This window comes from Roseovarius faecimaris, assembly GCF_009762325.1.
Taxonomy (GTDB): domain Bacteria; phylum Pseudomonadota; class Alphaproteobacteria; order Rhodobacterales; family Rhodobacteraceae; genus Roseovarius; species Roseovarius faecimaris.
Map to the genome: position 1 here is coordinate 2666401 of NZ_CP034348.1, position 57671 is coordinate 2724071.

The 57671-nt window shown below is 62.8% G+C and carries 52 protein-coding genes and 2 riboswitches (2 of these 54 only partly in view); of the genes, 29 read left to right on the plus strand and 23 right to left on the minus strand.

Translation table 11 applies throughout. The annotated features are described in order from the left end of the window. The 3 genes in view from EI983_RS13525 to EI983_RS13535 are tightly spaced (at most 39 nt apart) and all read left to right on the plus strand, a layout consistent with a single transcriptional unit that may run on beyond the window. On the plus strand, nt 1-617 hold the 3' portion of the coding sequence (locus tag EI983_RS13525; protein WP_157709098.1) for a TVP38/TMEM64 family protein. 127 nt of this gene lie to the left of the window's left edge; the window shows 617 of its 744 coding nt (coding positions 128-744); its start codon lies beyond the left edge, outside the window; the stop codon is at nt 615-617. Between the two features lie 6 nt (nt 618-623). Next, nucleotides 624-2957, plus strand: coding sequence for a heavy metal translocating P-type ATPase (locus tag EI983_RS13530; RefSeq protein ID WP_157707896.1), 2334 nt, complete (start codon nt 624-626; stop codon nt 2955-2957). A gap of 39 nt (nt 2958-2996) precedes the next feature. Next, complete coding sequence (locus tag EI983_RS13535; protein ID WP_157707897.1) at nt 2997-3476, plus strand: DUF411 domain-containing protein; 480 nt, start codon at nt 2997-2999, stop codon at nt 3474-3476. A gap of 586 nt (nt 3477-4062) precedes the next feature. Here EI983_RS13535 and EI983_RS13540 read toward each other — a convergent pair. From EI983_RS13540 to EI983_RS13555, 4 genes are all read right to left on the minus strand, one after another. After that, on the minus strand, nt 4063-5355 hold the full coding sequence (locus EI983_RS13540; protein ID WP_157707898.1) for a type II toxin-antitoxin system HipA family toxin: 1293 nt from the start codon (nt 5353-5355) through the stop codon (nt 4063-4065). Further along, a complete protein-coding gene (locus tag EI983_RS13545; RefSeq protein ID WP_025059995.1) occupies nt 5355-5600 on the minus strand; it encodes a helix-turn-helix domain-containing protein in 246 nt (81 codons plus the stop codon). The genes EI983_RS13540 and EI983_RS13545 overlap by 1 nt, the downstream gene beginning before the upstream one ends. Nucleotides 5601-5697: 97 nt before the next feature. After that, nucleotides 5698-6564: a hypothetical protein gene (locus tag EI983_RS13550; RefSeq protein WP_157707899.1), complete on the minus strand. Its 867-nt coding sequence runs from the start codon at nt 6562-6564 to the stop codon at nt 5698-5700. Nucleotides 6565-6798: 234 nt separating this feature from the next. Next, nucleotides 6799-7683, minus strand: a complete 885-nt coding sequence (locus EI983_RS13555) for an HAD-IIA family hydrolase (RefSeq protein WP_157707900.1) — start codon at nt 7681-7683, stop codon at nt 6799-6801. A gap of 235 nt (nt 7684-7918) precedes the next feature. Between EI983_RS13555 and EI983_RS13560 the strand changes: the two genes are divergently transcribed. From EI983_RS13560 to EI983_RS13585, 6 genes are all read left to right on the plus strand, one after another. Then, the gene (locus EI983_RS13560; RefSeq protein ID WP_157707901.1) at nt 7919-8701 is read left to right on the plus strand and encodes a DeoR/GlpR family DNA-binding transcription regulator; all 783 of its coding nucleotides are present in this window, start codon (nt 7919-7921) and stop codon (nt 8699-8701) included. Further along, on the plus strand, nt 8698-9735 hold the full coding sequence (locus EI983_RS13565) for an ABC transporter ATP-binding protein (RefSeq protein ID WP_157707902.1): 1038 nt from the start codon (nt 8698-8700) through the stop codon (nt 9733-9735). The genes EI983_RS13560 and EI983_RS13565 overlap by 4 nt, the downstream gene beginning before the upstream one ends. Before the next feature lie 38 nt (nt 9736-9773). Further along, nucleotides 9774-11030 carry an ABC transporter substrate-binding protein gene (locus tag EI983_RS13570; RefSeq protein ID WP_157707903.1) on the plus strand — a complete coding sequence of 419 codons (1257 nt, stop codon included), beginning with the start codon at nt 9774-9776 and terminating at the stop codon, nt 11028-11030. 63 nt (nt 11031-11093) lie between these two features. After that, nucleotides 11094-11987, plus strand: coding sequence for a carbohydrate ABC transporter permease (locus EI983_RS13575; RefSeq protein WP_157707904.1), 894 nt, complete (start codon nt 11094-11096; stop codon nt 11985-11987). Nucleotides 11988-11995: 8 nt separating this feature from the next. Continuing rightward, the gene (locus tag EI983_RS13580; protein ID WP_425500865.1) at nt 11996-12793 is read left to right on the plus strand and encodes a carbohydrate ABC transporter permease; all 798 of its coding nucleotides are present in this window, start codon (nt 11996-11998) and stop codon (nt 12791-12793) included. A gap of 4 nt (nt 12794-12797) precedes the next feature. Further along, nucleotides 12798-13595, plus strand: coding sequence for a metallophosphoesterase (locus EI983_RS13585; protein ID WP_157707906.1), 798 nt, complete (start codon nt 12798-12800; stop codon nt 13593-13595). Between the two features lie 67 nt (nt 13596-13662). Here EI983_RS13585 and EI983_RS13590 read toward each other — a convergent pair whose 3' ends face one another. From EI983_RS13590 to EI983_RS13605, 4 genes are all read right to left on the minus strand, one after another. Then, on the minus strand, nt 13663-14913 hold the full coding sequence (locus tag EI983_RS13590; RefSeq protein ID WP_157707907.1) for a PAS domain-containing protein: 1251 nt from the start codon (nt 14911-14913) through the stop codon (nt 13663-13665). A 152-nt stretch (nt 14914-15065) separates the two neighbouring features. Further along, on the minus strand, nt 15066-15524 hold the full coding sequence (locus EI983_RS13595) for a YHS domain-containing (seleno)protein (RefSeq protein WP_157707908.1): 459 nt from the start codon (nt 15522-15524) through the stop codon (nt 15066-15068). Between the two features lie 136 nt (nt 15525-15660). Beyond that, entirely contained in the window at nt 15661-17172 is a 1512-nt protein-coding gene (dacB, locus tag EI983_RS13600; RefSeq protein ID WP_157707909.1) for a D-alanyl-D-alanine carboxypeptidase/D-alanyl-D-alanine endopeptidase, read from the minus strand. Between the two features lie 58 nt (nt 17173-17230). Further along, on the minus strand, nt 17231-17842 hold the full coding sequence (locus EI983_RS13605) for a nicotinate-nucleotide adenylyltransferase (protein ID WP_246162414.1): 612 nt from the start codon (nt 17840-17842) through the stop codon (nt 17231-17233). Nucleotides 17843-17980: 138 nt separating this feature from the next. Between EI983_RS13605 and EI983_RS19470 the strand changes: the two genes are divergently transcribed. The 5 genes from EI983_RS19470 to EI983_RS13630 all read left to right on the plus strand — a co-directional run bounded on the left by EI983_RS19470 (nt 17981) and on the right by EI983_RS13630 (nt 23226). Further along, nucleotides 17981-19828: a putative bifunctional diguanylate cyclase/phosphodiesterase gene (locus EI983_RS19470; protein WP_198389301.1), complete on the plus strand. Its 1848-nt coding sequence runs from the start codon at nt 17981-17983 to the stop codon at nt 19826-19828. A 127-nt stretch (nt 19829-19955) separates the two neighbouring features. Continuing rightward, the gene (ettA, locus tag EI983_RS13615; RefSeq protein ID WP_157707912.1) at nt 19956-21611 is read left to right on the plus strand and encodes an energy-dependent translational throttle protein EttA; all 1656 of its coding nucleotides are present in this window, start codon (nt 19956-19958) and stop codon (nt 21609-21611) included. 301 nt (nt 21612-21912) lie between these two features. Then, on the plus strand, nt 21913-22122 hold the full coding sequence (locus EI983_RS13620) for a hypothetical protein (RefSeq protein ID WP_157707913.1): 210 nt from the start codon (nt 21913-21915) through the stop codon (nt 22120-22122). A gap of 113 nt (nt 22123-22235) precedes the next feature. Further along, nucleotides 22236-22790, plus strand: coding sequence for a L,D-transpeptidase (locus EI983_RS13625; protein ID WP_157707914.1), 555 nt, complete (start codon nt 22236-22238; stop codon nt 22788-22790). A 229-nt stretch (nt 22791-23019) separates the two neighbouring features. After that, entirely contained in the window at nt 23020-23226 is a 207-nt protein-coding gene (locus EI983_RS13630) for a cold-shock protein (RefSeq protein WP_157707915.1), read from the plus strand. A gap of 49 nt (nt 23227-23275) precedes the next feature. Here the strand turns inward: EI983_RS13630 and EI983_RS13635 are convergent, their stop codons facing one another. Then, nucleotides 23276-23953 (minus strand): arylesterase, encoded by a 678-nt coding sequence (locus tag EI983_RS13635; RefSeq protein WP_157707916.1) that lies wholly within the window; start codon nt 23951-23953, stop codon nt 23276-23278. Here EI983_RS13635 and EI983_RS13640 point away from each other — a divergent pair. The 6 genes from EI983_RS13640 to EI983_RS13665 all read left to right on the plus strand — a co-directional run bounded on the left by EI983_RS13640 (nt 23952) and on the right by EI983_RS13665 (nt 30899). Further along, the gene (locus EI983_RS13640; RefSeq protein WP_157707917.1) at nt 23952-24623 is read left to right on the plus strand and encodes an ABC transporter ATP-binding protein; all 672 of its coding nucleotides are present in this window, start codon (nt 23952-23954) and stop codon (nt 24621-24623) included. The genes EI983_RS13635 and EI983_RS13640 overlap by 2 nt on opposite strands. Further along, the gene (locus tag EI983_RS13645; RefSeq protein WP_157707918.1) at nt 24620-27133 is read left to right on the plus strand and encodes an ABC transporter permease; all 2514 of its coding nucleotides are present in this window, start codon (nt 24620-24622) and stop codon (nt 27131-27133) included. Before EI983_RS13640 ends, EI983_RS13645 begins: the two co-directional genes overlap by 4 nt. Before the next feature lie 82 nt (nt 27134-27215). Then, the gene (locus EI983_RS13650; RefSeq protein ID WP_157707919.1) at nt 27216-28079 is read left to right on the plus strand and encodes an inositol monophosphatase family protein; all 864 of its coding nucleotides are present in this window, start codon (nt 27216-27218) and stop codon (nt 28077-28079) included. Nucleotides 28080-28169: 90 nt separating this feature from the next. Continuing rightward, entirely contained in the window at nt 28170-29957 is a 1788-nt protein-coding gene (locus EI983_RS13655) for a bifunctional helix-turn-helix transcriptional regulator/alpha/beta hydrolase (RefSeq protein WP_157707920.1), read from the plus strand. A 24-nt stretch (nt 29958-29981) separates the two neighbouring features. Next, nucleotides 29982-30350 carry a CBU_0592 family membrane protein gene (locus tag EI983_RS13660; protein ID WP_157707921.1) on the plus strand — a complete coding sequence of 123 codons (369 nt, stop codon included), beginning with the start codon at nt 29982-29984 and terminating at the stop codon, nt 30348-30350. Nucleotides 30351-30443: 93 nt separating this feature from the next. Next, nucleotides 30444-30899 carry a CBU_0592 family membrane protein gene (locus tag EI983_RS13665; protein ID WP_157707922.1) on the plus strand — a complete coding sequence of 152 codons (456 nt, stop codon included), beginning with the start codon at nt 30444-30446 and terminating at the stop codon, nt 30897-30899. On the opposite strand, the gene gcvP is transcribed toward EI983_RS13665, so the two are convergent. The 4 genes from gcvP to EI983_RS13685 form a co-directional block, all read right to left on the minus strand. After that, the gene (gcvP, locus tag EI983_RS13670; RefSeq protein WP_157707923.1) at nt 30814-33663 is read right to left on the minus strand and encodes an aminomethyl-transferring glycine dehydrogenase; all 2850 of its coding nucleotides are present in this window, start codon (nt 33661-33663) and stop codon (nt 30814-30816) included. The genes EI983_RS13665 and gcvP overlap by 86 nt on opposite strands. Nucleotides 33664-33794: 131 nt before the next feature. Next, entirely contained in the window at nt 33795-34154 is a 360-nt protein-coding gene (gcvH, locus tag EI983_RS13675; RefSeq protein ID WP_157707924.1) for a glycine cleavage system protein GcvH, read from the minus strand. 18 nt (nt 34155-34172) lie between these two features. Then, a complete protein-coding gene (gene gcvT, locus EI983_RS13680; RefSeq protein WP_157707925.1) occupies nt 34173-35300 on the minus strand; it encodes a glycine cleavage system aminomethyltransferase GcvT in 1128 nt (375 codons plus the stop codon). Between the two features lie 83 nt (nt 35301-35383). Beyond that, nucleotides 35384-35464, minus strand: a riboswitch (glycine riboswitch). Continuing rightward, nucleotides 35465-35552, minus strand: a riboswitch (glycine riboswitch). It lies immediately after the preceding riboswitch. 30 nt (nt 35553-35582) lie between these two features. Beyond that, complete coding sequence (locus EI983_RS13685; RefSeq protein WP_157707926.1) at nt 35583-36062, minus strand: RrF2 family transcriptional regulator; 480 nt, start codon at nt 36060-36062, stop codon at nt 35583-35585. Nucleotides 36063-36212: 150 nt separating this feature from the next. On the opposite strand from EI983_RS13685, the gene EI983_RS13690 reads away from it, so the two are divergent. Further along, nucleotides 36213-36788 carry a gamma-glutamylcyclotransferase family protein gene (locus EI983_RS13690; RefSeq protein ID WP_198389302.1) on the plus strand — a complete coding sequence of 192 codons (576 nt, stop codon included), beginning with the start codon at nt 36213-36215 and terminating at the stop codon, nt 36786-36788. Between the two features lie 178 nt (nt 36789-36966). Then, on the plus strand, nt 36967-39363 hold the full coding sequence (locus EI983_RS13695) for a calcium-binding protein (RefSeq protein WP_157707928.1): 2397 nt from the start codon (nt 36967-36969) through the stop codon (nt 39361-39363). Between the two features lie 82 nt (nt 39364-39445). Here the strand turns inward: EI983_RS13695 and EI983_RS13700 are convergent, their stop codons facing one another. After that, nucleotides 39446-40837, minus strand: coding sequence for an MATE family efflux transporter (locus EI983_RS13700; RefSeq protein WP_157707929.1), 1392 nt, complete (start codon nt 40835-40837; stop codon nt 39446-39448). A gap of 118 nt (nt 40838-40955) precedes the next feature. On the opposite strand from EI983_RS13700, the gene EI983_RS13705 reads away from it, so the two are divergent. Beyond that, on the plus strand, nt 40956-42200 hold the full coding sequence (locus tag EI983_RS13705; RefSeq protein ID WP_157707930.1) for a DUF2254 domain-containing protein: 1245 nt from the start codon (nt 40956-40958) through the stop codon (nt 42198-42200). 6 nt (nt 42201-42206) lie between these two features. On the opposite strand, the gene gltX is transcribed toward EI983_RS13705, so the two are convergent. Together gltX and EI983_RS13715 are read right to left on the minus strand one after the other, a co-directional pair. Further along, a complete protein-coding gene (gltX, locus tag EI983_RS13710; RefSeq protein ID WP_157707931.1) occupies nt 42207-43532 on the minus strand; it encodes a glutamate--tRNA ligase in 1326 nt (441 codons plus the stop codon). 105 nt (nt 43533-43637) lie between these two features. After that, a complete protein-coding gene (locus tag EI983_RS13715; RefSeq protein ID WP_157707932.1) occupies nt 43638-44066 on the minus strand; it encodes a DUF1801 domain-containing protein in 429 nt (142 codons plus the stop codon). A gap of 82 nt (nt 44067-44148) precedes the next feature. Here EI983_RS13715 and EI983_RS13720 point away from each other — a divergent pair, with 82 nt between their 5' ends. Genes EI983_RS13720 through EI983_RS13730 form a run of 3 tightly spaced genes read left to right on the plus strand, consistent with a single transcriptional unit; the run spans nt 44149 to nt 45854 of the window. Further along, on the plus strand, nt 44149-45063 hold the full coding sequence (locus EI983_RS13720) for an MBL fold metallo-hydrolase (protein ID WP_157707933.1): 915 nt from the start codon (nt 44149-44151) through the stop codon (nt 45061-45063). Nucleotides 45064-45088: 25 nt separating this feature from the next. Beyond that, nucleotides 45089-45475 (plus strand): metallopeptidase family protein, encoded by a 387-nt coding sequence (locus EI983_RS13725; RefSeq protein ID WP_157707934.1) that lies wholly within the window; start codon nt 45089-45091, stop codon nt 45473-45475. Nucleotides 45476-45479: 4 nt separating this feature from the next. Beyond that, complete coding sequence (locus EI983_RS13730; RefSeq protein WP_246162182.1) at nt 45480-45854, plus strand: thiol-disulfide oxidoreductase DCC family protein; 375 nt, start codon at nt 45480-45482, stop codon at nt 45852-45854. Between the two features lie 136 nt (nt 45855-45990). On the opposite strand, the gene EI983_RS13735 is transcribed toward EI983_RS13730, so the two are convergent. Then, entirely contained in the window at nt 45991-47649 is a 1659-nt protein-coding gene (locus EI983_RS13735; protein WP_157707936.1) for an NAD+ synthase, read from the minus strand. Nucleotides 47650-47818: 169 nt separating this feature from the next. Between EI983_RS13735 and EI983_RS13740 the strand changes: the two genes are divergently transcribed. Next, the gene (locus tag EI983_RS13740) at nt 47819-49276 is read left to right on the plus strand and encodes an MORN repeat-containing protein (protein WP_157707937.1); all 1458 of its coding nucleotides are present in this window, start codon (nt 47819-47821) and stop codon (nt 49274-49276) included. A gap of 166 nt (nt 49277-49442) precedes the next feature. On the opposite strand, the gene EI983_RS13745 is transcribed toward EI983_RS13740, so the two are convergent. Beyond that, nucleotides 49443-50972, minus strand: a complete 1530-nt coding sequence (locus tag EI983_RS13745; protein ID WP_157707938.1) for a cryptochrome/photolyase family protein — start codon at nt 50970-50972, stop codon at nt 49443-49445. Then, the gene (locus EI983_RS13750; protein ID WP_157707939.1) at nt 50966-51631 is read right to left on the minus strand and encodes an SDR family NAD(P)-dependent oxidoreductase; all 666 of its coding nucleotides are present in this window, start codon (nt 51629-51631) and stop codon (nt 50966-50968) included. The genes EI983_RS13745 and EI983_RS13750 overlap by 7 nt, the downstream gene beginning before the upstream one ends. A 311-nt stretch (nt 51632-51942) precedes the next feature. Here EI983_RS13750 and EI983_RS13755 point away from each other — a divergent pair, with 311 nt between their 5' ends. Further along, nucleotides 51943-53508 (plus strand): 2-isopropylmalate synthase, encoded by a 1566-nt coding sequence (locus tag EI983_RS13755; RefSeq protein WP_157707940.1) that lies wholly within the window; start codon nt 51943-51945, stop codon nt 53506-53508. Between the two features lie 82 nt (nt 53509-53590). Here EI983_RS13755 and EI983_RS13760 read toward each other — a convergent pair whose 3' ends face one another. Beyond that, on the minus strand, nt 53591-54076 hold the full coding sequence (locus tag EI983_RS13760; protein WP_157707941.1) for an anthrone oxygenase family protein: 486 nt from the start codon (nt 54074-54076) through the stop codon (nt 53591-53593). A 154-nt stretch (nt 54077-54230) separates the two neighbouring features. On the opposite strand from EI983_RS13760, the gene EI983_RS13765 reads away from it, so the two are divergent. Beyond that, complete coding sequence (locus EI983_RS13765; protein ID WP_246162184.1) at nt 54231-54803, plus strand: TetR/AcrR family transcriptional regulator; 573 nt, start codon at nt 54231-54233, stop codon at nt 54801-54803. Between the two features lie 98 nt (nt 54804-54901). On the opposite strand, the gene EI983_RS13770 is transcribed toward EI983_RS13765, so the two are convergent. The 3 genes from EI983_RS13770 to EI983_RS13780 form a co-directional block, all read right to left on the minus strand. Continuing rightward, nucleotides 54902-55255 carry a cupin domain-containing protein gene (locus tag EI983_RS13770; protein ID WP_157707943.1) on the minus strand — a complete coding sequence of 118 codons (354 nt, stop codon included), beginning with the start codon at nt 55253-55255 and terminating at the stop codon, nt 54902-54904. 12 nt (nt 55256-55267) lie between these two features. Next, the gene (locus EI983_RS13775; protein ID WP_157707944.1) at nt 55268-57151 is read right to left on the minus strand and encodes an acyl-CoA synthetase; all 1884 of its coding nucleotides are present in this window, start codon (nt 57149-57151) and stop codon (nt 55268-55270) included. 112 nt (nt 57152-57263) lie between these two features. After that, nucleotides 57264-57671, minus strand: the 3' portion of a protein-coding gene (locus EI983_RS13780; RefSeq protein ID WP_157707945.1) for a zinc ABC transporter substrate-binding protein. 717 nt of this gene lie beyond the right edge of the window; 408 of the gene's 1125 nt are visible here — the last part of the coding sequence; its start codon lies off the right edge, out of view — the gene reads right to left on this strand; the stop codon is at nt 57264-57266.

The window sequence follows — 57671 nt, forward strand, 5'->3', positions numbered from 1 at the left end:
TGCTGGTGGCGCGCGCCGGGATCTGGGGGCCGGTTCTGATCGTCACGCTCATGACCCTCGCGGTCGTTGCGAGCCCGGTCCCGAGCGCGCCCATCGCGCTGGCCGCCGGTGCGGCCTACGGGCATGTCTGGGGAACGGTGCAGGTCGTGATCGGCGCAGAACTCGGGGCACTGATCGCCTTCGGTCTCGCACGGGTGCTGGGGCATGATTTCCTGCGACGGGTCTTTGGTGACCGCGTCGATGCCGGGCTGCTCGGCTCGCAGACCGCGTTGACCGCGACGGTCTTCGCCAGCCGCCTGATGCCGTTCGTGTCTTTCGACATGATCAGCTACGCTGCGGGGCTCAGCCGCCTGCACGCCTGGCGGTTCGCCCTCGCCACGCTGGCCGGCATCATTCCGGCAAGCTTCCTGCTCGCGCATTTCGGCGGCGAGGCGGTTAGCGGAGACCTCGGGCGCGCGACATGGGCGGTGCTCGGACTTGGGCTCGTGACGGGCCTACCGCTGCTCTGGGTGGCGATGCGGAGAAAGCATGAAGAGAGCCTTCCCGACCAAAATTGGAAAGGGCTTGACCTTCCAACCGCTGGAGGTGGCAAGCTGAAAAATAGACCGAAAGGCTGACAGACCATGGAACACGATCACCACCACGCGGCACCCGACGTGCCCTCGGGGGCCGAGACGGCGAAAGACCCGGTCTGCGGGATGACGGTTGCAGTCAAGCCCGATGGACGTCACGCCGAGTTCCAGGGCGAGCCCTTCCATTTCTGTTCGGAGAAATGCCAGACGAAGTTCACGGCGGATCCGTGGTTCTATGCCTCGGGAAGGGCCGCCGGACAAAAGAAGGCCGCACCGGCCAACGTCCAGTACACCTGTCCGATGCACCCCGAGATTGTTCGGGATGCGCCGGGGTCATGCCCGATCTGCGGCATGGCGCTGGAACCGATGGTGCCGTCCGACGAGCCCAGCGAGGAGCTGACAGACTTCACACGCCGGATGTGGATCTCGGCTGCCGCCGCGGTGCCGCTTATTATCCTGACGATGGGTGAACTGGTGGCGCTGCCGGTGCGCGACTGGATCGGGCATCAGACGGCCAGCTATCTCGAGTTTCTGCTGGCCACGCCCATCATATTCTGGGCGGCGCTGCCATTTTTCCGGCGCGGCTGGGATTCGATCGTGAACCGAAGCCCGAACATGTGGACGCTGATCAGCATCGGCGTGGCGGCGGCATACCTTTACTCGCTCGTCGCCACGTTCCTGCCGGGGGTGTTTCCGGAACAGTACCGGATGGGGCACGGCGTGGGGACGTATTTCGAGGCGGCGGTTGTGATCGTGACGCTAGTCTTCGTGGGCCAGGTTCTCGAACTGCGCGCACGCGAGCGCACCGGGGATGCGATCCGCGCGCTCCTCGATCTCGCCCCAAAGACGGCGCGGCGTATCCTGCCAGACGGTACCGAATATGACGCGCCGCTGGAAAACATCATGGAGGGAGACCGGCTGCGCGTGCGACCCGGTGATGCGGTCCCGGTCGATGGGACGGTGATCGAGGGCCGGTCGTCGCTTGACGAGAGTATGCTGACGGGTGAGTCGATGCCCGTCGAGAAAGGCCCGGGCGATGCGGTGACCGGAGCGACGATCAACAAGAATGGCTCTCTGGTTATGGAGGCGGGAAAGGTCGGATCCGACACCGTGCTGGCGCAGATCGTCGCGATGGTGTCGAACGCGCGCCGCTCGCGCGCGCCGATCCAGGGTCTGGCTGACCGGGTGTCGGCGGTATTCGTGCCGACCGTGGTCGCCATAGCCGTCGTCGCCTTCATCGTCTGGCTGACCGTCGGCCCCGAGCCCGCGCTGGTCTTCGCGATCGCTTCGGCGGTGTCCGTCCTGATCATCGCCTGTCCCTGCGCGCTTGGGCTTGCGACGCCGATCTCGATCACAACGGCAGCAGGACGCGGGGCGCAGGCGGGCGTGCTGATCAAGGACGCCGAGGCGCTGGAACGCATGGCGGCCGTCGATACGCTCATCGTGGACAAGACCGGCACTCTGACCTTGGGCAAGCCGAAGCTGACGGACCTTATGGCGCTTGGCGACATCGCCGAGACCGACCTGCTTTCGCTGGCCGCAGCGCTGGAGCGCGGCTCGGAGCACCCTCTGGCCGAAGCGATCGTCGAGGGAGCCGAGACGCAGAGTGCCCCGCGTCAGGAGGCCACGGACTTCGGTGCCGTCACCGGCAAGGGCGTACAGGGCAGCGTCGGTGGGCGTGCGGTGGCGCTCGGCAACGCGGCGATGATGCGGGAGATGGGTCTGGATACGGGTGCGGCCGAGGCGCACGCCGACACCCTGCGCGCCGAGGGCAAGACGGCGATGTTCGTCGCTTTCGATGGCGCGCTCGTCGGCATCGTGGCGGTCGCCGACCCGATCAAGGACTCGACCGCACAGGCGATCCGCGAACTTCATGCCCAGGGTCTGAGGGTGATAATGGCGACGGGCGACAACGAGCGCACAGCGCAGGCAGTGGCAGGCAAGCTCGGGATCGACGAGGTGCGGGCGGGCGTGCTGCCCGAAGCCAAGAAGGTCCTTATCGACCAGTTGCGTCGAGAGGGCCACAAGATCGCAATGGCGGGCGACGGAGTGAACGACGCGCCCGCGCTGGCCGCCGCGGATGTCGGCATCGCGATGGGCACGGGCGCGGATGTGGCGATGGAAAGCGCCGGCATCACCCTGCTGGGCGGTGACCTGATGGGCATCGTCCGGGCGCGCAAGCTCGCACGCGCCACTTTGCGCAACATCAAGCAAAACCTGTTCTTCGCCTTCGCTTACAACGCGCTTGGTGTCCCCATCGCAGCAGGACTGCTCTACCCCGTCACCGGCCTTCTCCTGTCGCCGATGATCGCGGCGGCGGCCATGAGCCTGTCCTCCGTCTCGGTGATCACCAACGCCCTACGGCTCAGGCGGGTCAATCTCTGACCTGCCAGTCCATACATGCGAACTCGAAAGGAAACGCAGATGACCCAGAACGCTTTTTCCCGCCGCACGCTTCTGATTGGCGGCGCCGCGCTGGTGGCTGCATCGCCCTTCAGGACCCTGGCGCTAGGCGCCGGTCCGGCGATCCACGTGATGAAGGATCCGAACTGCGGCTGCTGCTCGGCCTGGATCGAGATACTCGAAAACGATGGTTTCGCCGTAACGACCGAGGCGAGCGCCGGGACGCTTCTGATGCGCTACAAGCTGGACAACGGCATCACGCAGGAGATGGTCTCCTGCCATACGGGGCGCGTGAATGGCTACATGATCGAGCGCCACGTCCCTGTTGCCGACATTCGCCGTCTGCTGGTGGAACGCCCCGACGCGGTGGGCCTCGCAGTGCCCGGCATGCCCTACGGCTCGCCCGGGATGGGGCCGGAAAGCGAGCGCGAGGCCTATGACGTGTTCCTGATCCAGCGCGACGGATCGACCGAGGTGTTCACCTGCTACGCTGCCGCGTGACCTTGAAGCTGCGATTCCGCTTCTGATCAGGGACGAGAACACAGGCGTGCCTGCTCCCGCATCACGGCGTAATCGCTCAGAATCTCGGCGTTGGCGGATCCGTCCGGCAGAAAAGCCAACTCCTTGGCCATTGCTCGTCCCCGATGAACACTACGAGGCCCCGAAGAGTCCAATCTGTGCCAGCGCATCGAAACACCCGCTAAGGAGTGCGAAATCACGCGATCTAAACATGAACACACACTGCACACGACACCGCGCAAGCCACTGATATTCTACCGGAATTGCCACCATCCATCACTGAACAGGCGCATAGCACGTCTTCGAACGACCGCTTCGAACCGGACTACAGACCTTGGTGCAGAGCGCAGCATTCGGTAGTATGGGCTCTCACTTAGCCTTCGCTGCAATCCACCTTAAGGTCCGCATTGCCGCCCATCACATGGAAAACCCGCTGCATCGAATAGAGTGGGGCCTCTGCGACCTAACAATTGCGGCGTTCCCTGGATCCACATACGTGTTGTTGCAGGAACTCGGCCTGCCACTCGATATGATCTACCGACCATAAAACGGAAATATGATCTGCGGATCATACGGCATGAAAGGCAATCGCCCGACGTCGTATGCCAGCAGCAATGGCATCTGCCAAAGGCTGTGGAAACCCATCCGGCAGGTCTGCTAGTGTCTTGTCCAAGGCGGGTTCAAGCTCAGACGCGACGCCCGACAAGACCTCTTCCGCCAGCGCCACACCAAAACCTGCCGCCTTCGCAGCCTGCGGGAAATGGCGCGGCACCACCTCATTGATCCGATAGTGCCCGTCGACCGCCATCGCGAGACGCATCCGGTTTTGGCGAATTTGACCGTCATCCACGGCTTTTTGTGCGCTCAGCACGTCATAAAGCGGGGTCAAAAGGAAACCGCCAGGGCGCAATGCAATACTGAAATTCTTGGCGTGCCCGTCCGTCGCGCCCAACAACCAAAACAGCACCTGCGCGCGGAAAAAGGCGCGTTGATCTTCGTCAGGGTCATCACTGCCCTGCAGCAGCCCGATCCCTTCGGTGATCCCTGGCCCGCCATCCATTTGGTATTTTTGACTGGGTGGGACTGAGAGCGCTTGGCAAAAGTCTTCCTGCGGGAGGCGGATCAACCGGCCATCTTTGGTCCAGCGCCGATCGAACCGGGTCACAACAAGGCTCCGCACGTCCTCGAAGTCGGCAATCTCGACTTCAGCCACATCCATGCCCATGGCCCGACAGAGGTTCATGCAGAAAAACTCGTTCTCAACACTGTCAGACAAATCGATCCCTGCGGGCAGAACGCCAAGCTGCGTCTTGAGGATATGGGTTGTTGGGGTGAGCCCCGATGGACGGATCCACGCGCCCTCGTGGCGTAGCAGCGCCATTTTTTCCTGCGCCCCTGCGATAGAAATGCGGAAGTCGTCTTCCTCATCTAAGCCTAGCGGAGCGTTTGCGAGGTTGCGTAACATATCCGCAACCTGTGCCTCTGAAACGGGCTCTCCCTCGAGTGCGCCAAACTCGGGGATCTCGCCCGAAACGAACTGCAAGGCCCCTACGCAATCGCGCCCGATTTTCTCCAGCATGTGCCAGGCGTCCGTACCGCCTGCACGCACCCGAGCGGCTACGCGTTCGCGTATCGCCTGATTGTCCGGCAGCAGGTTTTCCAAGTAGGCGATAACAGGGCCGCCCTGGTGTGCCACTTCACGCAAAGGCAGCGAAAGCGAGATGGGCATGGCATGTTCCCATGCCAACCATTCCGGATCATAGATAAAGCTGATCGCGCCTGAACCAGCGAGACGCAAAGCCCCCACCAACCGTCCGTTCAGAAGCACTTGCATCGTGCCGCTACGCCCGTGTTTGGCCATCAGAAGATATCCTCAATCTCAAGCGAGCCACCGCGTTCCACCAATCGGAACTCAAGCCCAAGTGCCGCCATAACAGCGAGCACTGTGGCGAGCTTGGCTCCCGCGTCGCCATTCTCGAGCGACGAAATCGTCGCGACGCGCAAATTCGTACGCGCGCTGATGTCGCTTTGGGTCCAGCCGCGCGCTTTGCGCGTCCGGCGAAGTGCCTCGCCGATCTGCTCGGCCGTTCGTGCTGTGAGGTCCATGATGTGGCTCCTTTTACGGCACAGCGTAAATTAAAACAAATTACGCTGCAACGTAAATATCTACTTTTTACGCCATGGCGTAACAATCGAGCCGCACTTATGCCTGCAGCCCCGCAGCGCGCACCTGCTCGGGCGTCACCAGCTTTGACGAGATCAAGCCCTCAATCTGCCGGTTTGTAATGTGGCGGCAAAGAGGGTGGCGTTCACGGATCCACTCGGCGAGGCTAGCGCGACCTTTGGCTTCGGCCTCTCGCGCCTTCTCCCGGTCCGCCTGTATCTGGGCAAGCCCCTTCTCCCATCGGCACATCTTGAACCAGTTGTCTGAGAAGCAGACCTTGCTGCGCGTGTATCCTTCGCTTTCCTTCGCATAGGCTTTGACCGCATGTTTCAGGTCATCGGGCTCCACACCGGCTTTCAATGCTGCAGCGATCAGGCGCAGACTGGTCCGCCGGTCTCGGATCCTGTCCTCGGGATACGCCGCCAAGATCTTCTCAGTTTCAAGAGCTTCAACCTCCACCTCCGCCGCCTCGCGCCTGCGCGTAGGTAGTTTATGGATGGTTTTAGGATGGTTTGGGGTCCACCGTGAACCCCGTACCCCGTTCACCGTGGACCCCGTGCCGGGTTCAGGCTGGACGGGGTTCACAGTGACCCCCGTCTCGATGTCGGGCTCAGCCGTGGGCTCGAGCGCGGCCACGCGTTCCAGAACGATGCGGTAAATGACGGTGTAGCCGTTCTTGCACTGCCGCCGCCCCGTCTCGATCAAAATGCCTTCGCGGAGGAAGTCGATGATGGTGCGCTTCACCGTGCTCTCGCTGAGCTCAGTGTGGCGCTGGATGGTCCCCTTGGAGCACCAGATGCCTGAGCCATCATCGCTCGCCTTATCGGCCAGGAACATGATGATCTGCTTGCGCGCGGCGCTGCCGAAGCGACGCTCTGCGCATTCATTTGCAACCGCCCAACTCATCGAATTATCCCAAGGTTAGAAACGATTTTGTGAGCATTCTGGCACGCAAACAGCGTTGAAACTTTCGCTTTTTGTTCACTTTTTGTCAGGAGGTGTTTTGCACCCATAAGCCGTTGTTTTTGCGACCGTTCTTTCTGGATTGCAAATCCGTGTACACCGGTTCGATTCCGGTACTCGCCTCCACAAGCTTCCTTAACAGAACAACGCGCCGAAGGCGCAGGAAACTCCGGGATCTCAGATCCGGGGCAGCCGCCAGGTTGGGGTCAGGCCGGATTGCTGACAGAAGGGCCGTGTATCGACGCCGGCGAAGAGCCCGTCGCGGGTCACCAGAACGGTGCGCCATCCGCGGGCCGCGGCGCCCAGAATGTCAGTATGCAGCGTATCGCCGCACAGCGCGATGCGATGCCTTTCGATACCGGGCAGCGAGGCTTCGACGATCTCGTAGGCTTCTGGAAAGGGCTTTCCGTAGAATCGGATATCGTCCAGCCCCTCATCGGCCAGCAGATGGCCATAATGGCCGGGTTCCAGCGAAAACCCATGATCGCGTGGCGCGGCCAGGTCGGCATTGGCGATGACCAGCGGGCGCGGCGCCGAAAGAAGGCTCTCGCGCAGAAGCGCCTGCTGCGCCTCGGTCCAGACTTCGGTTGACAGAAACAGCACGCCGTCGACGCGGGCATAATCGCGCGGATTGTCAGTGAGGCGCAGCGTGTCGACCGGAATATCGGAAAGATCATCCGACGGCGCCGCGATACAGCCCCAGAGGCCTGGTGTTAGTTCTGCGAGCGCGGCGTCCCGGCTGGTGACGATTTCCTCCTGCGTCACGGGCATGCCGAGTTTCTGAAACTTCGCCGTCGCGCCATCGTGGTTGTAGCTGGCGGCGTTCGACAGGATGCGAATGTGGCGCCCCCGCTCGCGCAGCTGACCAAGCCGGTCCGCGGCGCCCGGGATCGGCGTTTCACCCACATTAAGCACGCCGAACGCGTCGAACACGAAGGCGTCCACCTCTTCCGAAATATCCAGAAGCGAGCCGATATCGATGGTTTCAGCCCCGAACGTGGCCTCCGGCAACCGGTGCCGCACGGATTGATAGCGGTCGAAAATGCCGATGGCAGTGTCCATTTTCCGGGCCGGTCCTTGCTTGCGATCCTGGCCTAATGGTACCGCGATGCGGGGAAAATGGAAGAGAAAACAACAAAACGACAAAAAGGCTTATTCCCACAGAACGCGGCGCAGATGCGAGCATTTAAGGGAGACGACGGGGGAAACCCGGTTGTCCGGGCGCCATCAACGGCAGATAAAAATGTTGTTTTGGCGTTTTATTCAGGTATCGTCGACTCAAAGAGACAGGATTCTGATGGCATCCAAGAAGATCAGACGCCGCGACCTGATTCAGCAGGTCGTACAGGAACGAGGGGGAGTGAGCGTGGGGGCGCTGGCCGAAATGCTGGGTGTATCAACGCAGACGATCCGGCGCGATCTGGATATTCTGTGCGATTCCGAAGGGTTGCGCCGGGCGCATGGGCGGATCGAACTGGCCGAGGACCGGCTGAACACCCCGTTCGAACAGCGCGCGGGCACGAATATTGTCGGCAAACGCGCCATCGCCGATATCGCCGCGTCGCGAATCCCTGACGGCGCGACGCTCTTTATCTCGATTGGATCGACCGTTCTGAGCGTCGCCCGCGCCCTGCACCGGCGCAAGGAACTGACCGTTATCACCAACAATCTGAGCGCGGCGATGGCGCTGAGCGAAGAAGTGTCGAATCGCATCATCGTACCGGGCGGGGAAATCCGCCTGCCGGACCGCGATTTCGTGGGCGAGGAAGTGGTGGATTTCTTTTCGCATTACCGCGCAGAATACGCGATCTTCGGCACCGCCGGGATCGACCGCGAGGGCGGGCTTCTGGAGTTTCATCAGTCGGAGGTGCGGGCCACGGAACAGATGCGCAGGAACGCAACGCACTCTGTCCTCGTGATCGACCGAAGCAAGTTCGGGCGGCTCGCCCCGGCGGTGGGCTGCCATTTGTCCGACATCGACACCGTGATCTGCGACAGGCCTCCTGCTGCGGATTATGCAGAGCTGATCGAGGGGTTGCGGGATCAGTTCGTCTTTGCCGAGGAGGCCAGCCAGCAATGACCGAGTCCTTTGTCCGTGTCGATAACGTCGCCAAGCGCTGGAACGGGCAGCTTGGTGTGGAGCATATCGACCTCGACATTCCGCGCGGCGCGTTTGTTGCGCTTCTGGGTCCGTCGGGCTGTGGCAAATCAACGACGCTGCGTTTGCTCTCGGGGCTCGAATTGCCCGATGAGGGGTCAATCCACATTGACGGGCGCGAGGTGACACTGGCCGCGCCGTCCGAGCGCAACCTGTCCATGGTGTTCCAGTCCTACGCGCTGTTTCCGCATCTGAGCGTGGCCGAGAACGTGGTCTTCGGCCTCAAGGTGCGCCGGGTGGCGGCGGCAGAGCGGCGCGAGAAGCTCAAACGTGCGCTCGAGATAACCGGGCTGCTTGGTTATGAGGACCGCAAGCCGGGCGAGCTTTCGGGCGGGCAGCGTCAACGCGTGGCCCTGGCCCGTGCCATCGTCGCAAATCAGCCGCTTTGCCTGATGGACGAGCCGCTGAGCAATCTGGATGCCAAGCTGCGCGCCTCGGTGCGCAAGGATATCAAGAAGCTGCAGCTCGATCTGGGGATCACCGTGGTTTATGTGACCCATGACCAGACCGAGGCGATGTCGATGGCGGATATGGTCGTGCTGATGAAGGACGGCCGCATCCAGCAGACTGGTGCGCCCGAAGACCTCTATTACAAGCCCGCCAACACCTTTGTCGCCGAATTTGTCGGCTCGCCCCCGATGGCGCTGATCGACGGGTCGGCGCTACCGGGCTTTGACGGGGTGGCCTCCATCGGGCTGAGAGCCGAGAACGTCACCGTGGTCGAGCCGGGCACCGGGCGGCTGACCTGTCAGGTGTCGGAATGCGAATTCCTGGGCTCGGAGACCTTCATCGGCCTGTCACATCCGTCTGCCAAGGGTCTGACGGTCAGCATGCCGGGGCTCAAGCATATTCCGAATGGCGAGACATTGGAGATCACCTTCTCGGACAGCGACCTGCACTTTTTCGACAGTGCGGGCGAGAGGACAGAGCACAAAAAACACGCGACCGCGGACTGACGGCGCAAGAGGGACTAGACCATTCAAGGGAGGATCAAATGAAAACCATCAGACAACTCGGACTGGCAACCGTGGCATCTGCCGCGCTGGCCATCCCCGCTGCGGCGGAAACGGAACTGACGATGTATTACCCCATTGCTGTCGGCGGCGCGCTGACCGAGGTGGTGGACGGCATCGTGGCTGATTTCGAGGCGGCCAACCCCGATATCAAGGTGAACGCCATCTATTCGGGCAACTATGACGACACGCGCGTGCGCGCCCTGTCGGCGCTGGCCTCGGGCGAGCCTGCACAACTTGCCGTGATGTTCTCGATCGATGCCTATGACCTGATCGAGCAGGACCTGATCGTCGCCTTCGATGACATCGAGGGGGTCGATGCGGGCTGGCTTGACAGCTTCTATCCGGCACTGATGGCGAACGGCAAAATCGAGGGCAAGACCTGGGGCATTCCGTTCCAGCGTTCGACCATCGTGGCCTATTACAACAAGGACATGTTCCGCACCGCGGGGCTGGACCCGGAAAGCCCGCCCACGACCTGGGACGAGATGATTTCGATGGGCAAAGCCCTGACCAAGGACGGCACCTATGGGATCATGATCCCGTCGACCGGCTATCCCTACTGGATGTTCCAGGCGCTGGCGATCCAGAACGGCAAGGAAGTGATGTCAAACGACGGTCTGACGACCTATTTTGACGACCCCGCCGTCGTGGAAACGCTGGAATTCTGGAAATCCCTGTCGACCGAACATGGCGTGATGCCTGAAGGCACCGTGGAATGGGGCACCCTGCGCCAGGCCTTCCTGGAGGGCCAGACCGCGATGATGTGGCATTCGACCGGCAACCTGACAGCGGTCAAGAACAACGCGAGCTTTGATTTCGGCGTGGCCGAGCTGCCCGCGAATGTGCGCAAGGGCTCGCCCACCGGCGGCGGCAACTTCTATGTGTTCAAGGACACCACCCCCGAGGAGAAAGCCGCAGCGCTGAAACTGATCGAGTTCATGACCTCGCCCGAGCAGGCCGCCACCTGGTCGATCAAGACCGGCTATATGGGCGTGTCCGCGGCGGCCTATGAAACCGAGGCGCTGAAAAGCTACACCGCCGAGTTTCCGCCCGCTCTGGTCGCGCGCAATCAGCTTGAAAACGCCGTGGCCGAGTTCTCGACCTTCGAGACCGCCCGCGTGCGCGAGGGGCTGAACAACGCCATCCAGGCGGCGCTGACCGGCTCGAAATCCGCCGCCGATGCGCTGGCCGAAGCACAGGCCGCCGCCCAGCGCCTGCTGCGCGACTACCAGTAAACCGATCGCGGGTGCCCGGCCTCGGTCGGGCACCTGCCCTTCTTCACGGGCAGACCACGGATCATGTCAGAGCACATCAATCTCGAAAAGCGCAGACAGGCCATTTATGGCTGGCTCCTGCTGTCGCCGGCGATGATCCTGCTGACACTGTTCGCCTTCTATCCGTCCATCGCGACCCTTTGGTCGAGCCTGTTTTCCAGGGGCACCCGGCGCAAACCCTCCGAGTTCGTGGGGGGAGAGAATTACGCCGATCTGTTTGCCGATCCGGTGTTCTGGAAAGTGGTCACGAACAACCTGATCTATGCCGCGGCCACGATCCCCATCTCCATTGCCATCGCACTGGCCATGGCGCTCTGGGCCAACTCGAAAATCCCCGCGCGCGGCTTCGTGCGCACCGCCTATTTCACGCCCACTGTGCTGCCGATGATCGCGGCGGCCAATCTGTGGCTCTTTTTCTACACGCCGGGGCTGGGCGTGCTTGACCAGTTTTTCGGCCTCTTTGGCCTGCCCAGCATCAACTGGCTGGGTCAGCCGGAAACCGCACTCTGGGCCGTGATCATCGTGACGATCTGGAAAGAGGCCGGGTTCTTCATGATCTTCTATCTGGCCGCGCTTCAGACGATCCCGGAAGACCTGAAGGAAGCCGCCGATATCGAGGGCGCCAGCCGCTGGACCTATACAAGGCGGATCGTGCTGCCCTTGCTGATGCCGACAACGCTGTTCATCATGGTCAATGCGCTGATCAACTCGGTCAAGCTGATCGACCACCTGTTCATCCTGACCAAGGGCGGGCCCAATGACGCTTCCAAGCTGATCCTCTATTACATCTGGGAAATGGCCTTTGCCTTCTTCGACGCGCCCCATGCGGCGGCGATGACGATCCTGGTGCTGGTGGTGCTGGGTGTGGTCGCGGGCATCAAGTTCACCATTCTCGACAAGCGGACCCATTACCAATGAACCCGATCATGCGGCATATCGAAAGCATCGGCGCGCTGCTTCTGGCGGTGATCTGGATTTCGCCGCTGGTCTTTGCGTTCTGGGCGGCGTTTCACACCACGTCGGACGCGGTGAACTTCAACCTTGCAGCCCCCTGGACACTGGACAATTTCCGCACCGCCTGGGTCGGCGCGCCCTGGCTGAAGTATTTCCTCAACACCTTCCTTCTGGTGACGGTCATCCTGATCGGACAGTTCATCGTGACCACCTTGGCGGGCTTTGCCTTTGCGCAGGTGCGTTTTCCGGGGCGCGACTTTGTCTTCATCCTTGTGCTGATGCAGCTCTTCATCCTGCCTGAGGTGCTGATCGTGGAAAACTACGCCATGGTGTCGCGACTGGGCCTGTTCGACTCGATCCTCGGCGTGGGGATGCCCTATATGGCCTCGGCCTTTGGCATTTTCCTGATGCGGCAGGCCTTCAAGGGCGTGCCAATGGAGTTGCACGAGGCCGCGCGGGTGGAAGGGTGCGGCTGGTTCGGCATTCTCTGGCGGGTCTATGTGCCGCTCGCGCGTCCGACATATCTGGCCTATGCGCTGGTCTCGGTCTCGACCCATTGGAACAACTTTCTCTGGCCGCTCATCGTCACCAACTCGCCCGACACGCGGCCGCTGACGGTGGGGCTGTCGATCTTTGGCGCGCCCGAGAACGGCGTGGATATCTCGGTAATTTCGGCCGCGACGATGATGTCGGTGGCCCCGCTTCTGATCGCGTTCCTGGTGTTCCAGCGCCAGTTCGTCCAGGCCTTCCTGCGCGCCGGGATCAAGTGACGCCATGGCGCGGCTTCTCCAGCTCAGCGACCTGCATGTGGTGGCCCCGGGCCAGCTCTGTTCGGGTGTGCTGGACACATGCGCGCTGCTGCGGGCCGCGATTGACCGGCTGATTGCAATGCGGCCTGCGCTGGGGGCGCTCGATGGCGTGCTGATCACCGGCGATGTAAGCGATGACGGCTCGCCCGAAAGCTACGCTTTTGCCCGCGCCGAGCTGGACCGGCTCGGGCTTGCCCTGCTGCCGCTGCCGGGCAACCACGACAATCGCGCGGCCTTCCGCGCAGGGTTCGGCGATCTTGAGATCATGCCGGAACAGGGGCTGATCGACTGGGCGGCGGATGTGGCGGACTGCCGGGTGATCGGCCTCGACACGCTTGTCGAGGGACAGGGCGGCGGGCGCCTGCGCGCGGAAAGCCTTGATTTTCTGGCGGCCGAACTTGACATGGCGGGGGGGCGGCCCGTGATCGTGGCGCTGCATCATCCGCCCTTGCGCACGCGAATCCGCTTCATGGATGCGATCGGACTGGACAACGTCCCGGCTCTGGAAAAAGTGCTGGAGCGCGCGCCGCAGGACGTCACCGTGCTGGCCGGGCATGTGCACCGGGTGCATCTTGGGCGTGTCGGACGCCACAGCGTGATGACAGCACCTTCGGTCTGTTCGGCCTTTGCGCTGGATCTGCGCGCCAAGGCACCGGTGGGTTTTCTGAAAGGCCCGACAGGCTGTGCCGTGATCGAGACCGGGCCGGGAGGTACGTGGAGCGTTCTGCCGCTTGATCAGGCTGAAGGTCCATATCCGTTCTGATCGAAACCTGCATCAATCGGGTGCTTGGAAAAGGCAGCCTCGGGCAGCCGATAAGGCGACCTAAGGATCAGGACGCCGCCAGAGTCTCTTGTCTGGCGTCAGCAATCTGTTGGCGCACCCCTTGGCGGATGACCATGCTTTCGCGCTCGATCAGGTTGAGGCATTCGCGCGTGTTGGCCTGAAAGTCAACCAACTGCGAGATGATGGATTTCATGCTCTGCGCCTCGTTTCCGATCCGTGCGACCTCGATCTGTGACAGAACGCGCGTCATGTTCAGCCCCGACAGGATACGTTTGAGACAGACGCAGTTGAAAATGAACCGCTCCGCCTCATTGGAGATGCTGCGCAGGGCGTTGTCGGATTCAAGCCTGTAATCCGACATTTGTTTTTGCAGGCGTTCGACTTCTTCTTCCTTCGAGAGGCCGTTATCAAGCGGCTCTTCCCGCTCGAACTGCGCCAAGAGTTCCTTTTGCAGACTGCAGGTACAGCTCAGGAACAGGCCCGTCCTGATCTTTTCAAGCGCGGTGTCGGAACTGTCGAGGAAAACACGGATGCGTTCGTAAATTTCATCTGACAGGGTTGTATAATTCATCGAGATCACACTCAGCACCGCCGACTGATCGCCCAATTGCTCGGCCTGGATACGCATGTTGAGCGGGGTGGAGCGGATCGCCTCGAACTGTCTGACGATATCCTCGCCGGTGCGCCTTACGGTGCGCAGGGCATTGGTCATGGTGCTGAAGATGAAAGCGGCCTCGTCCCGCGGCTTTTTCAGCGCCTTGCTGCGCGCCTTGCTTTCCTGACGCGCGGCATGCGCCATGAAGCTTTCGTAATCAGGAAAGCCGAGCGCGTCCAGCCGCTCAATGAACACCTCAGCGCTCCTTTCCGGGGTCAACTGCTCTTCTTCTTCGCGCGCGAGCAGGGCGGCATATTCGGCCTTGATAAGCGAGAACACGTCGCTGGTAGGCTTCATCCGCACCGAAAGATAGCCCTCATCCATCGGGGTGACGATCGCGTAAACCCAGTAGAACAACCCCTCCTTGCTGCGGTTTTGCACATAGGTGCCCACCGGCTCACGCTTCTTGATCTTGTCCCACATGAGCCAGAAGGCCCCGCGCGGCATTTCAGGGTGCCGGATGATCTTGTGCGGTGCCCCGATCAACTCCTGCCAGCTATAGTCGCTGACCCGTTGAAACACCGAATTGCCGTATTGGATCACACCGCGCGCATCGGTACGGGAAAAGAACAACTCGTGAAGATAAAACCGCGCTTCGTTGGCGGCAAAGGAAACGTGGGCATCCGTGTCTGCAGTGGTCATCGTGCACTCGCTCTTGGTTTGCCGTCAGCCTTGGTGCAAAAACCTCAACAATTCTCTAAAGCCAGCCAAAAACCTGCAGAAAATCTCGGGGGACCGGATTTGCCGCCCCGCGCTCTCGCCAGAGCCCGGGGCGCGTGGACCAGCGGACCGGCTTACTGCGACAGCACCGCCGGCCAGTTGGCCTCGCCTTTGGCGATATTGCCGGGGATATCCGCGCTCCACAGCTCTCGGGCGCGCAGGGAATAGTTGAGATACAGTTTGCCGTCGTAAACCGACCAGGCATCGGGATCGGTGGGGGCTGTATAGCCACGCGAGACGGCGTAGGCGCAGTAGCCGCCGAACTGCGGTGCAAAGTCGGCGGGGGCGGCATCGAATGCCGCCTTGTTCTCGGCCGACGAGAAATGCCAGGTCGCGCCGTTATAGCTGCTTTTGTGGGTGTCATTGCCCTTCACCGGTTTGCCCTGGGTGAAATACGCAACCGGGTCATAACCGTTGATCGCCACGCTTTCGGTGGTGAAAACCTCGGGCTGGGCGGCAAAGGACGGGCGGCTGAAAAGCGCCAGGGCGGGCAGACTGGCGGCAGCGGTCAGAAAACGGCGGCGGGTGGGCATGAGCTCTCTCCATGATCGGGTTGTGTCGGTTTCCAACAGATTGGGAGAGCGGCCTCCTGCGCGCAATATCGGACACGCCCATGTGATGTTGCGTGTATACGCCTGCCCGTGTGGCCGCGCCCGCCCGTGCCGGGGCTCAGCTGCCGTAGACCGCGCCCCAGCGCTCGATCAGCTTCTGCTGAAGCTGCTTTGCGCGTTTGTTCCAGCTTGCCGAGCCAGGAGGGCGGGCATCGGACCGGCGGTCGATCTGGGTGCGCTTCTGATCGTTGACCGCGAAAATCGCAAAGGCCATTTCCGTGCCGTCCTGCGCTGTCATGTAGCCTGCGAGGGAACTGACGAAGTAAAGCGTGCCGGTCTTGGCCATGACCTTGATCGGGTGGGCGTCGTTGATCTTGCCATTCTCGTGACGCATGGAGATGGGCTTGAGGATCGGCTTGAGCGCCCCGGCCCGGTGCACCCGCGCAAGGGCCTGCGCCATTGCTGCCGCCGAGACCCGGCTGGCCGAGCCGAGCCCGGAGTGATCGACAAACCGCGCGCCCGACATGCCCAGCGTCTGCCTGGCGAAGGTCGACATCTCCTGCGCCGAACGGCTCAGGCTCCCCCCTGCCCCGCGCTGCGTGGCGGTTGCGGCCATCCCGACCGCCTCGGCGGTCAGGTTGTTGGAGTATTTCAGCATGTCGCGCAGGATCTCGCGCAGCGGCGCGCTCTTGTGGCTGGCCAGTACCACTCCGGTATCGGGCAGCGTCCGCACCTGTTTGCCCGGCTTCACGGCAATCCCGTGGGCGCGCGCGAAGGTCGCAAACACCTCGGCGGCATAGGCCTCGGGCTTGCGCACCGGCAACCAGCGCGCCCCGCCCTTGCCCAGCGCCTTGCTGGCGACGGTCCAGGCGTCATGGTCGCCCTTGTCGGCATAGGTATAGACCGGCATCTCGCGGGCGGCGACGCTCATCCGGGCGACACGCACCTCCGGCCGGTACTTGGCCGAGCGCGCATCCATCGTGACCGCATAGCCATTGCCGCTGCGCTTCCATTCGAAATGCACGCGGTTGAAATTCAGGTTGAGGCCCGAGACCGTCGGATTATACGCCACATGGTCGGGCTGATCGCGGTCGATCTCGGCCACGCTGGGTAGGGCACCGCCATAGGGGCGGATCGTTCCCCGGATTTCTCGTACGCCCGCCGCCTTGAGCTTGCGCGCCAGATCGGCCAGCGCATCGGTATCGAGCGTGGGATCGCCGCCGCCGGCGAGGATCAGATCTCCCTTGATCACTCCGCCCTGTACCGCCGAGGCAGCGATGAGGCGGGTCTCAAACCGATATCCGGCCCCGAGCCGGTGCAGCGCATAAAGCGCGGTCACAGCCTTGGTCACGCTGGCGGGCGGCTGACCGGAGCGGCCGTCACTCTCTTCCAGCACCCGGCCCGATGTCACATCGACGACCGAGAAGCCCACGCGCCCGCCAAGCTGGGCCTGAGCAATCAGCGCCTCCGCCCCGGCCGCTTTCGGCTTGATACTGGCAGCCGTCGCCGCCGCACCGGAGGGCCGCGCCATCGGGCGCAGAGACACCTTGGGCGCTTCGGCAAAAAGCGCCGTCGCCGTACCGGAAAGAAGTCCGCTCAGAAAAAGGCGGCGGGAAAAGGGCTTCGTCATGGTTCAGAATTACCCTCAGCTTTGGCGTGGGGCAATCAGGAATTGCGCCCCGCCCTGATCACTTTTTCGCCGGATCCGATGACTGTCCCGGCCACGCCCCGGACTGGCGCAGCCGGGTCGAGGATATATCGCGCATCGGCACATTCACAAAGCACCAGGCCGGCGTCGCACGATGCGCCAGAAGCTGGCTCATCCGCCCCGGCAGGCGGGCGTGTTCGAAGACTTTTGCCGCCTTGGAGGTGCGCGCCAGCGTGCGTTTGCCGGGCCGTGCGAGGATGCCCACCGGCACGCGCGCCATGATCTTCTGCCAATCCTGCCAGTGATGGAACTGCGCCAGATTGTCGGCCCCCATCAGCCAGACAAAGCGCACGCCCGGGCGCGCGGCCTGAAGAGCGGCCAGCGTCTCGGCGGTATAGCGCGTGCCGACCTGGGCCTCGAAATCGCTGATCTCGATCCTGGGATCGCCCTGCACCAGCGCCCGCGCCGCCGCCATGCGCCGCGCCAGTGGCGCGGGGCCGCGCTCTTTCAGCGGGTTGCCGGGGCTGACCAGCCACCACAGGCGATCCAGCCCGAACCGCTTGAGCGCTTCCTGGCTGATATGCAGATGCCCTGCATGCGGCGGATCGAACGATCCGCCCAGAAGGCCGATCACCTGACCGGCCCGCGCCATCGGCAAGGAGGAGTGCGGCACGAGAAAACCCTTTAAAATCCGAAGCATTTTCTATCGGCTTCAGTGGCTCTGCGCTACTGATTTTTAAGCGCGGCGGTTTCATATGCGCAGGGAGTGGACAACAAGGACCGCCCCGACGTGACCCGCGCTGAGAAACGCCAGCCCCCAGGACCGCCCGTGCACAATTGCTGGGACGCATGCCAGGTGCGCGGTACGGCATTCGGGTTGATGCTTGAACGGATGCGCGACGGGATCGTGCTTCAGGACATGTCGGCCCGGATCGAATGGGCGAATCCGGCCTGTGAGGCCATGTTCGGCTGGACCTTGCGGGAGATGCAGGGGCGCAAGCCGCAGGATTTTCTGCTGCCGCCGGACAAGCGCCCCGGCCCCGAGGCGATCGCCGCCTTCCGCTTTGATCCCGAGCGGTCGCTTTTCTCGCAACTGACGGTCACCGAACATATCCGTCGGGATGGAACGCGGTTCTGGAACCAGCAGAGTTTTTCGATCATCGACATGGGGCCCAAGGACACCGACAAAAAGGTGGTGATCACCTGCCGCGACGTGACCGAACAGGTACGTAACGAGCAGCGCCTCGGGACGGCCCGGGCCGAGCTGGAACATGCGGCCTATCACGATGCGCTGACCGGGCTGGCCAATCGCAAACGGCTTGGGGATTTCATGCAGAGCGCCCGGGTCAGAGCCGAGATCGCGCGGGGGCGGCTCGGGGTTTTGCAGGTGGATATCGACAAGTTCAAGGATATCAACGACACGTTCGGCCACGCCGCGGGTGACAGAACGCTGCGCCACGTCGCTGCGGCCCTGTGCGCCACCATTAGCGAGGCGGAGCTGGCCTGCCGCACGGGCGGCGACGAGTTTCTGCTGATCCTGCCCGAAACCCCGTCCAAGGCCGCGCTGCTGGAGCGTGCCGAAGCGTTGCAAAAGGCGATCCGCGCACCTCTGACGATCGGCGCGCGCGGGATTCACGTCAGTGTCTCGGTCGGGGCCAGCCTGCCCGACCCGTGTGAGGTGACCGACACGGAGGCGCTGTTGCACATGGCTGATCAGGCGCTCTATGCCGCCAAGGACCAGGGGCGCGACCGGATCGTGTTTTATGACGCGCATCTGGGGCGCCGCTTGCAGGCAGAGCAGCTTCTGGCACGCGACCTTGCCAAGGCCGTGACGGACTGCGAATTCGGTATCTTCCTGCAACCTCAGCTTGACCTGACCCGGACCTGCATCAGCGGGTTCGAAGCCCTGCTGCGCTGGCATCACCCGATCCGCGGCATCCTGCCTCCGGCAGAATTTCTGATGGCCGCAGAGAAGAACGGCTGCCTTGCGGATATCGACTATATGTCCATGAACCTCGCGCTGGATGCGCTGGCCACGCTGCGGCGGGAGGGATTCAGCGATCTGTCCATGTCGATCAATGTGTCCAGCTCGATCCTTGCGGATGTGAACTATCCGGGGTTGCTGGACTGGGCGATGCAATCGCGCGGCATTCCGCCCGACCGGATCTGTATCGAAATCCTGGAGACCACCATACTCGACCAAGACGGGCTGGACGTGATGACGGCGGTGGACCGGCTCAAGCGGCTTGGCGTGCGGGTGGCACTGGACGATTTCGGCACAGGCTATGCCGGGCTGGCGCATATGTCCGCGTTCGACATCGATGCGATCAAGCTCGACCGTTCGATGATCGCGCGCCTGGAGGAGGATCCGCGCAACCGGATGATCGTACGCTCGATCATCCGCCTTTGCCGACTGCTCGATGTCGCCGTGGTGGCCGAAGGCGTGGAAACCGGCGGCCAGCTCGACATTCTCCGGCGCAGTCAATGCCCGATGATCCAGGGCTATGGTCTGGCACGTCCTATGCCCGTGAGCGAGGCCATCGCGTGGATGCATGAGATGCGGGCGTCCCCGCACCCGCCCTTTCTGGGCCTCCCGGAGAGCAGTGCATCGGATGAGGGCCCCAACCTGCGGGCCTGACCTGTTCGGCCCCTTCGGGGGACCCGCCTCTCCGCCGCGCGGTCCTGAGCGCGTGTCAGGGTGATTGCCCTCGGGGCTGCACTTGTCTATCTGGTCTCTCAACAACCCTTTCCAAGGAGCGAGAGCCATGGCCGCTTATCAATATGTCTATCACATGCAAGGCGTCTCAAAGACCTATCCGGGCGGCAAGAAGTGTTTTGAAAACATTCACCTGAGCTTTCTGCCCGGGGTGAAGATCGGGGTTGTCGGCGTCAACGGCGCCGGTAAATCGACGCTGATGAAGATCATGGCCGGGCTCGACACGGATTACACCGGCGAGGCCTGGGCCGCCGAAGGGGCCAAGGTCGGCTATCTGCCGCAGGAGCCGCAGCTCGACGAGAGCCTGAACGTGCGCGAGAACGTCATGCTGGGTGTGGCCGAGAAGAAAGGCAAGCTGGACCGGTTCAACGAACTCGCGATGAATTACTCGGACGAGACTGCCGACGAGATGGCCGCCCTGCAGGACCAGATCGACAGCGAGAACCTGTGGGATCTGGACAGCCAGATCGACGTGGCCATGGAGGCGCTGCGCTGCCCGCCGGACGAGGCGGATGTAAGCACCCTTTCAGGCGGGGAAAAGCGCCGTGTGGCGCTGTGCAAGCTGCTGCTGGAAGCGCCCGACATGCTCCTCCTCGATGAGCCGACCAACCACCTTGACGCCGAGACGATCGCCTGGCTGCAACAGCACCTGATCGACTACAAAGGCACGATCCTGATCGTCACCCACGACCGGTATTTCCTGGATGACATCACCGGCTGGATCCTGGAACTCGACCGCGGGCGCGGCATTCCTTACGAGGGCAACTATTCCAGCTGGCTCGAGCAAAAGGCCAAGCGCCTGGAGCAGGAGGCGCGCGAGGACAAATCCAAGCAGAAGACGCTGGAACGCGAGCTGGAATGGATGCGCCAGGGCCAGAAGGCCCGGCAGGCCAAGCAGAAGGCCCGGATCAACGCCTATAACGAACTGGCCAGCCAGTCCGAACGCGAGAAGATCAGCCGCGCGCAGATCGTCATCCCCAACGGTCCGCGCCTTGGCTCGAAGGTGATCGAGGTGACGGGGCTGAAGAAAGCGATGGGCGACAAGCTGTTGATCGAGGATCTGACGTTCTCGCTGCCGCCCGGCGGAATCGTCGGCGTGATCGGCCCCAACGGCGCGGGTAAATCGACGCTGTTCAAGATGCTGACCGGGCAGGAACAGCCCGACGCGGGCGAGATCAGCTATGGCGACACGGTGGAGCTGTCTTATGTCGACCAGTCGCGCGATGACCTGAAGGATGGCGATACCGTCTGGGAGGCGATCACCGGCGGGGCCGAGATCATCCAGCTGGGCGATGCGCAGGTGAACAGCCGCGCCTATTGCTCGTCCTTCAACTTCAAGGGCGGGGACCAGCAGAAGAAAGTGTCGCTTCTGTCAGGCGGGGAACGCAACCGGGTCCACATGGCGCGGCTTCTGAAAGAGGGCGGCAACGTGCTCCTGCTCGACGAGCCGACCAACGATCTGGACGTGGAGACGCTGCGCGCCCTGGAAGACGCGCTGGTGGATTTTGCCGGGTGTGCCGTGGTGATTTCACACGACCGCTTCTTCCTCGACCGGATCTGTACGCATATCCTGGCCTTCGAAGGTGAGGCGCATGTGGAATGGTTCGAGGGCAACTTCGAGGATTACGAGGAAGACAAGAAGCGGCGGCTGGGGGCCGATGCGCTGGAGCCGAAGCGGTTGAAGCATAAGAAGTTTGTGCGGTGACTGTGTTGCCGTTGGCATGAAAGTGAGCAGTGCGCGGCAGCGCATGCAGAGCATTCGCCTGCGCACCCCTTTCGCTTTTCCTTGCTTTAGCTTGAGTTCCGCCATTGGCTCATTGTCGCCACCCCTCCTCTGGGGCTGAGCAACGTCCCGCCAAAAACAACCTCAAGATGCATTAATACTTGCATCAATCCACTTTTGCCTTAACACTCGCCTCACGAAATAGACCTATCCTTGCCCCATTCCTGCCCCAATTGCGGCATTAACCTTGCTGCAAGCTGACACACCTGGGAGGGTTCAGACCATGGCACCGATTGCGCTTGTTCTTGGCGGATTTTTCGGCACCTTTTCGGCGCTGATCGGCTGGGTGGTGTTCGGGCTCAGCCTTTGGGGCGCCGTACAGCTTTATTTCGTCACCGGTCTGGCCGTCGCGGCAGCGCTGATCGTGCTGACCCTGCTGCGCCCGCGCAAGGCGGAGACCCGCAGCAAGACACGCGCGCTGCAACAGGCTTGATCCTCCGGCCACAGCGCCAAAAAATCGCACCTCAAACACTTCACCAGATTTTGATTTTGCCCTTATATCATGGCAGATTATGCCTGTCTGTACGTTAGAAGGGAACATAACGCATGATTAATCGCCGCACACTTTTGGCATCTGGCGCGGCCGCTGCCGCCCTGCCTGCTGCCGCACAAGCATTTGAAGTCGCAGACAAATACAAACCGCAGGACGTGCAGATCAGCACGGCTTACGAATCCGGGCAAATCCTGATTCTGCCGCGCGCGCATTTCCTCTATCTGATCACCGAGCCGGGTGTCGCCCGCCGCTATGGCGTGGGCGTGGGCAAGGCCGGGCTGGAATTTACCGGCAAGGCCGAAATCGGGGCCAAGAAGAAATGGCCGACCTGGCGCCCCACCAACGAGATGATCGAGCGTGAGCCGCGCACCTATGCCAAGTTTGTCGATAATGACTATGTGCAACCGGGCGGCCCGGGCAACCCTCTGGGCGCGCGCGCGCTGTATCTTTTCCAGAAAGGGCGCGACACGTATTTCCGCATTCACGGCACCACCGCGCCGCGTTCCATCGGCCGCTCGGTCTCGAACGGCTGCATCCGCATGATCAATGACCATGTGATTGACCTTTACGAGCGGGTCCCGATGGGCACGGCCGTGACCGTCCTCTGACACGCGGCATTCCGCCGATCCGACAGCCAGACGGGCAGCTTTCCAAGGGCTGCCCGTTTTTTTGTTATGCGAGAAAGACTTGAAAAAATCGTCCAACCCTGTCATATGACCGCTGCGACGTTACCACTATCGACTATCTGCTCCTCTAACGGCTCAGTCCTCGATCTTGCACTGACTTAGCCGAGCTGCCGCACTTACGCGGGCAGCACAACCTGTAGGAGATACGGATATGGCCAATGGCACCGTAAAATGGTTCAACACGACAAAAGGGTATGGCTTCATCGCCCCCGAAGGCGGCGGCAAGGATGTGTTTGTGCACATCTCGGCTGTTGAGCGTTCGGGTCTGACCGGCCTCGCCGACAATCAGAAAGTGACCTTCGACATCGAAGCCGGCCGCGACGGCCGTGAAGCTGCGACGAACCTCGTCCTGGCGTAAGCCAAGCGTCACGAACTTCGGGAAAGGCCTCCGGTTTCGGGGGCCTTTTTCATTGCGCGCTGTCGACCAGTTCCAGCACCGCAGGCCCCAGTGCGGCCACGATCAGGCGCACCCCTTCGGCATTGGGATGAATGCCGTCGCCCTGGAAATAGGGTAGGAAGCTCTGAGGTGTGCCGTCGCCCAGGCCAGCGAAGAAAGACGGGTACAGCGCCACGCCATAATCTGCGGCCAGGTCCGGATAGATCGCGTCGAACGCCGACTTGAACTCCGCCCCGTAATTGCCCGACGCCTGCATCCCCACCAGCAGAACAGGCACGTCGCGCTCCGCTGTGCTGTCAAGGATGCGTTCCAGATTGGCGCGGGTCACCGCAGGGTCGATCCCGCGCAGAAGGTCATTGCCGCCCAGCGTCAGGATCATCGCATCGATGTCGGGCGTCAGGCTCCAGTCGATGCGCGCGGCCCCGCCCGCCGTGGTGTCGCCCGAGACACCGCCATTGATCAGCCGCACCTCGGCTCCCTGCCCGCGCAGCCAGCCCTCTAGCTGCGGCACCAGCCCGTCTTCTGCAGGCAGGCCATAGCCCTGGGTCAGGCTGTCGCCGAAGGCCAGCACCGTGATCTCCTCGCCCCAGGCGGGGATAGACAGAAACCAAAACAGCACCAATGCCTTGCCCCACATGGAGGCCACCCCATATGTGAGGGAGGCTTTCGCCAGACGGGCAATATTCATGACCTCTCCGATCCTCTCTCTCGACGCCGCTGCCCTGTCACTCAGGGGCAATGCGGGGCCCGTGGAGATACTTAAGGGCATCTCGCTCGATGTCCATAAGGGCGAGACGGTGGGTCTGATCGGCCCGTCTGGTTCGGGCAAATCTTCGCTGCTGATGCTGATGGGCGGGCTGGAGCGGGCCACGGGCGGCACGGTGGAGCTTTTGGGCCAGGATCTGGCGCAGATGTCCGAGGATGCGCTGGCCCGGCTCCGGCGGGATCATGTGGGCGTGGTGTTTCAGAGCTTTCACCTGATCCCGACGATGACCGCGCTTGAGAATGTGGCCACACCGCTGGAACTGGCGGGGGACCGGGACGCGTTTGACCGGGCCGCCGAAGAGCTGGAGGCGGTGGGCCTCGGGCACCGGATGGATCATTACCCGGCGCAATTGTCGGGCGGAGAACAGCAACGCGTCGCTCTGGCGCGCGCGGCGGCCCCCCGGCCCGATCTGGTGCTGGCCGATGAGCCGACGGGCAATCTGGACAGCGCCAATGGGGCGGCGATTGTGGAGCTTTTGTTCGATCTCAGCACGCGGCATGGCGCAACGCTGGTGCTGGTGACGCATGACCCGACCCTTGCCGGGCGCTGCGACCGGGTGATCACCCTGCATGACGGGACGATCGCGGCATGAGCCTTGCGAGCCTGCGGCAAGCGACCCGGCTGGCGCGGCGCGAACTGCGCGGCGGCGTCAGGGGGTTCCGCATCTTCCTGATCTGCGTGATTCTGGGCGTCGCGGCCATCGCTGCCGTGGGCACGATGCGCGACAGTATCCAGGCCGGGCTGGCCCAACAGGGCGCGGCCCTTCTGGGGGGCGATGCCGAACTGGAGCTGACCTATCGTTTTGCCGATGAGACCGAGCGCGCCTGGATGGCGCAGCGGGCTGTCGCGCTGTCCGAACTCGCGGATTTCCGATCCATGGCCGTGGTGGGCGAGACCCGCGCTCTGACCCAGGTGAAAGCGGTGGATGCAGCCTATCCGCTGGTGGGACAGGTCGTGCTGGAGCCTGCGATACCGCTTGATCAGGCACTGGCGGGGGATGGCGCGGTACTGGATCCGGTGCTGATCGCCCAGCTTGGGATCGAGGTGGGGGACCGTTTCACCCTGGGCACGAAAGAGATCACCCTGCGCGCCGCGCTGATCCGCGAGCCGGACAATGCCACGGCGGGTTTCGCCCTTGGCCCGCGCACGCTGCTGAAGCGTGAGACGCTGGAAGGGTCGGGCCTGTTGCAGCCCGGCACGCTCTTTTCCACCCATTACCGCATGACGCTGCCGGATGGCACAGACCTTGCGGCCCTTCAGTCCGAGGCCGAAACGCAGTTTGAAAACAGCGGGATGCGCTGGCGCGATGCGCGCAATGGCGCGCCGGGTGTGGCGAGTTTCGTGGACCGGCTGGGCGCGTTTCTCGTGCTTGTGGGCCTCTCGGGGCTGGCAGTGGGCGGCGTGGGGATTTCGGCGGCGCTGCGCGGGTATCTGGCGGGCAAGACCCGCACCATCGCGACCCTGCGCACATTAGGGGCAAGCCGAAGGGTGATCTTTCTGACCTATCTGATCCAGGTGACCGCGCTTGGCGCTGTGGGCATTGTGCTTGGGTTGCTGGTCGGTGTGGGCGGCGTGCTGCTGTTCAGCCCGCTGATCGAGGCGCGCCTGCCGGTGCCGGCGAGCTTTGCCATCTATCCCGCCCCAATGCTGGAGGCCGCGCTCTACTCCGCACTGACCGTGCTGATCTTCACCCTCTGGCCGCTTGCGCGGACCGAGGATGTGCGCGCCGCGACGCTCTTTCGCGATGCCTTGACCGAGGCCCCGTCCCTGCCCCGGGCAGCTTATCTGCTGGCGACGCTTGCGCTGCTCGGGCTGCTTCTGGCGGCGGCGGCATGGTTTTCTCAGACCCTGACGCTCACCCTGTGGACGGCGGGCGGGATCGCGCTGGCGCTTGTCCTGCTCACCCTCGCCGCAAAGCTGGTGCAGGCACTGGCCCGCCGGTTCCGTCGGCTGGGACGGCATCGCCCGGCGCTGGCCTGGGCCCTGGGGGCCATCGGCGGGCCCGGGACGACAGCGGGGCCGGTGATGCTCTCGCTCGGGCTGGGGCTGAGCGTGCTGGCCACCGTGGGCCAGATCGACGGCAATCTGCGGGGGGCCATTGCCCGCGATCTGCCGGAACAGGCTCCGTCCTTCTTCTTTGTCGATCTGCAAAAGGACCAGATGCCGGGGTTTCTGGAACGGGTTGAAGGCGATGACGCGGTCACCCGCGTGGACCGCGCCCCGATGCTGCGCGGGATCATCACCCAGATCAACGGCCGCCCTGCGCGCGAGGTGGCGGGCGATCACTGGGTGCTCGATGGCGACCGGGGGATCAGCTATGCCGCCACGGTACCAAGCCGCACGACCCTGACGGATGGGGAATGGTGGGCAGAGGAGTACTCCGGCCCGCCGCAACTCAGCTTTGCCGCCGAGGAGGCCGCGGAGATGGGGCTGTCCCTGGGCGACGCCATTACCGTCAACATCCTGGGCCGCGACATCACGGCGACGCTGACCTCACTGCGCGAGGTGGATTTTTCGACGGCGGGCATGGGATTTATCATGCTGATGAACCCCAGCGCCCTGGAGGGCGCGCCGCATTCCTTCATCGCCACCGTCTATGCCGGTGCCGAGGCCGAAGCGGCCCTGCTCAGGGATGTGAGCAGCACCTTTCCCAATGTCACGGCGATCCGGGTGCGTGATGCGATTGACCGGGTGTCGGACCTGCTGAGCGGGCTTGCCTCGGCGGTGGCCTGGGGCGCGTCAGTGACGTTGCTGACCGGTTTTGCCGTTCTGATTGGTGCGAGTGCGGCAGATCAGAGCACGCGCACATATGAGGCCGCCATTCTGAAAACGCTGGGTGCGAGCCGCCGCCGCATCCTGCGAAGCCTGGCCCTGCGGGCGATCCTTCTCGGGGCCGTGGCGGGGGTGGTGGCGCTGGCCACCGGGCTTCTGGGGGGCTGGGCCGTGAACCGGTATATCTTCGAGACCGACTTCGAGGTGATCTGGCCCTCGGCCCTGTCCATCATTGCCGCGGGCATTGCGGTGACGCTGCTGGCGGGGCTGGCCTTTGCCTGGGGGCCGCTGACCGCGCGCCCGGCGGCGATATTGCGCGCGCGTGACTGAGAACAGCCCTTCACGCGGTTGAACGCCGTGCCCGGGGATGGCATGACCCGGGCGAGTTGCCGACAGATCGAGGAGTGTCGCCATGACCGACAATCTGCCCATCCCGTTGACCGCACCTCTGAGCCAGGCGCAGCAGACCAGCCTGATCAACCTGGTGCGCCGGGCCGCAAAGGCCGAGATCCTTCCGCGGTTTCGCAATCTGGAGTCGGGCGAGGTTACTGCCAAATCCACGCGGTTCGACCTTGTGACCGAGGCCGATACGGGGGCCGAAGCGATCCTCGCACGGGGGGTGCAACAGATGTTTCCCCATGCGCTTATCGTTGGCGAAGAAGCCGCGAGCGCCGATCCGGAGCTGCGCGCCAGGATCGCCGAAGCCGAGCTGTGCTTTCTGATCGACCCGCTTGACGGCACCTGGAATTTCGCCAACGGGCTGAGCCTGTTTGGCGTGATCATCGCTGTCACCCGTTTCGGCAAACCTGTGCTTGGGTTGCTTTATGATCCGGTGATGGATGACTGGATCATCGCGGACGAGACCACACCGGCCCGCTTTGCCCGCCATATCGGGGTCAGCCGGGCGTTGTCCGTGTCGCGGGGGGCGCCGCTGAGCGAGATGTCCGGCTTCATTCACATGTATCTGATGCCGCAGGACATTCAGGAGCTGATCGCCGGAACCCTGCCGGATTTCGCACGCACCCAGGTGCTGCGCTGTTCCTGCCATGAATACCGCACGCTGGCGCGGGGCAGCATGGATTTCTGCCTTTCGGGTATGATGACGCCCTGGGATCACGCGGCTGGGGTACTGATCTGCCAACAGGCGGGCGGACATGTGGCGATGCTGGATGGCAGCGACTACAACGCGTCTGTGACCGAGGGCTATTTGCTGGCCGCCCCGGACGAGGAAAGCTGGACCCGGCTGCGCGATCGGTTCGATTTTCTGCTTTCGTGAAACTTTCGTAAAATTCCTTAACGTCTGGTTAACCTTACCTGCGCTCGGGGCGGGAATCGGTTACGTTGCGTCAAGAAAGGATGGAAACCCGTGGCAGATCATTCGCGCAAAGAGACAGGCAAAGGCGAGCATTCAACGCTGTCCGAGACCGACCGGAACGCGGCGATTGACCGGCTTTACGATGTCGCGCTGGATCCGGCGCGCTATGAGGCGCTGCTTGACCATTGGGAAACCGCCATCCGGCCCCTGCGCGAGCATGCCGATTTCGAGGCGCCCCGCCTTCTGGACGACCCGCTGATTGCCGGGCATTTCGACCGGGCCAGCGCCTTTCTGGACCGGGTGGACACCTCGACCAAGGTGGATGAGATCGAAAGCATCCTGGCCCCGTTCGACCGGGTGGCGGCCTTTGTGATGGATGCCGAACAATCCATGCGCGCCGTGAACGATGCCGCACGCACCCATCTGGGGCTCAAAACAGGTGCCCGCCTGAGCGACCTGCCAATCAACCCCGAAGATATCGAGGCGGTACGCCGCACCCTGCGCTCCGTGCTTTCGGACAGCCCGGAAAACACGGCGATCCTGCGGGTGCGTTCGGCCCAGAAAGGCCAGTTCACGGTGCTGCGGCTACAGCTCTGCGCCACCGCCGACGGTCAGAAACTGGTGCTGGCGGCTTCCAACGAGGTGGGCTGGCCCGAGGGGTTCCGCGATATTCTGCGCCAGGCTTTCGGGCTGACCGCGGCAGAGGCCGATGTGGTGCGCGCGCTGGTGGAATGCGGCAGCCTTGCCGAGATTGCCGAGCAGCGCAGCCGCTCGCTCGATACCATCCGCGCACAGGTGAAATCGATCCTGTCCAAGACCGAAACGCACAGCCAGGTGGAACTGGTCCGCCTCGCGCTTTCGATGATGGACATCATGAGCCTGACGCTCAATGCCGCCCCTGGCCCGCGTGTTGTCAGCCGGGGCTATGGCAAGCTGGAGGAACGGGAGTTCAAATCTCTCGTTTCTGCTGACGGGCGGCGGCATGACTACCTCGTGCTGGGCGAACCGACGGGCACACCGCTGCTGTTTCTGCCGCTGGATTATGGCTTGGTGCGCTGGCCTGCCCCGGCCGAGGCCGACGCCGCGCGGCGCGGGATACGGATCATCGTGCCGGTCCGCCCCGGGTATGGCCTGTCCGACCCGGTCCAAAAGAACGACGATTACGACAGGGCGCTGCTGGCCGATATTTTCGCCGTGCTCGATGCCGAACGGGTAAAGCGCTGCCCGGTGATCAGCCTTGGCGGTGACAGCTATTACGGCTTCCAGCTTGCCCTGCAACACCCGGACCGGATCAGCGCGCTGATCGGCTGTGCCGGGGTGCTGCCGCTGACCCGGCGTGAGCAGTTCGAGCGGATGGAGAAATGGCACCGGTTCATCCTGGCCGGTGCGAAATACACGCCACATCTGTTGCCCTTCATGGTCAAGGCCGGGTTCCTGCTTGCCCGCAAGATCGGCAAACGCGGCTTTGTGCACGCGGTCTATGGTCAGTGCCCCGCGGATGTGGAGACCTTCGAAAACCCCGATGTCTTCGAAGCGATGGTGACCGGCTCGGAAGTGGCCCTGTCGGAGGATCATATCGCCCATGCCGCTTTCTCGATGCAGATCCTGGGGCGCCAGCGCACCGACTGGTCCGAGGATCTCGACAAACTGAAGGGCCGCCTGCCCGTGATTTTCATGAACGGCCTTCAGGACCCCCAGATTCCCGAGGCGACCCTGCGCGATTTTCAGCGCGATCACGCCTGGATCGATTACCGTGAATATGACGATGCCGGACAGTTGGTATTTTTCCGGCACTGGCGCGATGCGCTGGAGTGTGTGACGCCCTTTCTTGGCAATTAAAATGTGTTTTACCCCATACGGGGTATGACGCTGATTTTTGAACCGGCTAATTTTGAATCATTAGAAGACGAGTATTTTGAAATGTCTGAATTTATTGAGTTTTTACGGGCTTATCCGGAGACGCTCCAAACCATCGGTGTCGTCGGGTTCTTGACCTATATTATCGGGTTCAAGTTGGTCCAGACAGGGCATTTATGCGGGAACGGGGTTGGCTTTGCGCTGACCAATGTGATCGCGGCGTGTCTTGTTCTTGTCTCGCTGGTGGGGGCGTTCAACCTGGCGTCCTTCCTGATCCAGGTGAGCTATATTTTGATCGGTCTTTACGGGATCGGCATGCGGCTGGCCAAGGCCCGGCGCACCCAACCCGGCAGAGACCTGGAGATTTTAGCATGAAAGCCTTTTCGATAAGGATCTTTCAGTAGCAAAGCCAAAGCGGCCCCGGTTTTATCGGGGCCGCCTTTATGCTCAAAGACGGAATTGACTGCGATGACAGAGCTTCTGACACTGTTGGAGGCCCCTCCGCTCAGCCCGCTGCAATGGATCGGCGTCGTGGGGTTTGCCATTTACATGCTGGGTTTCCTGCTGGTGCAGACCGGGCATATGGACGGCAATGGCATGCTGTTTCCGGGCTCGAAGGTCATCGCGGCCCTCTGCGTGATGTGCAGCCTGACAGAGGCGTTCAACCTGGCCACGCTGCTGGTGCAGATCAGCTTTGTCGTGATCGGCACCTATGGCGTGGCGGCCCGCCTGCTGCGCCTGCGCTCAGCCAGACGGCAGGCCGCAATCAGGTTTCATCCCGAGCGCCGGACGGCGGATCGCAGAACGCTCAGCCGCGGCGTCGGAACGGACAGCACCGCTATTCCGCTGCCTCTGCATACTCCTCCATCGGCGGGCATGTGCACACCAGGTGGCGATCTCCATAGACATTGTCCACCCGGTTGACCGGCGGCCAGTATTTGTCCACCCGGAACGCCCCCGGCGGGAAACAGGCCTGTTCACGGCTATAGGGCCGGTCCCAGTCGCGTACGAGGTCTTCCATCGTGTGCGGCGCGTTTTTCAGCGGGTTATTCTCAGGGTCGATCCGGCCTTCCTCGATGTCGCGGATCTCTTCGCGGATCGAAAGCATCGCATCGCAGAACCGGTCAAGCTCGGCCTTGGTTTCGGACTCGGTCGGCTCGACCATCAGGGTGCCCGCCACGGGCCAGCTCATCGTGGGTGCGTGAAACCCGTTGTCGATCAGGCGCTTGGCAATGTCATCCACCGTCACACCGGCACTTTTCTCGAACGGGCGCGTATCCAGGATACACTCATGCGCCACCCGGCCATTCGTGCCGCGATAGAGCACGTCATAGGCCCCTTCCAGCCGCTCGGCGATATAATTGGCGTTGAGGATCGCGACCCGCGTCGCCTGGGTCAGCCCCTCGCCCCCCATCAGAAGCGTATAGGCCCAGGAAATCGGCAGGATCGAAGGCGAGCCGAAGGGGGCCGCAGACACCGGTCCCTCGCCGCCGCCGGTCATCGGATGACCCGGCAGGAAGGGTGCCAGATGCGCCTTGACCCCGATCGGCCCCATCCCGGGCCCGCCGCCGCCATGCGGGATGCAGAAGGTCTTGTGCAGGTTGAGGTGGCTCACGTCGCCGCCGACATCACCGGGGCGGGCCAGCCCCACCATCGCGTTGAGGTTGGCCCCGTCGATATAGACCTGCCCGCCATGGTCATGCACGATTTTGGTGACATCCTTGACGATATCCTCAAACACCCCGTGCGTGGACGGATAGGTGATCATGCAGCCCGCCAGGTTGTCGGCATGCTGTTCGGCCTTGGCGCGGAAATCGTCCAGATCGATATTGCCATTCTCAGCCGATTTCACCGGCACCACCTTCCAGCCGACCATCTGTGCGCTGGCGGGGTTGGTGCCATGGGCGCTCATCGGGATCAGGCAGATATTGCGGTGCCCTTCCCCGCGCGACCGGTGATAGGCCGCGATGGTCAGCAGCCCCGCATATTCGCCCTGCGCGCCCGAATTGGGCTGCATCGAGAGCGCGTCATAGCCGGTGATCGTACAGAGCTTGGCCGACAGATCGTCGATCATCTCCTTGTAACCCAGCGCCTGGTCGGCGGGGCAGAACGGGTGCAGGCGGGAAAACTCGCGCCAGCTGACCGGCATCATCTCGGCCGCTGAATTGAGCTTCATCGTGCAGGAGCCAAGCGGGATCATGGCCCGATCCAGCGCCAGATCCCGGTCCGCGAGGCGCCGCATATAGCGCATCATCTCGGTCTCGGCCCGGTTCATATGGAAGATCGGGTGGGTCAGATAGTCCGTCTTGCGGTGCATATCTGCGGGGATGCGGTATTCAGGCGCGAAATCGTCATCCGCGCGCGCGATCCCGAAAGCGCGCCAGACCGCCTCGATATTCTTCGGGCGCGTTGCCTCGTCCAGGGTGATGCCGATCCGGCGTTCCCCCACCTTGCGCAGGTTCACCCCTTCATCCACCGCCGATTTGAGCACGGCCGCCTGCAGCGGGCCCACATCCACGGTGACCGTGTCGAAAAACACCTTCGGGTCCACCTTGAACCCCGCCGTTTCCAGCCCCTTGGCCAGACGGACGGTTTTCCGGTGGATGCGCTGCGCGATGGCCTTGAGCCCCTTGGGCCCGTGAAACACCGCATACATGGACGCCATCACCGCCAGCAGCGCCTGCGCCGTGCAGACATTGGAGGTGGCCTTTTCGCGGCGGATATGCTGCTCGCGGGTTTGCAGGCTGAGCCGGTAGGCGCGGTTGCCATGGGCGTCGACACTGACCCCCACGATGCGCCCCGGCATGGCGCGCTTGTAGTCGTCCCGACAGGCCATATAGGCCGCGTGCGGGCCGCCATAGCCCATCGGGACGCCGAACCGCTGGGTCGAGCCCACGGCGATATCGGCACCCATCTCTCCGGGTTCTTTCAACAGCGTCAGGCTGAGCGGATCGGCAGAGATGATGCCAATGGCCTGATGTTCGTGCAGCCTGGCGATATGGTCGGTGAAATCGCGCACATGACCATAAGTGCCGGGATACTGGAACAGCGCGCCGAAGACTTTCGAGGCGTCCATCTTGTCGGGATTGCCGACGATGACCTTGATGCCCAGCGGGGCCGCCCGGGTCTTGACCAGCGCAATGTTCTGCGGGTGGCAGTCGCGATCCACGAAAAACGCGGTGGCCTTGGATTTGGCGACACGCTGCGCCATGGTCATCGCCTCGGCGCAGGCCGTGGCCTCGTCCAGAAGCGAGGCATTGGCGATATCGAGCCCGGTGAGATCGGTCACCATGGTCTGGAAGTTCAGGAGCGCCTCAAGCCGGCCCTGACTGATCTCGGGCTGGTAGGGGGTGTAGGAGGTGTACCAGGCCGGGTTCTCCAGGATGTTGCGCTGGATCGCAGGGGGGGTGACCGTGCCGTGATAGCCCTGGCCGATCATGCTGACCAGCACCTTGTTCTTGGCCGCGGTGACACGCATGAAATGCATCAGTTCACGCTCGGATTTTGGCTTGCCGAAATTGAGCGGTTCAGCCTGACGGATGCCCTTGGGCACGGTCTCGTCGATCAGCTGTTCGAGCGACGCAACCCCGAGCCGGTCCAGCATCTGCGCCATCTCCTCGGGCGATGGGCCGATATGGCGGCGGTTGGCAAAATCGTAGGGCAAGTAATCGGTTGGCTCAAAAGGCATGATAATCCTCCCGTTCCAGGGGGCCGGACCCTCCGCCCGCACCCGCCTTCATCTTTCCAAAAATACTCCCGCCGGAGGCATGTCGCCCCAAAGATTTTTCGTACGAAAAATCTTCTGCCCGGTGACAGCTGTTACGCGATGAAGTCCTTGTAGGCGGCTTCATCCATGTAGTCGTCCATCTGGCTGGCGTCGCTCGCCTTGATCTTGAAGAACCACCCGTCGCCGATCGGGTCTTCATTGACCTTGCCGGGCTCATCCGCCAGCGCCTCGTTCACCTCGACGATCTCGCCGTCAATCGGCGCCAGGATGTCCGAGGCGGCCTTAACCGACTCGATCACCACGATCTCGTCATCCTTGGCCACTTCCGTCCCGACCTCGGGCAGTTCGACGAAGACGATATCGCCCAGCTGTTCGCTCGCATGCTCGGTGATCCCGACGACGATCACGCCATCCTCTTCGCGCAGCCATTCATGTTCTTCGGTGTACTTCATCTGTCACTCCCTCGATGATCAGCGTTTGAAATTGGCAGGGGTAAAGGGCATGGGCGCCACGCGCAGCGGCTGGCGTTTGCCGCGCACCTCTCCGTAAAGCAGGGTGCCGTCAGCAGCCAGCGCCGCGGGCACATAGCCCATGGACATCGGCCCTTCGATGGTTGGCCCGAACGCGCCGGATGTGACCCGGCCCACCGGTGTGCCGCCCGTCTCGGCCTCGTAAATTTCGGTGCCTTCGCGCATCGGCGCGCGGCCTTCGGGGCGCAACCCGACCCGCAGTCTCGCAGGGCCGTTTTCCAGCTCGTCCAAAATACGATCTGCCCCGGGAAAGCCGCCCGCACGATCGCCACCCGCGCGGCGCACCTTCTGGATCGCCCAGCTCAGCGCTGCCTCCACCGGGCTTGTGCCCGTGTCGATATCATTCCCATAGAGGCACAGCCCGCCTTCAAGCCGCAGGCTGTCACGCGCGCCAAGGCCGATGGGTTCCACATCCTCATGCGCCAGAAGGCGGCGGGCGAGCGCCTCGGCATGGGTCGCATGTACAGAAATCTCGTACCCGTCCTCGCCCGTATAGCCAGAGCGCGACACCCAAAGCTCGCCGAATTCCGAAGTGAAAATCCCGATATCCATGAATTTCATGATGTCACAGCCCTGCGCGATCGGGTCGAGCACCTGCACCGCCGCCGGGCCCTGCAACGCCAGCAACGCGCGGTCGGTGACCTCTTCGATTTCGCTGTTGGGCATGTTCGCGCGCATATGGGCGATGTCTTGGGCCTTGCAGGCGGCATTGACCACGACGAACATCTCGTCGCCGCGATGGGCGATCATGAGGTCATCCATGATCCCGCCTGCGTCATTGGTGAACACCCCGTAGCGCTGCCGCTTCTCACCGAGGCCCAGCAGGTTCACAGGCACCAACGCCTCCATTTCCTGGGCCGCCCCGGCATAGCCCAGCGCATGGCGCACCACCACCTGCCCCATATGGCTGACGTCGAAAAGCCCCGCCTTGGCCCGCGTGTGCAGATGCTCTTTCATCACGCCCAGCGGATATTGCACCGGCATCTCATAGCCGGCGAAAGGCACCATCTTGGCCCCCAGCTCCACATGCAGGTCATAAAGCGGCGTTCGGCGCAGCGTGTCGCTCATCGGGCTCTCCCAATTTGCGCCAGCTTGATCTCAAAAAACATCAATCCGGCATCGGTTTCACGCAGGCGGATGCGCTGCGCCACGATGCCCCCTCTGTCCTTTCGCCTGAGATCGCTATCCCTTCGGCGGCCCGGTCCTGGCCCGGGCTCTCTCCAGAGCTTTCACTGATCCGTTCGGTCCCTTTTGCCTGAGAGTTTCCGGGGCGGTTGCTCCTTCGGCATCGGCGGTTGCCGATTCTCCCGAACTGATCACGGTGTACGCTAGTATACGCTTTGCGCGCGATCAACCCCGATCTGTGCCGGTGCGCAGGGGCCGCGTGCTGTGGCAGCTGGGCATGACGAACAGCTCAAGCAGGGCCGTGTTGCCGCAGACGAGATTGTCGAGCGTTTCCTTGTCGAGACGGTTGTAGAACGCCTCGAGCGCTTCCTTGAGCGTCAGCCGCAACCGGCACCCCTTGACCAGCGGGCAGGTATTGTCGCCATCGGCGAAGCATTCCAGATTGTGCTGTTCTGACTCAAACTCACGGAAAATGTCGCCGATCACGATCTCGGCCATCGGCCTGGCCAGGGTAAACCCGCCACTGCGGCCCCGCTGCGTGTAGAGGTACCCGAGCTGCGCCAGCTTGTAGATCACTTGTGCCAGATGGCTCTCTGAGGTGTTGCACTTCTCCGCAACCATCGCCTTTGTCACCAAGACGCCCTCGTGCGCCCCGCAGAACATCAGAACGCGCATCGCGATATTCGTTCTTTTGGTGATGCGCATGATCAAACCTCGTGCATGGAGCAGCAGGCGTTTGCATTTGATCTGAGCGACAGAATCGGATGAAAACACATGGAGCAGGTCGCGCTTAGACGTGATAGTGACGCCAATCTACCCCATGAGACATGACATTTGTCAATTTTCTGCGGAATGATGCTTAAAAAACATAGGTATTTCTTTGGCTACGGCAGCCTCGTCAACCGCGACACACACGCGTTCCAAGGCGCGTATCCGGCGCAGCTGAGCGGCTGGAGACGGGTCTGGCGGCACACCAAACTGCGCGAGGTGGCCTATCTCACCGTGGTGCCCGACGCGACCGCCGAGATCGACGGGCTGATCGCCGAGGTGCCCGATGATGACTGGGCCGCGCTCGATATCCGCGAAGGCGCCTATGACAGGGTGGATGCCGCGCACCAGGTGGCCCACCCTCTGCCGCACCGGCCCCAGATCGCCGTCTATGCGATCCCGGACGGCAAGCACGGGGCGCCAACCACCTCGGGGCCCGTGCTGCTGAGTTACATCGACGTGGTTGTGCAGGGCTATCTGCGAGAGTTCGGCGAAGACGGCGCCCGGCGCTTCTTTGAAACCACCTTGGGGTGGGATGCCCCGATCCTGCGGGACCGCGACGCGCCGCTCTACCCCCGGCATTGTCGGCTGAGCAAGGCTGAAACCGGTTTCGTCGATGCGCAGCTGGAAGCGCTGGAGGTCCGGTTCATCACCCGCAGATAATGCCGCGCGCGCCCTCGCAACTTGTGGGCGCGCCGACGCACCTACACTCGCGCCCATATCCGGCAACGGCACGACCCTGCCCCCGAAGCACTTGAAATATGATATTTTTTTTGAAAGGCTGCGACGAAGCTTTAGATAAAAGCTGGAACGCGACTAAACAAAAAGAGACCTCCCCAAAATGCAATTCAATTACTTCGGCGGCAACCAGGCCTTTCTGAACGACGCTTTCTTCCAGCCCACGGGCGAGTTAGAGCTTACAATTCTCAGCTTCTCGCCAACACAAGCCATCGTGATCCAACCGAGCACAGGGGACGTCACCACTTTCAACGGAACGAATTTCGCCATTGATGCGAATGAAGACCCGACTTCGGGGACCATCACAAGCATCACGTTTTCCACCGGCGGCACCACCACCGCGACACTTACCGATATCAACTGGAGCCTTGTCGAATTCATTTCGGCCCTCGATGCGGCCGGGTTCGAGAACCTTGGCCCAGCCATCACGCTGTTCAGCAAATCCAGCAGTTTCGGCTTCGATGCCTCAGGGGCGACGGACGGGGCCGACATGGGGCTGGATTTTCTGGACTTCCTGCCGCAGGTGAATGCGACCGGGACGATCATCGGCAGCCCGTTTGACGACAATCTCGTCGGCACTGCCGTCAATGACAGCATCAACCCCGGCGCCAATAACGGCAACGATTTCATGGTCGCGACGACCGGCAACGACACCTACGATTTCGGGGATGCGGACGCCGACAGCTTCTACACCGTGGATTACAGCTTCATCAACGGCGCGCGCACCTTCAACATCAACGCCGTCAACGCCACCGCATCGGTTTCCGGCTCGGGTGGCACGGATACCTTTATCAACATCGCGTCGTCGCTCACCTCGGAGCTGGGCGGCATGCAGTTCCACGGCAGCACCGCCAACGATACGTTCAACGTCACCAATGAGCTCGGCAGCTGGGTCAACCTGAATGGCGGACAAGGGGTCGATACCTACAACCTCACCCTGCCGTCAGGCAGCCTGATGCGCGTGTCCTTCAACGAGACCCCGAACAACACCCCGACGCAGGCCGTTGTGGTCAACCTGGCAACCGGTGTGGTCAGCAATGACGGGCACGGCAATACCGAGCAGATCAACGTGACCGGTCAGGGGTCGGTCGAAATCCGCGGCAGCAATTTCAACGATGTGCTGACCGGATCGAGCCGAAATGACAGTTTCATCACCGACCTGGGCAACGACACGGTCAATGGCGGTGCCGGGTTCGACCGCGTACGCTATGACCGCAGCGGTCTGGAAACGGTGACGGTTGACCTGCAAAACAACGTGGCCACCGGTGTCTGGGCGGGGCAGAACTTCACCGATAGCCTGACCAGCATCGAAAGCGTCCGGGGATCGCGCAGCGGCAATGATACGCTGCTCGGCTCGGGGGCCAATGAGATGCTGGACGGCCGCGGCGGCAACGACAGCCTGTCAGGGCGCGATGGCAACGACACGCTGATCGGCGGCGGTGGCAATGACATCCTGGAAGGTGGCAACGGCACCGACCGGGCCGTGTTCGACGTGGAGCTCAGCTTTGTCACCTTCACCGAGCTGAACGGCGGTCAGATCCTCGTCTCCTCGGCCGAGGGCAATGACACGGTTTCGTCGGTTGAACTCTTCGAGTTCACGGATGCCACCCTGACCCAGGCCGACGTGATCGCCCTCGCCAATTCCGGCGGGCCGGGCATCACGCAGGTCGGCAATGACGGCAACGATACATTCGGAGGCTCCAGCGGCGACGATGTCATCGCAGGCGGCGGCGGCAATGACAGCCTGAGCGGCGGGTTGGGCAGTGACAACATCGCCGGCTCGGTAGGCGACGATACGGTTGACGGAGGGTTCGGCAACGACAATCTCGGCGGCGGCGAAGGCAACGACAGCGTTCTGGGCAGCTTCAACAATGACACGATCGGCGGCGGCTTCGGCAATGACTTCGTCGATGGCGGCGGCGGCAATGACGAAATGTCCGGCGGCGCGGGGGATGACACGGTCGTCGGCGGCACCGGCGACGACACCATCGCGGGCAGCTTTGGCAAGGACAGTGTGCTTGGCAATGACGGCAATGACAGCCTCGGCGGCGGCACCGGCCAGGATACGCTTGTGGGCGAAGCCGGAGATGACAGCCTCGGCGGCGGAGAAGGCGACGACCAGATCAGGGGCGGCGCGGGCAATGACTTCCTGGCCGGCGGCGGGCGCAACGACTCGATCAACGGCGGCGCGGGCAATGACGAGATCAACGGCGGCAAGGGGGATGACACCATGACCGGCGGGACGGGCGACGATGTGTTCATCTTCACCGAGTTCTTCTCGGGCGAAGTGGATGTCATCACCGACTGGACCGATGGAGAGGACAAGCTCCGCATGACCGGGATCGAAAACGCCCCCGGCAGCGGGTTGCAGGGCCGTGTCGACGCCCTGAATCCAACCGCCGTCGCCAACGGGGTCGAGCTGACTTATGAAGGGCAAAAGATCATCCTTCAGGGCGCTTCGCTGAGTGATATCGGGGTTGAGGATTTCATCTTTATCTGACGGCCCTGCCCCGGCACGTTCCGGCTGAACCAGACCGGCCCGCCCTGTTCGACGAATGGGGCGGGCCGTTTGTTTATTGCCATCAGCGGCGATTGTGGAACAGCTGCATCAACCGCGACTGGCGCTGGAAGGGCTGCGGCGCCTCGGGCCGGGCCGCCTCATCCATGACCCGTAGCGTCAGCCGCCAGGCCAGCACCCCGAACAGCACCCCGCCAAGCGCCTGCCCGATCAGCACCCCCGTCGCGCCAAAGGCATATGCCCCCGCCAGAACAAAGGGGATCGTCCCCAGCGTGTGCCGCCCCCAGTTCATCCAGGTGGAGAGGAACGGGCGGCCGAGATTGTTGAATGCGGCATTGGCCACAAAGAGCACCCCGTTGAAGAAATACATCAGCGCCAGCGGGCCGCAGAAAAGATAGATCAACTCCCGGGTGATACCGTCCGCTTCGAAAAGCCAGGCAATCGGGCCGCGCAGACCAAACAAAAGAGCCGCCACAGCGGCGATGTAAAGCCCGGTGAACAGCAGTGCTGCGTTGAATGCGCCGCGCAGGCGCGCGCGGTCCCCGGCCCCGAAATTCTGACCGATGATCGGTCCCACGGCCCCGGAAAGCGCGAAGATCACCGCGAAGGCCAGCGGGGTGAGCCGCCCGACAATCGCCATACCGGCCACGGCGGCCTCGCCATACTCCGCCATGGCCCGGGTCACATAGGCCTGCCCCACCGGCGTGGCCAGCTGGGTCAGTATAGCGGGCACCGCAATCGCCAGGATGGGCCGCAGATCGCGGGCGAACGCCGCCGCACCCGGCCGGGCGAACCCGCCATAATGCCGCAGGATCGGACGCAGCGCGACCACCGCGATGGCCACCCGGGCCGCCACACTGGCCAACGCCGCGCCGGTCAGCTCCAAGCCCAGCCCGAAGATCAGGATCGGGTCGAGTATCGCGTTGACCAACCCGCCGATGATCGTGGCCCACATGGCGCGCTGCGCATCCCCATGAGCCCGCAGGATCGCCCCGCCGATCATCCCCACCACCAGCAGCGGCAGGCTGGGCACGATGATGGCGAGGTAATGCACCGCCAGCGCCGCCGTCTCGCCCCTGGCCCCCAGAAGGGCAACCAGATCAGCCAGATTGAGCCAGACAAACACCGCGAAAAGCGCGCTGAAGACGACACCCCAGACAAGCGAGGTGGTGGCCCTCTCCCGGGCGGCCTCCGTCTCTCCTGCGCCCAGCGACCGGGCCGCGAGCGCGCCCGTGGTGATCGCCATGCCGATCCCGAAGGAGGTGGTGAAAAACAGGATCGCCCCGGCATAGCCCACCGCCGCGGCAAGCTCGGCCTTGCCCAGCATCGAAATGAACAGCATATCGATGAAATCGACCGCAAAAACCGCCATGAGCCCGACCGACCCGGTCAGGGACATGACACTGACATGGGCAAAAAGATTGCCCGTCAGGAATTTGGCCTTGTCTTGCGCCATCTGACCCTCATCGCGTGATCGCGCAGGATGGCCCGAAGCGGCGCCATCCGCAACCGCGAAAAGCCTGGCGCTGGACCTTGCGACACAACTCGCCCATGGTGAGGCAAGGAGATCTCTGATGTTCAAGACCCGCCCGGTCCGCCTGCCTTTCGTGTTTCTGATGCGCCTGAGCCGCAAGCTCTGGGTTCGCGTCGCGCTGATGGCCGCGCTGGCGCTGGTCTCGGCCCTGGCGACAACGCTGTTCGAGGATTTGCTGCCGATTGGTCTGCGCAACCGCTTTGCCCCTGATGCGGCGCTGCCGGTGCTGACGATCCTCGCCTCTGGGATGCTCGCGGTCAGCACGTTTTCGCTGAATGTCATGGTCGCGGCCTTTCGCGCCGCCGCTGATCAGGCCACCCCGCGGGCACATCGTATCCTGCTCAATGACACCACGACGCAATCGGTGCTGGCGGTGTTCATCGGCGCGTTCGTCTATAGCCTGAGCGCGATCCTGCTGCTCAAGGCCGGGCTGCATGGCAACGGATCGGTGGTGATCCTGATGGGGGTGACCGCGCTGATCGTGGTGCTGGTGATCGTCGCCATGGTGCGCTGGATCGACCATCTGAGCGACCTGGGCAGCCTTGATGCGACACTCCGCCTGATCGAGGCCGAGACCCGCGCCGGTCTGGTCCAGACCCGTGCCTGCCCCGGCCTCGCCGCGCGGGTGCTGAGCAGCGACACCGTCATCCCCGCCAACGCAGAGGCGCTCAGAGCGCCGAAATCCGGCTATCTTCAGGTCATCGACCTGGCCAAGATCACCGGCTGCCTGCCCGGCCCTGCCGCGCATCTCTATCTCACCGTGGCGCCGGGAACCTTCGTGCTCGAAGGGCAAAGGATCGGCCATGTCACCGGACTGGACGCATCCGCGCTCAAAACCGTGCAGGCCGCGCTGGTGATCGGCGAGGAACGCACATTCGAACAGGACGCCACGTTCGGGCTGCTGATCCTGTCGGAAACCGGCTCGCGCGCCCTGTCGCCGGGCATCAATGACCCGGGCACGGCCATCGACGTGATCGCACGGCTGGAGCGGCTGCTCTGGCACTGGGGCCGCACTGCACCAAAAGATATCCCGTTCCAACACCCGCAGATCTACCTGCCCAGGCTGGACCCCGGGAGCCTGATCGAAAACGCGTTTTCGGGCGTTGCCCGGGATGGGGCGGGACAGATCGAAGTGGTGAAACGCCTGCTCGGCGCGCTGACGGCCCTGCAGCAGAGCCCGGATAGCGAACTCAGCGCCGCCGCCGAGGACATGGCCGACCTCGCGCGTGCCTATGCTGCAAGAGCGTTGCCGCTTGAGCGTGAAAAAGCCCAGATCAGCGCGTGAACCCGCTCAGCCCTTGGCGCGGATCACCTGCAAAAGCGGCAGAACCTGGCTCATGTCGGGCCCGTGGCTTTGCCCGGTCAGCGCCTTCCGGAGCGGCATGAACAGCCCGCGCCCCTTGCGGCCGGTGGCCTCCTTGACGGCTGCCGTCCACGCCCCCCAGCTTTCGCTGTCATAGGGACCATCCGGCAACAGCTCCAGCGCCTGCGCCACAAACTCGCGGTCCTCGTCGTCGATCACCGGCTCGGCACCATCCCGGAACAACGTCCACCAACCCTCGAGGTCTGCAAGGGTCGTGATGTTGTCGCGTGCAACCTGCCAGAACTGCTCCGCCAGCTCGGCAGGCACGCCAATGGCCGCCACATCGTTGCTCACCGCGGCATAGGGCAGCGACTGCAGATGGTGCGCGGTCAGCGGATAGAGATCGTCCACATCGAATTTGGTCGGCGCAGACCCGAAGCGCGAAATGTCAAACCCCTCGATCAGCTCGGCCATATCGCTGCGCAGCTCCACCGGATCGGCCGAGCCCAGACGCGCCATCAGGCTCAAAAGCGCCATCGGGGCGACACCCGCCGCCCGCAGATCGCGCAGGGACAGCGTCCCCAGCCGCTTCGACAGGCTCTCGCCCTGCGGCCCGGTCAGAAGGGAATGATGCGCAAATTCAGGCACTTGCCCGCCTAGTGCTTCGATGATCTGGATCTGCGTCGCGGTATTGGTCACATGGTCCGAGCCACGCACCACATGAGTAACACCCATTTCGGTATCGTCCACCACGCTCGCCAATGTATACAAAACCTGCCCATCGCCGCGGATCAGCACCGGGTCACTCACGGATGCCGCGTCAATCGAGATGTCGCCCAGGATACCATCGGTCCAGATGATCCGCTCCTGATCCAGCTTGAACCGCCACACGCCATTGCCGCGCTCGGCGCGCAGCGCCTCTTTCTGCTCGTCGCTCAGTGCCAGCGCCGCGCGGTCATAGACCGGCGGCTTGCCCATATTGAGCTGTTTCTTGCGCTTCAGGTCCAGTTCCACCGGCGTCTCGAACGCTTCATAGAAACGCCCCATCTCGCGCAGCTTGTCGGCGGCCTCGGCATAGCGGTCAAGCCGCTCTGATTGCCGTTCCACCCGGTCCCAGGTCAGGCCCAGCCACTCCAGGTCCTGCTTGATCCCGTCGACATATTCTTCCTTCGACCGCTCCGGATCGGTGTCGTCGATGCGCAGGATGAAGGTGCCACCGGACTTGCGGGCAATAAGATAGTTCATCAGCGCGGTGCGCAGGTTGCCCACATGGATATAGCCGGTGGGCGACGGGGCGAAACGGGTGGTGGTCATGGGCCTACTCCTAAGACAGAAGCGGCAATGTCACAGCCACGCGGAATTGTCCAGAAACCACCCCTGCTTCTTCTTGGCAAAAATACCCGAAATCTGACGCAACCCTCACGCTGGCAGCACCAGCCATCTCTTGTCCAGATCAGCGAGGCCCGCGCGGATCAGTTCGGCCAGCACGTCGAGGTCGATCTGGTCAAGCCGGGTCACATAGAGGCAGGATTTGCCCAGCTTGTGTTTGCCCAGACGTCCCAGGATCTCGCTGTAATCCTGATAACCCGGCATGATGTATATCGAGAGATTGGCCTTGCGCGGGCTGAACCCGGTGGCCAGAAAATCGTCCTCGCGCCCGCTGTCATACACATAGTGATAGCGCCCGAAACCAATCATCGACGCCCCCCACATCACCGGCTCGAACCCCGTCACCTCCCTGAAAAGCTGTAACAGTGTGCCCCCATCCCGCCGCCGCTGGTCCGGTTGAACCGTCTTCAGGAAGGCCTCGGGCGAGTTATTGCCGGGTTTTGTCTTGTTTTCGGTCATCGACCTCACATTACCGTGACCGCGGCGGGCAAGCCAGATCCCCCGCGCTATCCTCGCTTACCAAGGATAGAGGAGACCTGACATGCCTGCACCGTTCTTCAATCGCCGCACGCTTCTGGCCAGTGCGGCCGCCCTGCCCCTTGCCCCGCTTGCCGCGCGGGCCAGCGCCCCGATGCTGGGCGTCGACACACCCCCTCATCGCCGGGTGAAACTTGGCGCCTTCGAGGTCACCACCCTGCTTGCCGGGGCCGCCGTGCGCCCCGAGCCACAGACGATCTTTGGCATGAATGCCAGCGCCGAGGACTTCGCCGCCCTCTCGGCCGAGGCCAATATCCCGACCGATCAGGCGCAATTCTTCTTCACCCCTACCGTGGTCAATACCGGCTCGGAGCTGGTGCTGTTCGACACCGGACTGAATGCCGAGGGCACCGGTGCCGCGCTGGAGGCCGCAGGCTACAGCACGGATATGATCGACCTCGTGGTCATCACCCACATGCATGGCGACCACATCGGCGGGCTGATGAACGGGTCCGCCCCGACCTTCGGCAATGCGCGCTATGCCACGGGCCGGGTCGAGTTCGACGCCTGGGCCGGCATGGAGAATGAACGCTTCGAGGCCAACATGCGCCCGGTCGCAGAAATGACCACCATGATCGAAGACGGCGCCAGCGCCTTTTCCGGCCACACCGCCATGGCCGCTTTCGGACACACGCCGGGGCATATGGTGCATCTGATCGAAAGCGAGGGGCAAAGCCTGCTCATCGCCGCCGATTTCGCCAATCACTATGTCTGGTCACTCGAACGTCCCGACTGGGAAGTGAAGTTCGACATGGACAAGGCCGCGGCGGCCGCCACGCGCCGCCGTCTGCTGGACATGATGGCGACTGACCGCCTTCCGTTCGTCGGCTACCACATGCCCTGGCCGGGGATCGGCTATGTCGAGCGCTCAGGCGACAGCTACCGCTATGCCCCCATGAGCTATCAGCTGATGCTTTGAGAGACCCGCGCCCTATATCAGGCGCATGACGCAGGACCTGGCTTATTTCGAAGAGGTGGCCCATGCCACCGTGGCGGCCCTGCCGGACCCGTTCCGGCAGGCGGCCACTCAGGTCGCCTTGCACGTAAGCGATTGGCCCGCGCGCGATATGCTGGCCGACCTCGGGATGCGCGACCCGCTGGAGCTGACAGGGCTCTACGAGGGCATCCCTCTCACGGAAAAATCCTTTTCCGATCAGCCCCAGGCGCCAGATACGGTCTGGCTCTTCCGCGAGCCGATCCTGGCGGAGTGGCGCGAGCGGGGCAACGTCGCTCTGGAGGCGCTGATCGCCCATGTCACGGTGCATGAGTTCGCGCATCACTTCGGCTGGTCCGACGCGGACATCGCCGCAATCGCTCGTTGGTGGGAGTAGCGATTTGACCCTGACAGACAAAGACCTGACGGTGTATTACGATGGTGCCTGTCCTCTCTGCGCCATGGAAATCGCCCATTACAAACGCCAGAAGGGTGCCGAGGCACTGGACTTCGTGGATGTATCCGATCCCTCGGCCGATCCCGGCCCCGACCTGCCCCGCGCGGCGGCCATGAAACGCTTTCACGTGCGTCGGCCCGACGGCAGTCTCGCCTCTGGCGCGCGCGGCTTCACCCTGATCTGGCGCAGCTTGCCCCGCTGGCGCTGGGCCGCCCGCCTCGCCGCGCTGCCGGGTGTCACGCCCCTGCTCGAACTGGCCTACCGCGCCTTCCTGCCGATCCGGCCCCGGCTCGCCCGGCTGATCGCCCGGCGCAGCTGATCCTTTCAGCGTTCCCCAAATACTCCGGGGAGTTTGAGGGGTGGAACCCCTCATCACCAAACAAGACGAGCGTGGCGCAGCCACTCAATCGGATCAGGACCGCATGCGGATTTGAAAAGCGGGTAACGCCGCGAGATCAGCCGTTATCGCGCCAGCGGTTGACGATGGGATACCGCCGGTCAAGCCAGAACGCGCGCTTCGACAGGCGCGTACCCGGAGCGGACTGGAATCGCTTGTATTCCGAGATGTAAAGCAGATGTTCCACCCGCTTGGCATCCTCGCGGGCATATCCGGCGGCCACGCAATCGGCAATCGAGCCGTCCTGGTCCACGAGGATCTCCAGAATGCCATCCAGCACCGGATAATCCGGCAGGCTGTCGCTATCCTTCTGATCCGGTCGCAACTCGGCCGAGGGCGGTTTCTGGATCACATTCTGCGGGATCATCTCGCCCGGGGGCGCCAGCATCCAGTCGCGGTGATTGGCATTGCGCCAGCGGCAGGTGTCAAAGACGCGGGTCTTGTACATGTCCTTGATCGGGTTGAACCCGCCCGCCATGTCGCCATAGATCGTGGCATAGCCCACCGCCACTTCGGATTTGTTGCCAGTGGTCAAAAGCATCTCACCGAACTTGTTGGACAGCGCCATGAGGTACAACCCACGCAGGCGCGACTGGATGTTTTCCTCGGTCACATCCGGTTCGGTCCCCTCAAAGAGCGGCGCGAGCGTCTCGGTGATGGCCTGTCGGCCCGCCTTGATGGGGATGATGTCATAACGGCACCCCAACGCCTCGGCCACGGCCTTGGCATCGTCCAGCGAAGACTGCGAGGTGTATTCCGACGGCATCATCACGCAGCGCACATTGTCTGGGCCCAGCGCATCGGCGGCGATGGTGGCCACGATCGCGCTGTCAATCCCGCCCGACAGCCCCAGCAGCACCTTGGAAAACCCGGTCTTGCGCATATAGTCGCGCAAGCCCAGCACCATGGCGTTGTAATCCTGCTCATATTCGTCGGGCAGATGCGCCAGATCGCCTTTCTCCGCGCGCCAGCCATTTTCGGTGCGCACCATGTTCAGATGGGCAATCGCCTCTTCAAAAACCGGCATCTGCAACGCCAGTTCGCCACCGGGGTTCAGCACGAAGGTGCCACCATCAAACACCTGATCGTCCTGCCCGCCCACGAGGTTCAGATAAATGAGCGGCAGCCCGGTCTCGACCACGCGCGCCACCATCAGGTTCTGCCGGACCTCCATCTTGTTGCGATAGTAGGGCGACCCGTTGGGCACCAGAAGGAACTCGGCGCCCGTCTCAGCCAGGGTTTCCGGTACGTCCTCGTGCCAGGCATCCTCGCAGATGGGGCTGCCCACGCGCACGCCATCGACCACATATGGCCCCCCCAGCGGTCCGGCATCGTAAAGCCGCACCTCGTCGAACACCGTCTCGTTGGGCAGCTTGTGCTTGAGGACCGTCGCGCTGATCGTGCCGCGCTTGAGAATGTAATAGGCGTTGTAAAGCTTGCCATCCTGCACCGCCGGGCCGCCGATGGCCAGAGCGGGCCCGTCGGCGCAACGATCCGCCAGCGCCTCGATGGCGCCAATGGCCGCCTCGTGAAAGGCGGGCTTCATCACCAGATCCTGGGTGTTATAGCCGGTGATGAACATCTCGGGCAGCGCCACCAGATCGGCCTCCGCCTCGCGCCCGGCCTCCCAGGCGGATTGCGCGAGCGCGGCATTGCCCGCGATATCGCCCACGGTGGCGTTGAGCTGTGCCAGGGTCAGGCGGAAGCGGTCGGCCATTCTCTCTGCCTCTTTTTGCATGTCACGCCATGATTTAGCAGATCACGAGGCAAGGGAAAGCCGATTTGCCCAAGACCGGCGGCAAAACCCGTTGCCCCTCGCGGCCTGCTCTACTAGTTTCTGAGAGCCTGCCGCAGAGGCAGGCCTTGGGGGCATCAGGGGGCGGTCGATGACACAGGCGCTTGCGAAATCCATCATTCTGACGGCGGCACTGGGGCTGGCCGGTGCAGGTTTTGCGCAGGATGGCGAGGTACAGACCAAGCAATATGACGACGGCGGCATCTATGAGGGCACATTCAAGGACGGGCTTCAGCACGGCACCGGCACCTACACGCTGCCCAATGGCTATGAATATGTGGGCGAATGGGTCGAGGGCGAGATCCGTGGGCGCGGTGTCGCGCGGTTTCCCAACGGATCGGTCTATGAGGGCGAGTTTGCCAAAGGCAAGCCCAACGGCATAGGCAAGATCGTCTTTACCGATGGGGGCACCTATGAAGGCGGCTGGGTCGATGGCAAGATCAGCGGCGAAGGGGTCGCGGTCTATGCCAATGGCGTGCGTTATGAGGGGGGGTTCCTGAACGCGATGCACCACGGCAAGGGCCGGATGCAGAGCCCGGGCGGCTATATCTATGACGGCGCCTGGGTCAATGGCGTCAAGGAGGGCAACGGCAAGATCACCTATCCCGACGGCGCCATCTACGAAGGCGAGGTGCGCCAGGGCACGCGCGACGGCCAGGGCACGCTGACCATGCCGGACGGGCTGATCTATACCGGGCTCTGGAAAGACGGGCAGATCAACGGCACCGGGCGGCTGGTGCAACCCAATGGCGACATTTACGAGGGCGAGCTGGTCAGCGGCCGGCGCGAAGGCCAGGGCAAGGTGATCTACCAGAACGGGGATATCTACCAGGGCAGCTTCAAGGATGATCAGCGCCACGGACAAGGCACGTTCACCGGCACCGATGGTTACAAATATGTTGGCCAATGGGTCGCGGGCAAGATCGCGGGGCAAGGCCGTGTCGTATACCCAGACGGGTCGGTCTATGAAGGCTCGTTCCGCGATGACCTTGCCAATGGCGAGGGCAAGATCACCTATCCGGACGGGGCCACCTATGAGGGCGGCTGGGTCGATGGGGTGATCCAGGGCGCGGGTGTCGCCACCTACCCCAACGGGGTGGTCTATGAAGGCGAGTTCCAGAACGCCAAGAACCACGGACAAGGGGTGATGACCTATGCCGATGGCTACCGCTATGAAGGGGAGTGGGCGAACGGTCAGCGCAACGGCCAAGGCACCGCCACCTACCCCGACGGCACGGTCTATACCGGCACGTTCAAGGACGGGCAGCGCCACGGAACCGGTGAGATCGTGATGCCCGACGGGTTCGAATATGCCGGCGAATGGCAGAATGGCGAGATCAGCGGGCGGGGCGTGGCCACCTACACCAATGGCGATGTCTATGACGGCACGTTCCTCAAGGGCAAACGCCAGGGCACCGGCACGATGCGCTATGCCAGCGGCGAGGAAGCCTCGGGCAACTGGACGAATGGGGCACTGGAAAGCCAGGTGGATACAGCCCCGGCGGAAGAGGCCGAGCCGGACGGCACCGACACATCGGAGACACAATAATCACAGCCCGAGAGCTGTAGCGGGCTAAACACCCCCTCGCAGGAAGGGCGGCTGATCGCTGGTCTCCGGACAGGCGCCATCAGCCGAACCCAGATACCCGCAAAATAGCGCCGGTTTCGGGCATCGCGCCGCAAGTCCCGGGAACATTAAAGAGAGATACTGAGCCCTAGGCCACCTCGCCCGCGTCCATACGGGCCAGAAAGGCCGCGGCGTCTTTAAGCACGGTCGCGCGCCGGTCCTCGTCCATCCGGTCCCAGGTGCGGTACATATTGGCCATGCGCGGGTTGTTTTCGAACCGCTCGCGGTGGCGGATCAGGAAATCCCAGTAGAGCAGGTTGAAGGGGCAGGCCCCCTCGCCCGTTTTCGTGGTCACCGAATAGGCGCAATCACCGCAGTAATCCGACATCTTGTTGATGTAATTACCCGAGGAGACATAGGGCTTGCTGGCAATGATCCCGCCATCGGCGAACTGGCTCATGCCCACCGTATTGGGCGCCTCGACCCATTCATAGGCGTCCGCGTAAACGCTCAGATACCATTCATGCACCGCATGCGGGTCGATCCCCGCCAGCAGCGCGAAATTACCCGTCACCATCAGCCGCTGGATATGGTGGGCATAAGCCTCGTCGCGCGTCTGTGCGATGGCCTCGCGCATGCAGGTCATCCGCGTCTCGCCGCCCCAGTACATCCAGGGCAGATCGCGGTCGTGACCCAAGACGTTCCGCGCAGGATAGTCCGGCCCCTCCAGCATGTAGATGCCGCGCACATAATCGCGCCAGCCGATGATCTGGCGGATGAACCCTTCGGCATCGTTGAGCGCCACGCGCCCGGCCTTGTATTCGGCCTCGACGCGCTGGCACACCTCCAGAGGATCCAGCAGACCAAGGTTGATATAAGGCGACAGGACCGAGTGATGCAGGAACCGGTCGCCTGTCAGCATCGCGTCCTGATAGGTGCCGAAACCCTCCAGCAGATGTTTGGCGAAATGGTCGAGCGCGCGCAGGGCCTGGCCACGCGTGACGGCAAACCAGAATGGCCGCAACTCCCCGAAACTGTCGCTAAACCGCGCCTCGACCAGATCCAGCACCTCCTCGGTGATTGCATCGGGCGTGAACTGCATCGGCTCGGAGCGCAGCATGTCTTCCTTGGCGGGCTTGCGGTTGTCATGGTCATAGTTCCACTTGCCGCCCTCGGGCTGATCGCCATCCATCAGCAGCCCGGTCTTGCGGCGCATCTCGCGATAGAAATACTCCATCCGAAGCTGCTTGCGGCCCTCTGCCCAGCTTTCGAACTCCGATTGCGAGGCGACAAACCGGTCGTCGGGCAACAGCGTGACGGTGAGCGGCGCGTTGTTCAGCGCCTCGATCAGCCGCCACTCTCCCGGCGTGGTGGCCAGAACCTCGGTCGTGCCATGCGCCTGCCCCCGGCGCATCAGCTCTCCGACGATGGATCTTGACGCATCCTCATCATCGAGCTTCGTATAAGCCACCTGCCATCCATCCCCGCGCAGTGTCTCGGCAAAGTGGCGCATCGCCGACAGCACCAGCGCGATTTTCTTGGGATGATGCGGGACATAGCCGGTTTCGTCCGTGACCTCGGCCATGACGATCAGGTCAGTGTCCTTATCCGCCTCGCACAGCGCCGAAAGTGTTTCGCTCAACTGATCGCCCAGGATCAGGATCAGCCGCTTTACCATGGCACCGGCTTTCCGGCCCAGTCGAAGAAAGCCCCGGTATCGCGCGGCGTCAGCCCGTCCAGCACCGCCAGCAGGTTCTGCGCGGCCTCCTGCGGCGGCACGGTCTTGTGACGCGCGGCATATTTCGCCGTAAAATCGGTGGCCACGGTACCCGGATGCAGCGCCACGCAAATTGACCGTTTATGCGTGCGGGCAAGCTCGATCGCGGCGGAATGGATCATCTGGTTGAGCGCGGCCTTGGCGGTGCGGTATGCATACCAGCCGCCCAACCGGTTATCGCCGATCGAGCCAACACGGGCCGACAGCGCCGCAAAGATTGCCGTTTGGTTTCTGGGCAGCAGATGCCGCGCATGTTTCAGCACCAGCGACGGGCCGATACAATTGAGCGCGAACTGATCCGCCATCGCCTTGGGCGTGAGCTGATCCAGCGATTTTTCGGGCGTCGCTCCGTCGATCTCCAACGCGCCGGTGGCAACGAAGATCAGCTCATACGGGCCGGTCAGCGGCGCAAGGGCCGCCTCGACCGAGGCCTCATCCGTCACATCCAGCCCATCGTGCGAGCGCGACAGGGCCGTCACGGTCACCCCCCGCGCATCCAGCGCCTGGGTTATGGCCGCGCCTATCCCGCCAGATGCGCCGATGATGAGTGCCTGTTTCATGACCGGTGAAGCTAGCCGGGTGCCCGGGGCCGTCAACCCAGACCCGTTACCATTTCAGAAACCTTTTCCTGCCAGGCTTGCCGAAACTTGTCTTCAAATTGGGGGCTTTTCATCGCCAAGCCTCAGGCCTATAGTCCGCGCCCATGACACAGCAGGATCATATCATCGCCGCCACGCGCCCCTCAGGGGCCGTTTGTGCTGCACGCCTGCTTCTCCTAAGCCGCCTCTGAGCGTGCCCGCTGGCGCGACCGCTCAGAGGATGTGCCGACCCGCGCCATTTGGCTTAGGACAGACATAAAAGAGATACGAACATGACACAGAGCGACAAGAACCGCGTGGTGATCTTCGACACCACCTTGCGCGACGGCGAACAGAGCCCGGGCGCGACCATGACCCATGAGGAAAAGCTGGAGATCGCGGGACTGCTTGACGAGATGGGTGTGGACATCATCGAAGCGGGCTTTCCCATCGCCTCCGAAGGGGATTTCAATGCCGTCAGCGAGATCGCCAAGAACGCCAAGGATGCGGTGATTTGCGGGCTGGCGCGGGCGAATTTCAAGGATATCGACCGCTGCTGGGAGGCCGTGCGCCACGCAACGCGCCCGCGCATTCACACCTTCATCGGCACCTCCCCGCTGCACCGCGCCATTCCGAACCTGACACAGGACGAAATGGCCGAGCGCATTCATGAGACAGTGACGCATGCGCGCAACCTCTGCGACAACGTGCAATGGTCGCCGATGGATGCCACGCGTACCGAATGGGAGTATCTGTGCCGCGTGGTGGAGATCGCCATCAAGGCCGGGGCCAGTACGATCAACATACCAGACACGGTGGGCTACACCGCCCCGCGGGAAAGTGCAGACCTGATCCGGCGGCTGATCGAGACGGTGCCGGGCGCCGATGAGGTGGTCTTTGCCACCCATTGCCACAACGATCTCGGTATGGCCACGGCCAACGCCCTGGCTGCCGTGGATGGCGGCGCGCGCCAGATCGAATGCACGATCAACGGCTTGGGCGAACGGGCTGGCAATACCGCGCTGGAAGAGGTGGTGATGGCCATGAAGGTGCGCGGCGACATCATGCCCTACACCACCGGGATCGACACCACCAAGATCATGCATCTCAGCCGCCGGGTTTCGACCGTGTCGGGCTTTCAGGTGCAGCCCAACAAGGCGATCGTCGGCAAGAATGCCTTTGCCCATGAAAGCGGCATTCATCAGGACGGCATGCTGAAGAACGCCGAAACGTTCGAGATTATGCGCCCCGAGGATGTGGGCCTGAGCGAGACCAATATCGTCATGGGCAAGCATTCGGGCCGCGCCGCACTGCGCTCGAAGCTGAAGGATCTGGGGTATGAGCTGGCCGATAACCAGCTCAACGATGTCTTCGTGCGCTTCAAGGAACTCGCCGACCGCAAGAAGGAAGTCTATGACGACGACCTCATCGCACTGGTCACAGCGGGCGATGACAGCGAGGACAAACATCTGGTGATCAAATCCCTTCGGGTGGCCTGTGGTACCGGCGGCCCGGCAGAGGCCACGCTGGTCATGACCGTTGGCGGCGAGGAAAAGACCGCGACCCAGACCGGTGACGGTCCGGTGGATGCCACCTTCAAGGCGGTGCGCGAGCTGCATCCGAACAGCGCGCGTCTCTCGCTTTATCAGGTGCATGCGGTGACCGAAGGCACCGACGCTCAGGCCACCGTGTCGGTGCGGCTGGAAGAGGACGGGCGCATTTCCACCGGCCAGTCGGCGGATACTGATACGGTTGTGGCCTCCGCCAAGGCTTATGTGCATGCGCTCAACCGCCTGATGGTCCGTCGCGGCAAGACCGGCGGTGATACGCCTGAAATATCCTACAAGGACGTAAGCTGACGCGATCGGGGCCGCTCATCGCGCCCTTGCGTGCGCGCCTCGCGAGGCCGGCACGCAAGGGACGGATGAGCGCCCCCCCTGATCACGCATAGAGCACACAACCGACCAGGTAGCACAGGGCCGCAAGGCCGGACGCCACCGTGCGAAGGTGATTCCACTGGGTCCAGAAAGTCGCATAGACATCCCAGTATTTCTCGGCTGCGGCCCCGCCAAGGGGCAAGGTATCGAGCCGTTGGTTCATCGGCACATTGCCCAGCATCGTCACACCAACCGCACCGATGAGATAGATCATCGAACCGGCCATGAACCAGGCCCGCGCCGGACCATCGATGCTGAAGAACGCATAGGCCCCCAGCCCGGCACTGACCGGTGCCATGCCCAAAAGCCAGACCAGAAAGATTGACGAGAAGACCTCGCGGTTGATGATCTGCATCGCCTCGATCCCTGTCGTGGGCGAGGCATTCCTGAGCGACCTCATCACAAAATCCGAAAAGGCCAGGAAGACCCCCGCGATCAGTGCACAGATCAGTGTGGCGAGGGCGAAAACGATAAGAGTTGCTGTGGTCATGATCTTTTTCCTTTTGTTAGCGGGCCAGGCCGACGCAGGATCCAGAAGAAGTTCCTGCCTGCCATTTAGGTTTCCATTTTTGAATCACTAAGCTTTACACAGTGTCAATTGACAGGGTGCGGAATACGAATTACTTTACACTATGTCAAGTGAAATGAATCCAACCCGCCTGCGCATTCTGAAAGCCGCTTGGAAATTGCTGGATCGCAATCCCGGCGTCGCTGCGCGCATGTCCGATATCGCCAAGGCCGCCGGTGTCAGCCGCCAGGCTCTGTATCTGCATTTTCCCAACAGGACCGAGCTTTTCATCGCGACGACCAAATACCAGGATGAGGTTTTCGGCATCCAGGACAGCCTTACCCCCAGCCGCGAAGCCACCTCCGGGTACGACCGGCTCGACGCTTTCGTGACCGCATGGGGCGCCCATATCCCGAAGATTTACGGCATCGCGAAAACGCTGATGGTAATGAAGGAATCGGATGAGGACGCCGCCCGCGCCTGGACGGAACGGATGGGCGATTTACGCGAAGGCTGTGCCGCCGCCGTGGCCGCGCTGATCTCGGACTGGGATCTTGCCCCCAACCTGACCGAAACCGAAGCCACCGATCTGCTCTGGACCCATCTTTCGATCAGCCGCTGGGAACTGCTGACACAAGATTGTGGCTGGTCGCAGGAACGATATATGGAGGTGACACTGGCCAGTGCGCGCACACTGATCTGTCGCTGAAACGCGCCGTGGCCGGGAATGGGCAGGATTGTCGGTAACCGGGGGGAGTGTAGCGCGCCGCGGACGGCGCGCCTGACAGGATGTGGTGAGCGAAACGCTCAGGTCGCGATCATATAGATCTTGCGCAGCCGTTCGGTGATCTCCCAGACCACGGGCGCCCCCTTGGAGATGAAGAACGTATCGCCCGCCTTCAGATGCTCTTTGGTGCCGTCGGGATGGGTCAGGGTGATCTTGCCCGACACGATGGTCATCAGCTCATGCACCGGATAGGCCGGGATATCTTCGATACAGGGCGCGCATTCCCAGGTGCCGGTCAGGATGCTTTCATCCTGGGTGGCGAAATGCGTGTGGTTGAGCTCGGTCGTGTCGGCGCCGGTGAACGCTTCCTTGGCCGTCATGTCCGACGGCTCCATCGCCGGATCGGGATCAATGAGAAACGGAATATTGGTCATGATATCCTCCTGTTACGGGCGCCATTCCCAGGGCCGGACAAACGCGCCCAGCACCTGCCCAACGGCTGCATCATCGACATTTCCGGTTTTTTCCAATTGCGCCACAAGTCCACGCTTCTTGTCGTCGATCACATGAGTGACCTTAGCATTCAGACCCGCTTCGTCCAGTGCGGCATTGTAGATGCGTGTGATCGCAAGCTTGCGCAGGTCGGGCTTGAACACTTTGCCCACGGCGGTCTTGGGCAGCTCATCCAGCACCTCGATATGCTTGGGATGTGCGGCGCGCTCATGCACATGTTCCTTGCAATACGAGCGCAGTTCCTCACCGGTCACTGAGGCCCCTTCCACCAGTTCCACATAGACGCAGGGGATTTCACCGGCATGGGCATCGGGCTGACCGATCGCACCCGCCATGGCCACCGCCGGATGGCCCATCAGCGCCTCTTCGATCTCGGCCGGGTCGATGTTGTGACCACCTCGAATGATCAGATCCTTGGCGCGGCCGGTGATCCAGAGATAGCCATCGGAATCAAGCCGCCCCAGATCGCCCGTGCGCAGGTATTTCTGATAGTGGTACAGCTCTCGGTTCTTGTCAGCCTCGGTATAGGTGTTGCCCGCGTAGACACCCGGGTTCGAAATGCAGATCTCGCCAATCTCGTCCACATCGCATTCCGCCGGTCCATCAGAGGTGTCGATCAGGATCTTGACGTCGGTATAAGGCAGCGGCACCCCGACCGATCCCACCTTCTTTGCGCCATCGGGTGGGTTGGCGGAAACCAGGCAGGTGGCCTCGGTCAGGCCATAGCCTTCGATCACTTCCATGCCCGTCGCGCTCTCAAACCGCTTGAACAATTCCAGCGGCATCGGGGCAGAGCCGGAAAACGCCTTTTTGACCTTGGAAATATCGGCATCCACAGGGCGCTGCATCAGGGCCGAAACCGCCGTCGGCACGGTGATCACGAAAGTGGTGCCCCAGCGCTCCAGCAGCTTCCAGAAATTGTCAAAGACACCGTCGCCGCGATAGCCTGCAGGCGTCGGAAAGACCACATGCGCGCCGGATTTGATCATCGCCATGAGGATCACATGCACGGCAAAGACATGGAACAGGGGCAGCGGGCACATGATGCTGTCCTGCTCGGTAAAGAGCAGCCGGTGACCCAGCCAGCCATTATAGACCATGCCCGAATACTGGTGTTGCGCCACCTTCGGCATGCCGGTTGTCCCGCCGGTATGGAAATAGGCCGCGACGCGGTCGCCTGTGCTGTCGTCGAAATCCAGAGAGGTGCTGCACTTGGCCATTTCCGTGTTGAAATTCAGCACCTTGGCATGATGCTGCACCGCCACTTTGGGCCGGATAAGCGGGACGATCCAGCTTTTCGGCGGGCTCAGATAACGGTTGAGATCGATCTCCAGAACCGTGTGCACATTCGGCGCGTCCTTGACGGCCTCGGCGGTTTTCTGGGCAATGTCGGTCTTGGGGAAGGCGCGCAGGGTGATCACCACCTTGGCGTTGGTTTCACGCAGGATGGCCGCGATCTGCTCGGCTTCCAGCAGCGGGTTGATCGGGTTGACGATCCCCGCGACGGCCCCGGCGATCACCGACAGCGCGGTTTCCATCGCATTGGGCAACACCATCGCCACCACGTCGGTTTCGCCAATGCCCAGCTTGCGCAGCATATTGGCCACCTGACACACCTGATCATGATATTGCTTCCAGGTCAGCGTCTCGGCCTTATCGCCCGGCCCGGAAAGAAGCTGATAGCTTACCGCGGGACGGTTGGGATGCACCTGGGCCGTTTCCGCCAGCATCTCATAAAGCGTCTCGGGCCGCTCGCGCGCCTCCCACGGCATTTCATTCGCAATATCCAATGCATCCTGTTTTGAGGCAAAGCTCATCCACTAAATCTCCCTGTCATGGCCCGGTTTGCCCGATGGCCAGTCATTCCCTCCGCAACAACATGATCGGGTTTGCAGCGCCGCGCAAGTTTTACGCGGCGTTCCAACCGGGTCAGGGCGTGACGCAGCCCTGCAACGCTTCGGCCATGGCCCGCAGGAGCGCCGGGTAGAGCGCCGAACCGGGGGTAAAACCGCGCCCCATCGGGTCCAGCATGCCATAGCGCTGCTCTGCGCCAAAGACATTGGCCAGCCGGTCTGTGTCGACGCCGGGCTCGACCAGGACACAGGCCACGTCCCGCTCGTCGATCAAGGCGCCCACATCCGACAGGCGCGCCGCGCTGGCCGGGGCCGCGTCCCCATCGGTCACGGCGGTGACGGCAAAGACGCCGAAACGGGCCTCGAAATACTGGAACGCATCATGTGACACCGCAAAGCGCAGGTCGCGCACGGCCTCCAGCGCCGTGGCAAGCTCGGCCTCCAGCGCGGTCAGTTCGGCCTGGCCGTCCGCCGCATTGGCCCG

Coding starts and splice junctions, on each gene's coding strand:
- EI983_RS13530 (WP_157707896.1), top strand. CDS start 624: ATGGAACACGATCACCACCACGCGGCACCCGACGTGCCCTCGGGGGCC.
- EI983_RS13535 (WP_157707897.1), top strand. CDS start 2,997: ATGACCCAGAACGCTTTTTCCCGCCGCACGCTTCTGATTGGCGGCGCC.
- EI983_RS13540 (WP_157707898.1), bottom strand. CDS start 5,355: ATGGCCAAACACGGGCGTAGCGGCACGATGCAAGTGCTTCTGAACGGA.
- EI983_RS13545 (WP_025059995.1), bottom strand. CDS start 5,600: ATGGACCTCACAGCACGAACGGCCGAGCAGATCGGCGAGGCACTTCGC.
- EI983_RS13550 (WP_157707899.1), bottom strand. CDS start 6,564: ATGAGTTGGGCGGTTGCAAATGAATGCGCAGAGCGTCGCTTCGGCAGC.
- EI983_RS13555 (WP_157707900.1), bottom strand. CDS start 7,683: ATGGACACTGCCATCGGCATTTTCGACCGCTATCAATCCGTGCGGCAC.
- EI983_RS13560 (WP_157707901.1), top strand. CDS start 7,919: ATGGCATCCAAGAAGATCAGACGCCGCGACCTGATTCAGCAGGTCGTA.
- EI983_RS13565 (WP_157707902.1), top strand. CDS start 8,698: ATGACCGAGTCCTTTGTCCGTGTCGATAACGTCGCCAAGCGCTGGAAC.
- EI983_RS13570 (WP_157707903.1), top strand. CDS start 9,774: ATGAAAACCATCAGACAACTCGGACTGGCAACCGTGGCATCTGCCGCG.
- EI983_RS13575 (WP_157707904.1), top strand. CDS start 11,094: ATGTCAGAGCACATCAATCTCGAAAAGCGCAGACAGGCCATTTATGGC.
- EI983_RS13580 (WP_425500865.1), top strand. CDS start 11,996: ATGCGGCATATCGAAAGCATCGGCGCGCTGCTTCTGGCGGTGATCTGG.
- EI983_RS13585 (WP_157707906.1), top strand. CDS start 12,798: ATGGCGCGGCTTCTCCAGCTCAGCGACCTGCATGTGGTGGCCCCGGGC.
- EI983_RS13590 (WP_157707907.1), bottom strand. CDS start 14,913: ATGACCACTGCAGACACGGATGCCCACGTTTCCTTTGCCGCCAACGAA.
- EI983_RS13595 (WP_157707908.1), bottom strand. CDS start 15,524: ATGCCCACCCGCCGCCGTTTTCTGACCGCTGCCGCCAGTCTGCCCGCC.
- dacB (WP_157707909.1), bottom strand. CDS start 17,172: ATGACGAAGCCCTTTTCCCGCCGCCTTTTTCTGAGCGGACTTCTTTCC.
- EI983_RS13605 (WP_246162414.1), bottom strand. CDS start 17,842: ATGGCGCGGGCCGGTCAGGTGATCGGCCTTCTGGGCGGATCGTTCGAT.
- ettA (WP_157707912.1), top strand. CDS start 19,956: ATGGCCGCTTATCAATATGTCTATCACATGCAAGGCGTCTCAAAGACC.
- EI983_RS13620 (WP_157707913.1), top strand. CDS start 21,913: ATGGCACCGATTGCGCTTGTTCTTGGCGGATTTTTCGGCACCTTTTCG.
- EI983_RS13625 (WP_157707914.1), top strand. CDS start 22,236: ATGATTAATCGCCGCACACTTTTGGCATCTGGCGCGGCCGCTGCCGCC.
- EI983_RS13630 (WP_157707915.1), top strand. CDS start 23,020: ATGGCCAATGGCACCGTAAAATGGTTCAACACGACAAAAGGGTATGGC.
- EI983_RS13640 (WP_157707917.1), top strand. CDS start 23,952: ATGACCTCTCCGATCCTCTCTCTCGACGCCGCTGCCCTGTCACTCAGG.
- EI983_RS13635 (WP_157707916.1), bottom strand. CDS start 23,953: ATGAATATTGCCCGTCTGGCGAAAGCCTCCCTCACATATGGGGTGGCC.
- EI983_RS13645 (WP_157707918.1), top strand. CDS start 24,620: ATGAGCCTTGCGAGCCTGCGGCAAGCGACCCGGCTGGCGCGGCGCGAA.
- EI983_RS13650 (WP_157707919.1), top strand. CDS start 27,216: ATGACCGACAATCTGCCCATCCCGTTGACCGCACCTCTGAGCCAGGCG.
- EI983_RS13660 (WP_157707921.1), top strand. CDS start 29,982: ATGACGCTGATTTTTGAACCGGCTAATTTTGAATCATTAGAAGACGAG.
- EI983_RS13665 (WP_157707922.1), top strand. CDS start 30,444: ATGACAGAGCTTCTGACACTGTTGGAGGCCCCTCCGCTCAGCCCGCTG.
- gcvP (WP_157707923.1), bottom strand. CDS start 33,663: ATGCCTTTTGAGCCAACCGATTACTTGCCCTACGATTTTGCCAACCGC.
- gcvH (WP_157707924.1), bottom strand. CDS start 34,154: ATGAAGTACACCGAAGAACATGAATGGCTGCGCGAAGAGGATGGCGTG.
- gcvT (WP_157707925.1), bottom strand. CDS start 35,300: ATGAGCGACACGCTGCGCCGAACGCCGCTTTATGACCTGCATGTGGAG.
- EI983_RS13685 (WP_157707926.1), bottom strand. CDS start 36,062: ATGCGCATCACCAAAAGAACGAATATCGCGATGCGCGTTCTGATGTTC.
- EI983_RS13690 (WP_198389302.1), top strand. CDS start 36,213: ATGCTTAAAAAACATAGGTATTTCTTTGGCTACGGCAGCCTCGTCAAC.
- EI983_RS13695 (WP_157707928.1), top strand. CDS start 36,967: ATGCAATTCAATTACTTCGGCGGCAACCAGGCCTTTCTGAACGACGCT.
- EI983_RS13700 (WP_157707929.1), bottom strand. CDS start 40,837: ATGGCGCAAGACAAGGCCAAATTCCTGACGGGCAATCTTTTTGCCCAT.
- EI983_RS13705 (WP_157707930.1), top strand. CDS start 40,956: ATGTTCAAGACCCGCCCGGTCCGCCTGCCTTTCGTGTTTCTGATGCGC.
- gltX (WP_157707931.1), bottom strand. CDS start 43,532: ATGACCACCACCCGTTTCGCCCCGTCGCCCACCGGCTATATCCATGTG.
- EI983_RS13715 (WP_157707932.1), bottom strand. CDS start 44,066: ATGACCGAAAACAAGACAAAACCCGGCAATAACTCGCCCGAGGCCTTC.
- EI983_RS13720 (WP_157707933.1), top strand. CDS start 44,149: ATGCCTGCACCGTTCTTCAATCGCCGCACGCTTCTGGCCAGTGCGGCC.
- EI983_RS13725 (WP_157707934.1), top strand. CDS start 45,089: ATGACGCAGGACCTGGCTTATTTCGAAGAGGTGGCCCATGCCACCGTG.
- EI983_RS13735 (WP_157707936.1), bottom strand. CDS start 47,649: ATGGCCGACCGCTTCCGCCTGACCCTGGCACAGCTCAACGCCACCGTG.
- EI983_RS13740 (WP_157707937.1), top strand. CDS start 47,819: ATGACACAGGCGCTTGCGAAATCCATCATTCTGACGGCGGCACTGGGG.
- EI983_RS13745 (WP_157707938.1), bottom strand. CDS start 50,972: ATGGTAAAGCGGCTGATCCTGATCCTGGGCGATCAGTTGAGCGAAACA.
- EI983_RS13750 (WP_157707939.1), bottom strand. CDS start 51,631: ATGAAACAGGCACTCATCATCGGCGCATCTGGCGGGATAGGCGCGGCC.
- EI983_RS13755 (WP_157707940.1), top strand. CDS start 51,943: ATGACACAGAGCGACAAGAACCGCGTGGTGATCTTCGACACCACCTTG.
- EI983_RS13760 (WP_157707941.1), bottom strand. CDS start 54,076: ATGACCACAGCAACTCTTATCGTTTTCGCCCTCGCCACACTGATCTGT.
- EI983_RS13765 (WP_246162184.1), top strand. CDS start 54,231: ATGAATCCAACCCGCCTGCGCATTCTGAAAGCCGCTTGGAAATTGCTG.
- EI983_RS13770 (WP_157707943.1), bottom strand. CDS start 55,255: ATGACCAATATTCCGTTTCTCATTGATCCCGATCCGGCGATGGAGCCG.
- EI983_RS13775 (WP_157707944.1), bottom strand. CDS start 57,151: ATGAGCTTTGCCTCAAAACAGGATGCATTGGATATTGCGAATGAAATG.